The organism is Streptomyces sp. CB00316 (assembly GCF_001905595.1).
Taxonomy (GTDB): domain Bacteria; phylum Actinomycetota; class Actinomycetes; order Streptomycetales; family Streptomycetaceae; genus Streptomyces.
In genome coordinates this window covers 1-56,169 of the sequence record NZ_LIXI01000009.1, presented here as the reverse complement: position 1 = coordinate 56,169, position 56,169 = coordinate 1, and the positions used below count along the sequence as shown (strand labels likewise).

General features: G+C 70.3%; 51 protein-coding genes, 1 rRNA gene, 3 pseudogenes and 1 riboswitch (1 of these 56 only partly in view). Of the genes and pseudogenes, 19 read left to right on the top strand and 36 right to left on the bottom strand.

The features are described 5' to 3' along the window. On the top strand, positions 1-654 hold the 3' portion of the coding sequence (locus tag AMK21_RS24015) for an undecaprenyl-diphosphate phosphatase (protein WP_073881249.1). The gene continues 183 nt to the left of window position 1, outside the view; only the last 654 of its 837 coding nucleotides appear in the window; its start codon lies beyond the left edge, outside the window; the stop codon is at positions 652-654. 131 nt (positions 655-785) lie between these two features. On the opposite strand, the gene AMK21_RS24010 is transcribed toward AMK21_RS24015, so the two are convergent. The 4 genes from AMK21_RS24010 to AMK21_RS23995 all read right to left on the bottom strand — a co-directional run bounded on the left by AMK21_RS24010 (position 786) and on the right by AMK21_RS23995 (position 6,522). Continuing rightward, positions 786-1,907, bottom strand: coding sequence for a lipid II:glycine glycyltransferase FemX (locus AMK21_RS24010; RefSeq protein WP_073881248.1), 1,122 nt, complete (start codon positions 1,905-1,907; stop codon positions 786-788). 64 nt (positions 1,908-1,971) lie between these two features. Next, complete coding sequence (locus tag AMK21_RS24005) at positions 1,972-3,300, bottom strand: MFS transporter (RefSeq protein WP_234422033.1); 1,329 nt, start codon at positions 3,298-3,300, stop codon at positions 1,972-1,974. 192 nt (positions 3,301-3,492) lie between these two features. After that, complete coding sequence (locus tag AMK21_RS24000) at positions 3,493-4,821, bottom strand: class I SAM-dependent methyltransferase (RefSeq protein ID WP_073881246.1); 1,329 nt, start codon at positions 4,819-4,821, stop codon at positions 3,493-3,495. 198 nt (positions 4,822-5,019) lie between these two features. Beyond that, positions 5,020-6,522 (bottom strand): SulP family inorganic anion transporter, encoded by a 1,503-nt coding sequence (locus AMK21_RS23995; protein ID WP_073881245.1) that lies wholly within the window; start codon positions 6,520-6,522, stop codon positions 5,020-5,022. Between the two features lie 411 nt (positions 6,523-6,933). On the opposite strand from AMK21_RS23995, the gene AMK21_RS23990 reads away from it, so the two are divergent. After that, positions 6,934-7,329 carry a MerR family transcriptional regulator gene (locus tag AMK21_RS23990; protein WP_073881244.1) on the top strand — a complete coding sequence of 132 codons (396 nt, stop codon included), beginning with the start codon at positions 6,934-6,936 and terminating at the stop codon, positions 7,327-7,329. A gap of 513 nt (positions 7,330-7,842) precedes the next feature. Here AMK21_RS23990 and AMK21_RS23985 read toward each other — a convergent pair. The 7 genes from AMK21_RS23985 to AMK21_RS23950 form a co-directional block, all read right to left on the bottom strand. Continuing rightward, on the bottom strand, positions 7,843-8,067 hold the full coding sequence (locus AMK21_RS23985; protein WP_158070730.1) for a hypothetical protein: 225 nt from the start codon (positions 8,065-8,067) through the stop codon (positions 7,843-7,845). A gap of 85 nt (positions 8,068-8,152) precedes the next feature. Next, positions 8,153-8,392 (bottom strand): hypothetical protein, encoded by a 240-nt coding sequence (locus AMK21_RS23980; protein WP_073881242.1) that lies wholly within the window; start codon positions 8,390-8,392, stop codon positions 8,153-8,155. Between the two features lie 18 nt (positions 8,393-8,410). Beyond that, complete coding sequence (locus AMK21_RS23975; RefSeq protein WP_073881241.1) at positions 8,411-8,617, bottom strand: hypothetical protein; 207 nt, start codon at positions 8,615-8,617, stop codon at positions 8,411-8,413. Positions 8,618-9,027: 410 nt separating this feature from the next. Next, on the bottom strand, positions 9,028-9,783 hold the full coding sequence (locus AMK21_RS34900; RefSeq protein ID WP_143194879.1) for a hypothetical protein: 756 nt from the start codon (positions 9,781-9,783) through the stop codon (positions 9,028-9,030). Positions 9,784-10,613: 830 nt separating this feature from the next. Beyond that, positions 10,614-11,675 (bottom strand): acyltransferase family protein, encoded by a 1,062-nt coding sequence (locus tag AMK21_RS23960; protein WP_079181250.1) that lies wholly within the window; start codon positions 11,673-11,675, stop codon positions 10,614-10,616. A 522-nt stretch (positions 11,676-12,197) separates the two neighbouring features. Then, a complete protein-coding gene (locus AMK21_RS23955) occupies positions 12,198-13,790 on the bottom strand; it encodes a peptide chain release factor 3 (RefSeq protein WP_073881481.1) in 1,593 nt (530 codons plus the stop codon). Positions 13,791-13,795: 5 nt separating this feature from the next. Next, positions 13,796-14,239 carry a MerR family transcriptional regulator gene (locus AMK21_RS23950; RefSeq protein WP_073881238.1) on the bottom strand — a complete coding sequence of 148 codons (444 nt, stop codon included), beginning with the start codon at positions 14,237-14,239 and terminating at the stop codon, positions 13,796-13,798. Between the two features lie 216 nt (positions 14,240-14,455). Here AMK21_RS23950 and AMK21_RS23945 point away from each other — a divergent pair, with 216 nt between their 5' ends. After that, on the top strand, positions 14,456-15,481 hold the full coding sequence (locus AMK21_RS23945) for a 6-phosphofructokinase (protein WP_073881237.1): 1,026 nt from the start codon (positions 14,456-14,458) through the stop codon (positions 15,479-15,481). A 513-nt stretch (positions 15,482-15,994) separates the two neighbouring features. Here the strand turns inward: AMK21_RS23945 and AMK21_RS23935 are convergent. Beyond that, positions 15,995-17,110: a glycosyltransferase family 4 protein gene (locus AMK21_RS23935; protein WP_073881236.1), complete on the bottom strand. Its 1,116-nt coding sequence runs from the start codon at positions 17,108-17,110 to the stop codon at positions 15,995-15,997. Positions 17,111-17,186: 76 nt separating this feature from the next. Then, complete coding sequence (locus AMK21_RS23930; protein ID WP_079181238.1) at positions 17,187-17,927, bottom strand: CmcI family methyltransferase; 741 nt, start codon at positions 17,925-17,927, stop codon at positions 17,187-17,189. Between the two features lie 941 nt (positions 17,928-18,868). On the opposite strand from AMK21_RS23930, the gene nhaA reads away from it, so the two are divergent. The 3 genes and pseudogenes from nhaA to AMK21_RS23910 all read left to right on the top strand — a co-directional run bounded on the left by nhaA (position 18,869) and on the right by AMK21_RS23910 (position 21,262). Continuing rightward, positions 18,869-20,113, top strand: coding sequence for a Na+/H+ antiporter NhaA (gene nhaA / locus AMK21_RS23925; protein WP_073881233.1), 1,245 nt, complete (start codon positions 18,869-18,871; stop codon positions 20,111-20,113). 150 nt (positions 20,114-20,263) lie between these two features. Continuing rightward, positions 20,264-20,473, top strand: a pseudogene (locus tag AMK21_RS35520) (fructose-bisphosphatase class II); the annotation flags it as partial. Next, a protein-coding gene (locus tag AMK21_RS23910) for an IS5 family transposase (protein ID WP_234422032.1) occupies positions 20,410-21,262 on the top strand; the annotation gives its coding sequence in 2 pieces (ribosomal slippage) (positions 20,410-20,775 and positions 20,777-21,262; 852 coding nt in all). The pseudogene AMK21_RS35520 and the gene AMK21_RS23910, both read left to right, overlap by 64 nt. A gap of 45 nt (positions 21,263-21,307) precedes the next feature. Here the strand turns inward: AMK21_RS23910 and AMK21_RS36245 are convergent. After that, positions 21,308-22,501, bottom strand: a complete 1,194-nt coding sequence (locus AMK21_RS36245) for a D-alanyl-D-alanine carboxypeptidase family protein (protein WP_234422031.1) — start codon at positions 22,499-22,501, stop codon at positions 21,308-21,310. Between the two features lie 1,296 nt (positions 22,502-23,797). After that, positions 23,798-24,016 (bottom strand): hypothetical protein, encoded by a 219-nt coding sequence (locus AMK21_RS23900; protein ID WP_073881231.1) that lies wholly within the window; start codon positions 24,014-24,016, stop codon positions 23,798-23,800. 45 nt (positions 24,017-24,061) lie between these two features. Between AMK21_RS23900 and AMK21_RS23895 the strand changes: the two genes are divergently transcribed. After that, positions 24,062-24,508, top strand: a complete 447-nt coding sequence (locus AMK21_RS23895; RefSeq protein WP_073881229.1) for a Rieske (2Fe-2S) protein — start codon at positions 24,062-24,064, stop codon at positions 24,506-24,508. 67 nt (positions 24,509-24,575) lie between these two features. On the opposite strand, the gene AMK21_RS23890 is transcribed toward AMK21_RS23895, so the two are convergent. Further along, positions 24,576-25,235, bottom strand: a complete 660-nt coding sequence (locus AMK21_RS23890; protein ID WP_073881227.1) for a cysteine hydrolase — start codon at positions 25,233-25,235, stop codon at positions 24,576-24,578. Between the two features lie 128 nt (positions 25,236-25,363). On the opposite strand from AMK21_RS23890, the gene AMK21_RS23885 reads away from it, so the two are divergent. Further along, positions 25,364-25,837 carry a pyridoxamine 5'-phosphate oxidase family protein gene (locus tag AMK21_RS23885; protein WP_073881225.1) on the top strand — a complete coding sequence of 158 codons (474 nt, stop codon included), beginning with the start codon at positions 25,364-25,366 and terminating at the stop codon, positions 25,835-25,837. Here AMK21_RS23885 and AMK21_RS23880 read toward each other — a convergent pair whose 3' ends face one another. Continuing rightward, positions 25,838-26,761 (bottom strand): LysR family transcriptional regulator, encoded by a 924-nt coding sequence (locus tag AMK21_RS23880; protein WP_073881224.1) that lies wholly within the window; start codon positions 26,759-26,761, stop codon positions 25,838-25,840. 110 nt (positions 26,762-26,871) lie between these two features. On the opposite strand from AMK21_RS23880, the gene AMK21_RS23875 reads away from it, so the two are divergent. Then, positions 26,872-27,900: a DMT family transporter gene (locus AMK21_RS23875; protein WP_234422030.1), complete on the top strand. Its 1,029-nt coding sequence runs from the start codon at positions 26,872-26,874 to the stop codon at positions 27,898-27,900. Positions 27,901-27,941: 41 nt separating this feature from the next. On the opposite strand, the gene AMK21_RS23870 is transcribed toward AMK21_RS23875, so the two are convergent. After that, positions 27,942-29,273, bottom strand: coding sequence for an aminotransferase class I/II-fold pyridoxal phosphate-dependent enzyme (locus AMK21_RS23870; RefSeq protein ID WP_073881222.1), 1,332 nt, complete (start codon positions 29,271-29,273; stop codon positions 27,942-27,944). A 48-nt stretch (positions 29,274-29,321) separates the two neighbouring features. Between AMK21_RS23870 and AMK21_RS23865 the strand changes: the two genes are divergently transcribed. Then, positions 29,322-30,017 carry a pyridoxamine 5'-phosphate oxidase family protein gene (locus AMK21_RS23865; RefSeq protein WP_073881220.1) on the top strand — a complete coding sequence of 232 codons (696 nt, stop codon included), beginning with the start codon at positions 29,322-29,324 and terminating at the stop codon, positions 30,015-30,017. 45 nt (positions 30,018-30,062) lie between these two features. Here the strand turns inward: AMK21_RS23865 and AMK21_RS23860 are convergent, their stop codons facing one another. From AMK21_RS23860 to AMK21_RS23850, 3 genes are all read right to left on the bottom strand, one after another. Further along, a complete protein-coding gene (locus AMK21_RS23860; RefSeq protein ID WP_073881218.1) occupies positions 30,063-31,028 on the bottom strand; it encodes a DMT family transporter in 966 nt (321 codons plus the stop codon). A gap of 158 nt (positions 31,029-31,186) precedes the next feature. Further along, positions 31,187-32,212, bottom strand: coding sequence for an EamA family transporter (locus AMK21_RS23855; RefSeq protein WP_073881216.1), 1,026 nt, complete (start codon positions 32,210-32,212; stop codon positions 31,187-31,189). A gap of 121 nt (positions 32,213-32,333) precedes the next feature. Further along, on the bottom strand, positions 32,334-32,870 hold the full coding sequence (locus tag AMK21_RS23850; protein ID WP_073881214.1) for a Clp protease N-terminal domain-containing protein: 537 nt from the start codon (positions 32,868-32,870) through the stop codon (positions 32,334-32,336). A 257-nt stretch (positions 32,871-33,127) separates the two neighbouring features. Between AMK21_RS23850 and AMK21_RS23845 the strand changes: the two genes are divergently transcribed. Next, positions 33,128-33,340, top strand: coding sequence for a hypothetical protein (locus AMK21_RS23845; protein WP_073881212.1), 213 nt, complete (start codon positions 33,128-33,130; stop codon positions 33,338-33,340). A gap of 62 nt (positions 33,341-33,402) precedes the next feature. Further along, positions 33,403-33,840: an SRPBCC family protein gene (locus AMK21_RS23840; protein WP_073881210.1), complete on the top strand. Its 438-nt coding sequence runs from the start codon at positions 33,403-33,405 to the stop codon at positions 33,838-33,840. A gap of 69 nt (positions 33,841-33,909) precedes the next feature. Here AMK21_RS23840 and AMK21_RS23835 read toward each other — a convergent pair. After that, positions 33,910-34,503 (bottom strand): annotated as a pseudogene (locus AMK21_RS23835) (PadR family transcriptional regulator). 182 nt (positions 34,504-34,685) lie between these two features. Here AMK21_RS23835 and AMK21_RS23830 point away from each other — a divergent pair. From AMK21_RS23830 to AMK21_RS23820, 3 genes and pseudogenes are all read left to right on the top strand, one after another. After that, positions 34,686-34,937 carry a DUF6400 family protein gene (locus AMK21_RS23830; protein ID WP_073881208.1) on the top strand — a complete coding sequence of 84 codons (252 nt, stop codon included), beginning with the start codon at positions 34,686-34,688 and terminating at the stop codon, positions 34,935-34,937. Next, positions 34,921-35,165 (top strand): annotated as a pseudogene (locus AMK21_RS36240) (hypothetical protein). The gene AMK21_RS23830 and the pseudogene AMK21_RS36240 overlap by 17 nt, the downstream one beginning before the upstream one ends. A 104-nt stretch (positions 35,166-35,269) precedes the next feature. Next, on the top strand, positions 35,270-36,091 hold the full coding sequence (locus tag AMK21_RS23820) for a PhzF family phenazine biosynthesis protein (RefSeq protein WP_073881206.1): 822 nt from the start codon (positions 35,270-35,272) through the stop codon (positions 36,089-36,091). 61 nt (positions 36,092-36,152) lie between these two features. Here AMK21_RS23820 and AMK21_RS23815 read toward each other — a convergent pair whose 3' ends face one another. Continuing rightward, entirely contained in the window at positions 36,153-36,932 is a 780-nt protein-coding gene (locus tag AMK21_RS23815) for a CPBP family intramembrane glutamic endopeptidase (protein WP_073881479.1), read from the bottom strand. 195 nt (positions 36,933-37,127) lie between these two features. Here AMK21_RS23815 and AMK21_RS23810 point away from each other — a divergent pair, with 195 nt between their 5' ends. Then, complete coding sequence (locus AMK21_RS23810) at positions 37,128-38,918, top strand: substrate-binding and VWA domain-containing protein (protein ID WP_199863272.1); 1,791 nt, start codon at positions 37,128-37,130, stop codon at positions 38,916-38,918. 88 nt (positions 38,919-39,006) lie between these two features. Here the strand turns inward: AMK21_RS23810 and AMK21_RS23805 are convergent, their stop codons facing one another. Then, the gene (locus AMK21_RS23805) at positions 39,007-40,512 is read right to left on the bottom strand and encodes a glutamate--cysteine ligase (RefSeq protein WP_073881202.1); all 1,506 of its coding nucleotides are present in this window, start codon (positions 40,510-40,512) and stop codon (positions 39,007-39,009) included. 484 nt (positions 40,513-40,996) lie between these two features. On the opposite strand from AMK21_RS23805, the gene AMK21_RS23800 reads away from it, so the two are divergent. Both AMK21_RS23800 and AMK21_RS23795 read left to right on the top strand, forming a co-directional pair. Next, positions 40,997-41,590, top strand: coding sequence for a hypothetical protein (locus tag AMK21_RS23800; RefSeq protein WP_073881200.1), 594 nt, complete (start codon positions 40,997-40,999; stop codon positions 41,588-41,590). 323 nt (positions 41,591-41,913) lie between these two features. After that, complete coding sequence (locus AMK21_RS23795; protein ID WP_018516173.1) at positions 41,914-42,120, top strand: DUF5999 family protein; 207 nt, start codon at positions 41,914-41,916, stop codon at positions 42,118-42,120. A 94-nt stretch (positions 42,121-42,214) separates the two neighbouring features. Here AMK21_RS23795 and gcvP read toward each other — a convergent pair whose 3' ends face one another. Further along, a complete protein-coding gene (gcvP, locus tag AMK21_RS23790) occupies positions 42,215-45,100 on the bottom strand; it encodes an aminomethyl-transferring glycine dehydrogenase (RefSeq protein WP_073881198.1) in 2,886 nt (961 codons plus the stop codon). A 193-nt stretch (positions 45,101-45,293) separates the two neighbouring features. Further along, positions 45,294-45,392, bottom strand: a riboswitch (glycine riboswitch). 155 nt (positions 45,393-45,547) lie between these two features. On the opposite strand from gcvP, the gene AMK21_RS23785 reads away from it, so the two are divergent. Further along, entirely contained in the window at positions 45,548-45,919 is a 372-nt protein-coding gene (locus AMK21_RS23785) for a PRC-barrel domain-containing protein (RefSeq protein WP_073881478.1), read from the top strand. On the opposite strand, the gene AMK21_RS23780 is transcribed toward AMK21_RS23785, so the two are convergent. The 11 genes from AMK21_RS23780 to rrf all read right to left on the bottom strand — a co-directional run bounded on the left by AMK21_RS23780 (position 45,841) and on the right by rrf (position 56,144). Beyond that, a complete protein-coding gene (locus AMK21_RS23780) occupies positions 45,841-47,298 on the bottom strand; it encodes a DNA polymerase IV (RefSeq protein ID WP_073881196.1) in 1,458 nt (485 codons plus the stop codon). The two genes, AMK21_RS23785 and AMK21_RS23780, sit on opposite strands and share 79 nt — an antisense overlap. A gap of 88 nt (positions 47,299-47,386) precedes the next feature. Then, complete coding sequence (locus tag AMK21_RS23775; RefSeq protein WP_073881194.1) at positions 47,387-48,013, bottom strand: MerR family transcriptional regulator; 627 nt, start codon at positions 48,011-48,013, stop codon at positions 47,387-47,389. Between the two features lie 169 nt (positions 48,014-48,182). Further along, positions 48,183-48,656 (bottom strand): bifunctional nuclease family protein, encoded by a 474-nt coding sequence (locus tag AMK21_RS23770; protein ID WP_006123076.1) that lies wholly within the window; start codon positions 48,654-48,656, stop codon positions 48,183-48,185. A gap of 53 nt (positions 48,657-48,709) precedes the next feature. After that, a complete protein-coding gene (locus tag AMK21_RS23765) occupies positions 48,710-49,453 on the bottom strand; it encodes a MerR family transcriptional regulator (RefSeq protein ID WP_073881192.1) in 744 nt (247 codons plus the stop codon). Between the two features lie 42 nt (positions 49,454-49,495). Continuing rightward, on the bottom strand, positions 49,496-50,281 hold the full coding sequence (locus tag AMK21_RS23760) for an FHA domain-containing protein (protein WP_073881190.1): 786 nt from the start codon (positions 50,279-50,281) through the stop codon (positions 49,496-49,498). Positions 50,282-50,471: 190 nt separating this feature from the next. After that, complete coding sequence (locus AMK21_RS23755) at positions 50,472-51,293, bottom strand: DUF881 domain-containing protein (RefSeq protein ID WP_073881188.1); 822 nt, start codon at positions 51,291-51,293, stop codon at positions 50,472-50,474. 5 nt (positions 51,294-51,298) lie between these two features. Continuing rightward, complete coding sequence (locus AMK21_RS23750; RefSeq protein WP_003970459.1) at positions 51,299-51,631, bottom strand: small basic family protein; 333 nt, start codon at positions 51,629-51,631, stop codon at positions 51,299-51,301. After that, entirely contained in the window at positions 51,628-52,542 is a 915-nt protein-coding gene (locus AMK21_RS23745; RefSeq protein WP_079181236.1) for a DUF881 domain-containing protein, read from the bottom strand. Before AMK21_RS23745 ends, AMK21_RS23750 begins: the two co-directional genes overlap by 4 nt. 100 nt (positions 52,543-52,642) lie before the next feature. Next, positions 52,643-55,138 (bottom strand): mannose-1-phosphate guanyltransferase, encoded by a 2,496-nt coding sequence (locus AMK21_RS23740; protein ID WP_015607273.1) that lies wholly within the window; start codon positions 55,136-55,138, stop codon positions 52,643-52,645. Between the two features lie 115 nt (positions 55,139-55,253). Then, positions 55,254-55,862, bottom strand: a complete 609-nt coding sequence (locus AMK21_RS23735) for a CDP-alcohol phosphatidyltransferase family protein (protein WP_073881184.1) — start codon at positions 55,860-55,862, stop codon at positions 55,254-55,256. A gap of 165 nt (positions 55,863-56,027) precedes the next feature. Continuing rightward, positions 56,028-56,144, bottom strand: a 5S ribosomal RNA gene (gene rrf, locus AMK21_RS23730). Between the last annotated feature and the right edge of the window lie 25 nt (positions 56,145-56,169).

The following is a 56,169-nucleotide window of genomic DNA, read 5'->3' as shown; positions in this document are numbered from 1 at the left end:
TTCGTCTATTTCTTCAAAGACATCGCGCGGTTCGCCACAGCCTGGGCTCGTGGTCTCACCGATCGTGAAGCCAGGCAGCGGCACGACTACAAGTTCACCGTGTGGGTCGTGTACGCCACCGTCCCGCTTGTATGCGTCGGCCTGGCCGCGAAGCCACTGATCGAGGGGCCCCTGGCGTCGCTGTGGGTCGTGGCCGGTTCGCTGATCGCCGGGAGCGGTGTGATGTGGGTCGCTGATCGCATCGGGCGCCACAAGCGGGGCGAAGATGACATCGACCTCAAGGACGCCATGCTGGTCGGCTCGTCGCAGATCCTTGCACTGCTGTTCCCGGGCTTCTCACGCTCTGGTGCGACCATGTCTGCCGCCTTGCTGCGCGACCTGGACAGGGTGGCCGCGACCCGGCTCTCGTTCTTCCTGTCGATCCCGGCGCTGACCGGCGCGGGACTGTACGAGTTGCAGGCTGCCACCGGTGGTGACGTTGGCTTGCTGCCACTGGCCGTCGGCACGCTGGTGTCCTTCGTCGTCGCCTACACGTCCATCGCATGGCTACTGAAGTTCGTCGCTCAGCACACCTTCAACGCGTTCGTCGCCTACCGCGTCATCATCGGCCTCTTCCTCATGGGCCTCCTGAGCACGGGCGTCCTGGAGGCATGACTGGCTGAGGGACGGTACGGAGGCAAGGCGAGGCGGAGGAAGGCGGCTCGACTGACGGGCAGGCCCTCTGGCGTAGACACGATGCCGCTTGCCTGTCGGCCGAACCACGGTGCAACTCGCCGCGCGCTCGCTCAGCGCCGGGCCATGTAGAGGCTGAGTGCTCTGTGCAGGAACCTGTTGAGCGGGAAGTCCCATTCGCCGAGGTATTCGGCGGCTTGCCCGCCGGTGCCCGCCTTGAAGCGGAGCAGGCCGAGCAGGGGGTTGTCCTCTTCGAGAGTGTCGGTGATGCCTCGCAGGTCGTAGATGTGTGCGCCCGATTCGTGGGCATCGTTCATCATCCGCCACTGGACGGCGTTGCTCGGTTGCAGTTCTCTTCTGCGGCTGGTGGAGCCGCCGTAGGAGTACCAGACGTGTGTGCCGACGGTCAGCATGGTGGCCGCGGACAGCACCTCGCCGGCATGGTGGGCGAGGTAGAGCCGCATCCGGTCGGGGTGTTCCGCTGCCAAGGCGGTCCACATGCGCTGGAAGTAGGTCAGCGGGCGGGGTGCGAAGCCATCGCGCGCGGCCGTCTCGCAGTAGAGCGCGTGGAAGGTCGTCAGGTCCTCGTATCCGCCTGTGGTGACCTTCACGCCGGCCTTCTCGGCCTTCTTGATGTTGCGGCGCCATTGCTGGTTGAAGCTGCGCTGGATCGTGTCCATGGTGCGTCCGGCGAAGTGGACCTGGAAGACGTAGCGCGGCTGCCCCGGGGCGAAGCCGCCCGACTCCCGGTCCTCGCGCTGTCGCCAGCCCATGGCGCGGAGCCGGTCGGCCACGTCGACAGCTCGTTCGTCGACGAAGGTCGCCTCAGCGTCACGCAGACGCCGGGCCTGCGGATCGGCGATGGCGGCCTTGACCACGTCGGCGTCCCAGCGGCGGGCCACGACCGGTGGCCCGATCCTGACCGAGAACGCACGCCGGGAGCGCAGATGGGTCAGCATCGGTTCGAGCCACTGCTCCAGATCGGCGGCGTACCAGTCGATCACCGGGCCTTCGGGCAGGTAGGCGAGATATCGCTTGATCTTCGGCACCGGACGGTAGAGGACGAGTCCCGCACCGCAGAGGTGTCCCTCGGCATCGAACCAGCCCAGGCTCTCCGCCCTCCAGCCCTGCTTCACGTCTCCCCACGCCGGGGTCTGCAGGTGACTCACCGATGGCCTCGTCGCCACGAAGGCCACGTGTTCGTTACGAGTGATGACCCTGATGCGGCATTTCATCGAGTGTGTTCCTTCGCGACGGCAGGCGCGTAACCCTACTCACACGTAAGAGTCACCATGCCCATCACCGCTGCGGGGCCGGACCGGGTCCCCCCTCCGGCCCGCCGTTCTCCACCCGTACGGGCTCAGCCACAGTGTCGGAGTGCTCGGGCTGTGGAGCACGGGTCAGGACTACGGCGACGGCAGCCGCAGCGGGTAGAGCGGCGAGAACGAGGAGTGCGGTGCCGTAGTGGCCTGTCAGGTCGTGGCCCAGAGAGACGGCCAGGGGGCCGAAGGCGCTGGCGGCCACCGTGATGGTGTGGGCGGTGCCTCGGATTGCTCCCAGGTGGGCGGTACCGAAGTAGCGGGGGTAGGTGGCGGCTTCGACGGCTCGTAGGAGGCCGTTGGAGGCTCCGAGGAGCAGGCCGTAGCCGATGGCCGTCCAGCCGGGTTCGACGGCGCGGGCGCCGAGGACGGCACTGGCGAGGATGGCCATGGCGGCCAGCAGGACGGGTTTGGGTGACAGACGGTCGATGAGGGCGCCTGCGGCGAGGGTGGCCAGCAGGGCGGCCGCGGTTTGTGGCAGGAAGTTGGCGGCGGCCTCGACCGGAGTGAGGCCACGCTCCCCGAGCAGGGCGATCTGGTGGAAGTTCAGCCCGGTGGTGAGCATGCTGCTGGCTGCCAGGCAGCCGGCCACGGACCAGAACGCGCCGGTGCGCAGCGCCTGGCCCAGGGTTCTGCCGGTGAGCGGGGCATCGGTGGTCTCGGTCGTGGGTGGGATGCCGTCGGTGTGCTGGCCGATGTCGGCGGGCCGGTTGCGGATGCCGAACAGGGCGAGCGGGATCACGACGAGCCATACGGCGATGCCTTCGATCGCCCAAGCCTGGCGCCAGCCGTATGCGGAGATCAGGCGCTCGATGAGGAGGGGCGCGAGGGAGATTCCGGCGGTGCCGATGGCGCTGGTGATTCCGAGGGCCAGGCCGCGGCGTTTGTCGAACCAGTAGGCGACCGTGGTGGTGGCGACCAGGGACAAGGCGCCCTGGCCGGCCATGCGGACGCCGACGAATCCGGCTGTCAGTCCGAAGATGCCGGTCACGAAGGCCAAAGAGACGAGGATGGCTCCGAAGACGGCGCCGACCGCGGCGATGACCCGCCGCGGACCGTAGTGGTCGATGGCGCGGCCGACCAGGGGCATCGCGCAGGCGCCGATGAGTGTTCCGGCCAGGTATGCGGTGGAGACCTGGGTGCGGCTGATGTCGAGATCCGCGATGAGGGGATCGATGAAGACCGAGACGCCCGTGGTCTGGCCCGGCGCGGTCATCGCCATGGCGAGCGCGCTGTAGCCGACGATGCGCCAGCCGTGGAAGGGTTTGCGCCCACCGGTCTCGGCGGCCAGGCGCGGAGAGCTCCCCACGGACCTGCTCTTCGCGGACCGGCTCAACGGTCCTCCTTCCGATTCCCCGGCGCCGCCCCGGTGGGACGGGCAACTCCAACCTCCGACGCATTCTTCCGGGTGTGGCCGGCGAGTTGGGGGCGCCCGCCCCGCGTACGTGGGCGCCGCACGCGGGCGCGGGGATGCGGCAGGCTTCTCAGTGCCCGACCGTGGTCAGTCCTGCGTGGTGCTGTAGAGCCAGTGGCCGCGGGTGGGTGGCATCTTCGCGTTGCCCGCGGTGGTGGTGCGTACGGCGAGGATCTGGTTGACGCCGATGTTGTTCTGCTCGAAGGCGAGGGCGGAGGCGGCCATGTAGAGGCGCCAGACCCTCGCCCGGCCGGAGGTGGTGAGGCGGGTGGCGTCGGACCAGCGGTTCTCCAGGTTGGTGACCCAGGCGCGCAGGGTGAGGGCGTAGTGCTCGCGCAGGGCTTCGACGTCGCGTACCTCGAATCCGGCGTCTTCGAGGAGGGCGGCGGTGCTGGCGACGGGCGCGAGTTCGCCATCGGGGAAGACGTAGCGGTCGATGAACTCGTCGATCCGGTAGGCGTCTTCGTTCTTGAGCGGGCGGCGGGCGATCTGGTGGTTGAGGAGTCTGCCGCCGGGCTTGAGGAGGGAGTGGAGGATCTGGGCGTAGGCACGGTACTGCGCTGATCCGACGTGTTCGGCCATGCCGATGGAGGAGATGGCGTCGAAGGGTCCGTCGTCGATCTCGCGGTAGTCCTGGACGCGGATCTCGGCCCGGTCGGTGCATCCGGCTTCGGCGAGGCGCTTGCGCGCGAGGGCGGCCTGTTCCTCGGAGATGGTGACGCCGACGGCTTCGACTCCGTAGTGCTGGACGGCGTGCAGGACCATCGAGCCCCAGCCGCATCCCACGTCCAGGAGCCGCTGACCGGGCTGGAGGCCGAGTTTGCGGCAGATCAGGTCGAGTTTGGCGTGCTGGGCCTCTTCCAGGGTCGATTCCGGGTTCTCCCAGTAGGCGCAGGAGTAGACCATGGAGGGGCCCAGGACGAGGGAGTAGAAGTCGTTGCCGACGTCGTAGTGGTGGCTGATGGCCTGACGGTCACGGCGCAGGCTGTGCAGGGGGCCGCGGTGGGAGACCGCTTCCTCCCGGGGCGGGGCCGGAGGCAGGGCGGGTCCGGCCAGGGCGAGTACGTCGGCGGCGAGCCTGATGTTGCGCGGGTCGCGCAGTGCGGTGAGCGTACGCAGGAGGGCCGGGCGTCCCGGTTCGCTTTCGCCGCGGTCCCAGACGAGGCCGGAGATCCGGGCGAGGCCCTCGTAGAGGTCGCCCTCGATGTCGATCTCTCCGGCGACCCAGGCCCTGGCGAGGCCGAGCTCGCCCGGTTTCCACGCCAGCCGGTGCAGGGCACGGCGGTCCCGGATGGCGAGGACGGGCCCGGTGGAGGGGCCTGCCTCGCTGCCGTCCCAGGCCCGCAGCCGTAGCGGCAGCGGCCTGCCGAGTGCCTGCTTCACCATGTGTGACAGCCGTCCGGCTGCGTCCGTCATGATCCCTGCCTTCTCAAAAGAGTCACGGCGCTCCCGTCATGTCGCGAGCGCTGTACTGCGACGGATCCGCCCCGGGGAGGGGGCGGCCGGAGCGCGGGCCCGGCCGGGGGCTGGTCAGGGCATTGGTCCCGGCCGGACCCGCGCAACGTGGGCCGCCCCTGCCCGCGGTCCGTGGTCAGCGGGCAGGGGCGGCCGGTCTCAGTGGCTGCCGGTGAGCTGGCCGGCGAGCTTGCCGTGCATCTCGGCGCTGGCCTTGTTCAGGCCGATGATGGTGACCTTCTTGCCGCGCTCGGCGTACTTGGTCTCGATGGCGTCGAGGGCGGCGACGGAGGAGGCGTCCCAGATGTGGGCGTCGATGAGGTCGATGACGACGTCGTCGGGGTCGTCCTTGTAGTTGAACTGGTAGACGAGGTCGTTGGAGGAGGCGAAGAACAGCTCGCCGGTGACCGCGTAGACGACCTGGTTGCCGTCCGGGTCGACGACTCCGGAGACCTCGGCGATGTGGGCGACCCGCTTGGCGAAGATGACCATCGCGGTGATGCAGCCGAGAACGACACCGATGGCGAGGTTGTGGGTGGCGACCACCGCGGCGACGGTGACGGACATGACCACGGTCTCGCCGACCGGCATGCGCTTGAGCGTCTTGGGCTGGATGGAGTGCCAGTCGAAGGTGGCCATGGCCACCAGGATCATCACCGCGACCAGGGCGGCCATCGGGATGGTGGAGACGACCGGGCCGAAGACGACCACGAGCACGAGGAGGAAGACACCGGAGAGGAAGGTGGAGAGGCGGGTCCGGGCGCCGGACGTCTTCACGTTGATCATCGTCTGGCCGATCATGGCGCAGCCGCCCATGCCGCCGAAGAACCCGGTGATCACATTCGCGATGCCCTGACCGAGGGACTCGCGGGTCTTGTTGGAATGGGTGTCGGTGATGTCGTCGACGAGCTTCGCGGTCATCAGCGACTCCATCAGCCCCACCAGCGCGAACGCGAAGGCATAGGGCGCGATGGTCGTCAGGGTGTCCATCGTGAACGGCACGTCCGGCAGACCCGGCACCGGCAAGGAGGACGGCAGGTCCCCCTTGTCCCCGACGTTCGGCACCGCGATACCCGCCGCGACCGTGATCACGGTGAGGATGACGATGGAGACCAGAGGAGCCGGGATGACGGTGGTGATCTTCGGGAAGAAGACCATGAGGGCCAGGCCGCCGATGATCAGCGGGTAGACGGCCCAGGGGACGTTACGCATCTCCGGGACCTGCGCCATGAAGATCAGGATGGCCAGGGCGTTGACGAAGCCGACCATCACGCTGCGCGGCACGAACCGCATCAGCTTCGCGACCCCCAGGGCGCCGAGGACGATCTGGATGATCCCGCCCAGGATCACGGCGGCGATGAGGTAGCCGAGGCCGTACTCATGGTTCAGGGGTGCGATGACCAGGGCCATCGCACCCGTCGCTGCGGAGATCATGGCCTTGCGGCCACCCACGATCGAGATCACGACGGCCATCGTGAAGGAAGCGAAGAGGCCGACCGCCGGGTCGACGCCCGCGATGATCGAGAAGGAGATCGCCTCGGGAATCAACGCCAGGGCGACGACGAGGCCGGCCAGCACCTCGGTACGGAAGATTTTGGGGGAAGCGAGCCAGTCCGGCTTGGACATACGCAGCCTGGGGACTGTGGTCAGCGGTGAAGACATGCAACCGTTTCTGTTCGGGCGCACGCATCCACGCTGGACGCACGCGCGTTTCGTACTCGACACCGCACCAGGGGGGGCGGGTTCCCGGCGGCCCGGCCATTGACGGGGGCCCTGCCGGAGGGGATGGCGGCCGGTGTGGCCGCCGATCGGGCGTCTTCGCCCGGAAGCTTTGGGGTGCCGGATAGTCAGGCCCGGTCGGGGTACGTATCCGGCGGTGCCGCTGCTGTCGTGCTTCTTTACAGCGCGAGCGGTTTCGTCGATCACTCTACCCTAACGTGAGGGCAGGGTGCGAGTTGCGGCTTATGAAGAGCCGGTGAACAAGCCCTTCGGCGAGCACATGCCCTCGGCCGCGTAGGCTGGAACACTTCACGTGTTCGACGGGCGACAGGGAGTCGAAGATGAGGGTGGGCGATGGCTGACCAGCAGATGCAGATCGGCGAGGTCGCCGAGCGGACCGGCCTGTCGTTGCGCACGATCCGCCACTACGAGGAAGTCGGACTCCTCGTCCCCTCGGCCCGCAGCAAGGGCGGGTTCCGCCTTTACACCGAAGTGGACATCGAGCGGCTGATGACCATCCGCCACATGAAGCCCCTGAACTTTTCCCTCGAAGAGGCACGGGAGCTCCTCGACATCCTCGACGCACTCCAGGAGACCGGCGCCACCGGTGAGGACCGGCAACGGCTGCGGGGTCGCCTGGAGTCCTATCGCCAGGTCGCCGACGCCCGCTGCGAGGCGCTGCGAGCACGCCTGGAGATGGCCGAACACTTCGCCGCCTCCCTGCGCCGCGAACCGTCCGCTCGCGACTGATTTAGTCATCGGCGCCCTCGAAAGCCCGCATGCGCTTCACGCGGCCGAGGAGACAGCCAATCCGAGCGCAGCCGTGCGCAGAGGTTGCTCGCGCGAACGAGGCCCGGGCAGGAACTTCACGGCCGGAGAGCATCACAGGGCGACGCGATGCCGGGCTTCGCGCAGGGGCTGCAATGCGGCGAGAGGAGGCAGGCCGTTCGTCGCCCCAGCCCGGGAATGGCGTGGCGTCACGGTTGCCGAGCATGGTGACGGACCGGCGCCAGGTGAAGTGGCCTGCTTCTGGACAGTGCCGAGAAGCGGGGGCAGGCGCTCGTTGACGCGCCGGCCGCAACACCATCAGAGACGCCGACCGGAAGAATCAGTCGTCGATCGGCTGCGTGAGGTGACTCGTCGGCACTGGAGCACGCCCACAGGCGGCGCACCGGGCGAACCGGCAGACGATCTCGCGAATCTCGCCAGCGCCGGACAAGTCCCTACGCCCACACCGGATGAGCAGTTGTGGGCGGTGGCTCCTCAGTAGGCCCACCAAGGCCCCTGGGCGGGTTGTTCGTCCCATGCGGCAGTACCGTCGTCGCGGACTTTGTACACGTAGGTGTGGGTGAGCACGTTGGCCGCTATCGTGCAGATGGCGCACCAGTTGCCGCGGGCGTCAACGTTTTCGAAGGCCACTTCGCCGGTGCTCCGGCGGGCGGCTCGCCCTGCGGTCATGATCATTTCGGAGCCGTCGATCATGCGCACCAAAAAGGTTCCCAACGGTCTTTCCCCCCTCTGTCCAGCTGGGCCGAGCACAGGCGTGTCGGCGCTCCGCCTTGCCGGTGTGCGGTCAGTAGCACCACCAGGTGCCGTCGTTCGGCTGGGGGATCCAGTTGTAGAGGCCGCCGTCGGCAGGGGATCGCCGGTAGATCGCTGCCACCATGCCGGCCCGGTAGGTCCGAAGCCGCTCGGCCCGGCCGTGCCGGTCGGTCCTTTCCAGCACGATCTCGCCTGCCGCGGTGCGCCCTGCCGCGTCTGCCTCGACCAGGGTGTCCGCGCCGTCGGCCAGTTGCAGCATGAAGACTGCCATGACGTGTGCTCCGTGTTCCTAAAGTCCGACCGGGATGCGGGGAAGGTCTTCCCAGATCTGGCGGAGTTCCGTGTAGCGGCGGTCGGGCAGTTGCCGGAGCACCTCCCGGACCTCCGGCCGGGCAGTGGCTGCCCCTATGAGCAGGTCGTGTTTCGTCACCGCGCCGTTCGCGAAGAGCGCGGAGAGATGATCGGCGATCTCTGTACGGGTGACCGCATCAGGCATGTGCTCTCCCCAAGGTGTGTGGTGCGCGTCGACGGGCGCCCGATGCGCTGCCCTGCGGGGCAGCCTCGGAGAGACCGCCGCCTGGGCCGCCCCGGGCGGCGGTGCGGCAATGCACCGACCGCCGCCCGGGAACGGCTTGGAAGCAGACCGACCAGGTCGGCGAGCATCTCTACTCTAACGCAAGAGTAGAGTGTCGAAGCAAGGGCCGATCCCACCGACTCCGATAGTTCCTGACAGGGAAACCGGATACAGGCGGGGCAACGCGGGCCGACCCGGGGACACTCTACCGGTACGTAAGAGTAGAGTGACCCTGTCGGCGCACAGAGTGGACCGGTGAGGCGCCGACACGGCGGCCCTGGCGCGATCCCGCCCGCGCCGGGGCCGCACCCCGCCCGTTCACTGCGCCGGGGTCAGGGGTGGAAAAGGTGGAGGCGGCCGGGCATGGGCTCCAGGCGCAGAGGGGCTCGTACGTCGTGCGCGGGGATGCCGTCGATGTCGAGCCGGTAGGCGCTCCAGGGGCGCTCGTAGCGAAGTCGCCGGACATGCCGCGTGGCGAAGGTCTCCCCCCGGACCTGGAGAGTGCCTTCCGCCGTGAGGTCGATGCGCAGGGGCCGGTCGGCGGGGGCGCTGATCTTCTCGTTGTCCAGGAGGAGTGATGCGTTGCCGGCATGGGGCTGCAGGCAGGTGATGGTCGCCTGGCGGACGGCGATGTCGAGGGTCTCGCCCGGGAGGTGGACGCCGATCACGGCGAGGCGTCGGGCGTGGAAGTTGGTGAGCCCGGAAGGGCTCGCACCGGGCGGGCGCTCGATGAGCAGGGGCAGGTTCCACAGAGCGGCGGCACGTAGTGCCTGAGCCCGCTGGGAGCCGCCGACGTGGAGCAGCAAGTGGACGCGGGGGCGTTGACCGGTCGGGGGCACATGATGGCGTTCTCCGGCTTCGGGTACGGGGCTGAGCTCAGCACTCCGGATCTCCTGCTGAGCCAGATGCCAGCGCAGCACCCGGGCCTGCTCCCGGTCCGCTCTGCCCCAGCCGCGCAGAACTCCGACCACGGGCCGCGCGGCGGGCAGTTCGCGGGCGATTTGCACGGCGGCGGAGACGAGGGGCTCCTGGTCGGTTTCGGTGTCTACAGGGTCGACGCCGGAGGTGGAGGGGGTACGGGGTGACATGCAGGCTCCTAGCGTGCTCATGGTCGGTGGGCCCCGGGCGCGCGGACCGCGATGCTGCGCAGCGGCAGGGAAGAGCGGGCTCGCGAGACCGCCCTGGAGTCACAGTGGGACCCCTCGGCCTCGCGAGCGGCGGTGAAGCGACCGCCCCGGGGTTGCCGCGTCGCCCCGCCCGAGTGGCCCGGGGCGGGACTGCAGCAGCACACCCGACCGCGCATCTCTAACCTAGCGCGAGAGTTCGTCGCTTGGAAATTCCCTCTTGGACTGGGCCGGTCGACTCCAGACCCTCCCGTTGGGGTACTTTTGATCACGTCAGTGGGATTCCTGGACACGTCCTGCTGGCGCGGCGGTCCCGGTAGGTCCTCCACTCGACGGTGGTACCGGGGCCGCCCTTCGCACGACGCCTCGGTCCGGCCCGCTCAACGCAGTTCGGCGGCCGGAGGCCGGGGCGGGCCGGCCATGAACTCCCCAGTGGTGACGGCCCGGCAGAGCGTGTCCAGGGCGCACTGGGCGGCCGATGAGCGACAGCTGAGTGCCGCGCGAGTGACGCGTCATGACCTGCGGGCGCTCCCAAGATCCGAACCACCGCAGCCCGCGTAGCGTGTGGCCCCGCGCATCGTGCCCCGCAGGGCAGTCAGGTGCAACGTATGTCGCCCTCGTACGGCTCCCTTCGCAGCTCGAAACACTCGCCGCACGAGGCGGGTTACGCCACGCAGGGCCGGCACGGGCCCCGGACCTGACCAGCTCGCCGCATCGGACGTGACCGGGGCTGGCAAGGGCGGCATCCAGCCGCCGGTACGCGTCCGGGGCGGGATGCATATATTCGCCCATGCTCATTGCGTTGATCGCGTCATGCGGTCGCTCTCGTCCGCGGTACCGGTTGAGCGCCGGGGCGGGCCGACGTGGCGCTGCTCGCCCCGGCTGTCGCGGAATGCCCAGGCCATGTCGGGTTCGGTCACAGCACGCAGGGCACGGCGAACCGGCGGGGTGCACATCAGGGTCACGGCGATGGCGGCCGCCAGGGAGACGGCGACCTTCCCGGCGGGTTCGCTGAGCCAGGTGTACGTGTCGAAGACCCCGGCGTACTCGGGCCCCTTGATCGCGAAACCGTGCAGCAGGTATCCGCAGATCGTCCCCGCCCCGAGGACGGTGAACCACATGCGCCGGCTCGGCACCCAGGACAGGAAAGCGACCGTCAGCAGCAGGGAGCAGCCGAAGAGCAGGAGGGTCATGACGGGGCCGCTCCACCAGGGTGCGTCCAGCTGTTGAGCGCTGTTCGTGCGGAAGAGCCAGCTGGTCTTCATGCGCGGGGCGACCCAGTACGCGAACAGCAGCGCACCGGCGAGGACCGGCAGGGCGAGCAGCCGGACCTCGCGGCGCCGCACGGTCTCGAAGTGGTGGGGCTTGAGGCACAGGCCGAGGACGAAGAACGGGAGGAACTGCAGTACGCGTTGGAGGTTGAGGTCGTCGCCGATGCCGGGGGTGAGCGAGGCGAGCGCGGCGATGCCGAGAGCGACCGGAATCGGGTGCCGGAGATGCCGCCACAGCGGGCTGGTCAGCCGCCAGATCAACAGCGCGGCCAAAAACCAGGTCAGGAAGAACGGGTCCAGCAGGGTGATCGCGTGATCCGGTGTGTCGTCGGCGTACCGCTTGAAGAGCGAGTAGGCGACCTCGAAGACGGCGTACGGCACGGCGATGCCGGTGATCAGGCGCTTGATCTGGTGGGGGCGGCCGGTGAAGCTGCGCGAGAGGTAACCGCAGATCACGATGAAGGCCGGCATGTGGAACGTGTAGACGAACATGTAGAGCGCCTTGGTGGCGCGGCTGCTCTCCACGGCCTCCCAGGAGTGAGCGACTGCCACCAGGACGATCAGCAGGTACTTGGCGTTGTCCAGGAAGGCATCGCGCTGGCCGACCGCCCCGGACCGGCCTCCCTGGGACTGCTGCTCAACGGCGGGTGAGGACGATCGAAGCCCCCCCCCGGCACGGCGGCACCCGCTGAGGTATCGAGTTTGGTGCCGAAACCTCCGGCACCGGAAGCGTCGTTCACAGCACTCTACTTTCGCGTGACAGTAAGGATGCTTTTGCGGGCGGCACCCCGCGAGCGACACCCACCACCGACTCATGGCGAGCACCCGAAGGGCGCGGACCTGTCAGGCGGGATCACCTCACCCGCCCCGGCGCAGCAGCGTAGGCGCCCACAGTTCAAGCACCGTACCAGTCGCTTTACCCTTCCTTTGCAAAAGGGGAGGTGGAGGGAGCGAGCTTCCTGACCACCCGGGGGACTCATGGGCGGGACTTGTCGAGATCACCCCAGGGCAGACCTTCACGACCCTCACCCACTCTCCCCATAGGTGAGGCATGACCGCCGAGGAGGGCTGCCCGGAAGCCTCCACTCCCCCGCATCCGGTGGTGTGCTATTCGTGGGCGGCGAGGAGGGTGCCGAGGCTGGCGTCGGGGAACTGCCGCTGGAAGGAGTTCGCCTGCCAGCGGTCGGGGAACAGCGCGAGCTGCGCTTTGTCGCGGATCCTGGTCAGCGCCTCGCCCTTGACCAGCTGGGAGCGGTTGAGGGTGTCCGCTCCGGCGGCGTCGGTGGCCCGCGCCAGGTGATAGGGCAGCATCTCCAGGCGGACGGGGGCGGAGAACTCCCCGGCCATCCGGGCGGAGACGACGTCGAACTGCATCGGCCCCACCGCCGCCAGGACCGGTGCCTGGTCCCCGCGTGTGTCACTCACGAGGACCTGCACGACGCCCTCCTCGTCCAGCTGGGCGATGCCGCGGCGGAACTGCTTGGAGCGGCTGATGTCGACCGGCCGTACGACCGCGAAGTGTTCGGGGGCGAAGGTCGGCATGGGCGGGAACAGGGCCGGCGGCCCGTCGTAGAGGGTGTCGCCGACGCGCAGGGCAGCGGCGTTGACCAGTCCGACGACGTCGCCCGGGTAGGCGGTGTCGACCATGGAGCGGTCCTGGCCGAAGACGCTGTGGGCGTACTTGGTGGCGAACGGCTTTCCGGACGCGGCGCGGGAGACGGTCACGCCTCTTTCGAAGACGCCCGAGCACACCCGCAGGAAGGCGATCCGGTCCCGGTGGGCCGGGTCCATGTTCGCCTGCACCTTGAACACGAGCCCGGAGAAGGGTGCGTCGACGGGCCTGCTGCCGCCGCCTTCCAGTCGCCGCGGCCCCGGGGGCGGGGCGAGGTCGACGATGGCGTCCAGGAGCAGCCGTACGCCGATGTTGGAGACCGCCGCGCCGAAGAAGACCGGCGTGGAGCCGCCCGCCAGGAACGAGGCTTGGTCGAAGCCGGCACCGTCCGCCTCCAGCAGCTGGAGCTCCTCCACCGCCTGCTGCCAGTCGGCGCCCTCCTCGAACGCGGCCCGCTCGGCGGGAACGACCTCTTCGGCGGCTTCGTGCGCGCCGCCGGGGGTACGGGTGTAGCGGAGCATCCGCTCCGGCTCGCGTACGTCGACCAGGCCGCGCAGGTAGCCGGAGGTGCCGACCGGCCAGTTCACCGGGGTGGGCTTGAGCCGGAACTCGCGCTCGATCTCGTCCAGCAGCTCCAGGGCCTCCCGGCCGGGCCGGTCCCACTTGTTGATGAACGTGATCACGGGGATGCCCCGGTGCCGGCAGACGTCGAAGAGCTTACGCGTCTGCTCCTCCAAACCTTTGGCCGCGTCGATCAGCATGACCGCGCAGTCCACGGCCGCCAGCACCCGGTAGGTGTCCTCGGAGAAGTCCGCGTGCCCAGGAGTGTCCAGCAGGTTCAGCACGCAGTCCCGATAGGCGAACTGCAGGACTGCGGAGGTCACGGAGATACCACGGGCCTTCTCCATCTCCATCCAGTCCGACGCCACACCCCGCCGCCCGGACTTGCCGTGCACCGCCCCCGCCGACGTGATCGCGTGCGCGTGCAGCGCCAACGCCTCGGTCAGCGTCGACTTGCCCGCGTCCGGGTGACTGATCACCGCGAACGTACGCCGCCGGGCCGCCTCAGCGGCGGCCCACTCGCGCATGGCGTTCACCGCGCCGCCTCCGATCCGGCCACCGACGTATCCAGCAGGTGAGCGAGCTGCTCATGGAGGGAACGCGCGAACGCCTCCGCCGTCTCCAGCTCACGGCGCAGGTCCTCACACCGCGCATCGGCCCGCACCCAGTACTTCCGCAACTTCGCCACCAACTCCTCGTACGCCTGCTCATCATTCTCCGGCAGCGGACCACCGCGGCCAGGAAGCCGGTCCAGCACATCGAGCAGCGCCCGCACATCGTCCAGACAGAACCCGAGCGGCCGCATCCGACGCACCAGCACCAACCGCCGCACCTCCAACTCCGTGAACAGACGGAAACCACCCAGACTGCGCCCACTGGGAGCGACCACACCGACGCTCTCGTAATGACGGATCGTGCGCAGGGACAGACCCGTGCGCCCGGAGACCTCACCGATCCGCATCAGCCGCTCACCCACGACTCCACCGCCCCGCGTCACCCGTCCGGCACCTTCGCCTCCTACAAATCTACCTTGACGTCAGGGTAGATTGACAATCGCTGCAACGAGGGCCGCCCGCGAGCTGTCGTCGTTGTCAGGCGGCGCCGCCTTTCCCCCCACGGGGGCGGCGTCGTTCCGCCGTCACTCGGGTACCGATGGCCGGTCCCGATCCCGCTCTCAGGAGTTTCTGCCGCGATGCGTCTTGGTGTGCTCACCTCCGGCGGCGACTGCCCCGGCCTGAACGCCGTCATCCGCTCCGTCGTCCACCGCGCCGTCGTCGACCACGGCGACGAGGTCATCGGCTTCCGCGACGGCTGGAAGGGCCTGCTCGAACGCGACTGCCGCAAGCTCGACCTGGACGCGGTCAGTGGCATTCTGGCCCGCGGCGGCACGATTCTCGGGTCCTCCCGGGTACAGCCCGCACACCTGCGCGACAGTGTGGACCGCGCCAGAGGGCACGTCGCCGAGCTGGGACTCGACGCCATCATCCCGATCGGCGGAGAGGGCACCCTCAAGGCCGCCCACCTCCTCTCCGAGGCAGGCCTGCCCATCATCGGCGTACCGAAGACCATCGACAACGACATCGCCTCTACCGATGTCACCTTCGGATTCGACACCGCGGTCGGCGTCGCCACAGATGCGCTGGACCGGCTCAAGACCACCGCCGAGTCGCACCAACGGGTCATGGTCGTGGAAGTCATGGGACGCCACACCGGCTGGATCGCCCTGCACTCCGGCATGGCCGCCGGCGCCCACGCCATCATCGTCCCGGAACGCCCCTTCGACATCGGCGAGCTCACCGCACAAGTCGGGGAACGATTCTCCGCGGGCAAGAAGTTCGCCATCGTCGTGGCCGCCGAGGGCGCCAAGCCCCGCGAGGGCACCATGGACTTCGACGAAGGCGACACCGACGTCTACGGTCACCAGCGCTTCGCCGGCATCGCCCGGCAGCTCTCCGTCGAGCTGGAAAACCGCCTGGGCAAGGAAGCCCGGCCCGTCATCCTCGGCCACGTCCAGCGCGGCGGCACCCCCACCGCGTACGACCGCGTCCTCGCCACCCGCTTCGGCTGGCACGCCGTAGAGGCCGCGCACCGCGGCGAGTTCGGGAGAATGACGGCGCTGAGAGGGACCGACATCGTGATGGTCCCGCTCGCCGCGGCTGCCCAGTCGATCAAGACCGTCCCTCCGGAGCGGTACGCCGAGGCCGAGACCGTCCTGTAGACGCGAGGAAGGACGACAGCTGCGCCGCCTGCGCGAGATCCGTCACCTTAGGCGCAGCGGCGCTATGGCGCCGACGCCGATCGAGCGACGGCCGGTTGTCGCACAAAGCCTTCGGGCCCCGCCGTACGTGCCTGCCTCTGACTCTGCCAAAGCAGCATCGACATCCCACATTCGACGATGACGAAGGAGACCGCGATGCCCTCACCAGTCACGGGACGAAGGCCACCCCGGCGCCATCTCGGCCCACTTCCTGCACAGCGCCGACGGCAGCCGGGTACTGCTGTACACGGAGTGGACCAGCGTCGAGGCCCATCAGGAGGCGGCCGCGGCCGGGGACCACGACGCGACCCATGAGATCTTCGCCGGCACCCCCGGGGTACGGCCCACCCGCGGCGGACGCTGGCACCTTCAGCGGTCTCTGCGCCTCAGCGGCGGCACGTGACATGCCGGTTCAACCGGCAACCGGCGGTCCCGGTCCCCGTGCGTGGCCCCGCTCCAGTGGCCCGGGGGCCGTCAGGGCGCGGGCACCTCCGCGCCCTGCAAGAGCTGTTGCAGCTGGTGATACGAGGTCTCCCAGCTCCACTCCTCCTGGACCCACGCGCGCCCGACGCTCCCCATGCCCGCCGGGCTGGTCAGTAGTTCGACGAGCCGTTCGGCGACCTCTGCGGTGTCCTTGCCCCGGGTGACGTAGCCGCTTCGCCCGTCCAGGACGGCGTCCGGAGCTCCGCCCGAGTCTCCCGCGAGAACGGGGAGTCCGGCGGCGGCGGCTTCCAGGAACACGATGCCCAGCCCTTCCGGTTCCAGGCCCGCGCGGCGGGTACGGCACGGCATCGCGAAGACATCGGCCGCGGCGTAGAAGTCGGGCATCGCGCTGTGTCCGTGGCCGCCGGCGAAGACCACGGCGTCCTCGGGCAGCTCGCGGGCGAGGCGGCGCAAGGTGGTCTCGTACGGCCCGGAGCCGACGATGAGCAAGGTGGCGTCGGGAACCACACGCCGGACCTGGCGGAGGGCCCGGATGAGCGAGTCCTGGCCCTTCCGGGGAACCAGGCGGGAGACGGTGAGAATCACGGGCCGGTCACCGAGGCGGTACACGCGGCGCACCGCTTCGCCGTCCGCGTGAGGGTGGAAGTGATCGCTGTCGACGGCCGGTGTCAGGCGGGCCAGGCGGGCCTGTGGGCCGAGGGCGGCGGCCAGCCGGTCGCGGGTGAAGGGGGTGAGGTAGGTGACGGTGCCGACCTGCCTGCCGATGCGCCGCAGGGCTTGGCGGGCTCCGGGCAGGGCAGCCCACCACACCTCGTGTCCATGCGTGGTGGCCACGGAGGGAAGACCGAGTCGGCCGGCGAGCAGCCCCAGCGGTGCCGCCGCGCCGAACCAGACGCGGTCGCAGTCGTACTGGTCGATCAGCGCACGGGCGCGGGTGGCCACCCGGGGCGACGGCAGCAGAACCCGGGAGCGGTCGCGGACGACAGGGAAGGGCATGGTGCCGTCACGTTCCTCGCTGCCGGGGGAGGAAGAGGTGTAGACGACCACCGAGTCGGGCGGGAATCGGCGTACGAGTTCGTACACGAACGTCTCGATACCGCCTTGGCGTGGGGGGAAGTCGTTGGTGACGACGAGGGTCCGTGGCACGGAGGCTTCTCCAGTCAGCTGTGGTGCATGCGAGAGCAGGGGGCGTCGGCACGCCGTGGAGATACGGTGCCGAAGGTCAGGAATGAGCGCGCTGGAGCCAGCCGTGGGGGTGGCAGGTGATCCCGTACCGCTCCAGGTCGCGGCGCACGTGGAAGCGCCGTCCGGTGTCCGTGGTCAGCCAGTCACGGATGGCCGGTACGACCCCGCCGTGCATGCCGGGAGGGCGCAGCTGGGGTACGTCCACGATGCCGTCCTCGACGACGAAATAGCCGTGAGCGGGGACGAAGCGGGAGAAGTGCTCCAGCGCCGCGTAGGTGGTGTCGTAGGTGTGGGCAGTGTCCTCGACGACCAGGCACCGGGCGCCGGAGGGAATGTGCGGGGACACGAGATCGGAGACAGCCGGGTCGGTGACGTCTCCCTCGACGAGGGTGATGTGCTCGGCGTAGCTCGGATCGGCGTCCCGAAGGAGATCGTGGGCCCGGCGCTGGGCGAGATCCACGGTGACGACTCGGAAGTCCTGCGGCACACGGGCATAGGCGGCGAGAGTGCGCAGGCGGTCGCGGAACCACAGTGCGGAGCCGCCCAGATGAGTCCCGAGCTCGATGACCACCTGGGTACGGGAGAGCCACAACAGGTGCTCGATCATGCGCAGGTCCTCGGGGAACTTCTTGATGCGGAGGCCGGCATAGACGTCGCGCAGATGCTGACGCTCGCGCTCCTTCCAGTACTGCAGCAGACGCCCTTCGGGCAGGGCCCGCACAGGCGGCGGGAGCGGGGCGAGAGGTCGGTTACTCCTGCCGCGTGAGTGTTCACTCATGAGTCGGTACCGACCTCCGGGTAGGGGCGAGAGCCGCCGCTCGGGCAGCAGGGAGCAAGGGGCGGTGATGTTCGCTTGATTGGGCGCCGTCGCGGCACAACCGCATAGCGGAACCGGGTCGCAGACGTGGGCGATGCCCGGAAAACAACACTACCCTAACGTGAGGGTAGAACCTGGCCCTCGCCTGGCCGCACCCGGCCTTGCACGCTCGCGCTCACCGATGTGCAACGAGGGCCCACCTCGACTTTCCTGCCAGCGCCCCCGGGTGGCGCCCGCGGCCACTGAGGGCAGGAAAGCGGTCAGTCCTGCATCCGCACCGCCCCCGGATCGTCCCGGCGCTGAGTGAGGCGGCGACAGTGGCGGCTGCGCGCCGTCCGAGGATCGCGGCGGCAAGCAGGGAGGCGAGGGCCGACGCGAGGGTGGCGCCCCTGGCGTCGGCGAGGTGCGTATGGTGCTGGCTAGGCCGTTTCGTTCGGATCATCAGGCGACCCAGAGGGAGACGGCCTGCGATATACGGACCGCCCTTGCTGCGGTGGTGCAGTAGCGCCACGAGCCCGTGGTGTAGTCGTGACCCTCCCCGGGGCCCGGCTCCGGGACGCGCGGGTCAACGTCGGCGCGCCCCCCGCGCCCCGTGCGGGGCCGTCACCTGCAGTTGTTAGGCTTGCCACAAGACCGCAGGCAGTAGAGGGAGGAGGGGTTCGATGTCTACTCGTCCTCTCTCGCTTTCTCTGGGGCGTCTACCTGCTCGCCCTCGAATTCTTGAGCCGTTGGAGCGGCGGCCGATCGGTACGAACGGCTACGTCAGTACATGGGGCGCGATAACGAGCGTCTGTCCACCGAAGAGCTGCTGAGCCCGCCGCGTATCTCGCGGAGGCACTTCACCGGCCGTCGGCCGGTGCACTGTCATGCGCCCCCTTCGTAGTGTGGGAGACGTCTCTTTCATGTCTGCTGTTTCACGGATCACTGCTGCCCTGCGCCTGGACGCGGTCGGCGGCTCACTCCTGATAGGCGCCGCTGTCCTGGCGCTGGTCTGGGCTAACTCGCCCCTCGCCGACTCCTACGAGTCCCTTCGCTCCTTCACCTTCGGGCCCGCCGCCCTCCACCTGAACCTCTCCGTCGAGGCGTGGGCCGCGGACGGGCTGCTGGCGGTGTTCTTCTTCATCGTCGGCAACGAGCTGAAGCAGGAACTCGTCCACGGCGAGCTGCGCGACCCGCGCCGCGCTGCGCTCCCGATCGCCGCCGCGATCGGCGGCGTCGCGATCCCCGCCCTGATCTTCCTCGCGATCACCGCCACCTCCGGCGGGGAAGCGATGGGCGGCTGGGGCATCCCGATGGCCACCGACATCGCCTTCGCCCTCGCCGTCCTTGCCGTCGTCGGCCGGCACCTGCCCACCCCGCTGCGCACCTTCCTCCTCACCCTGGCCACTGTCGACGACATGGTCGCCGTCCTGGTCATCGCCGTCGCCTACACCAGCGGCCTCAACCTGGCCGCACTCGCCCTGGCAGCCCTGGGCCTGGCCGTGTTCGGCTACCTCCAGAACGGCTCCGGCCGCGCCGTCACCCGCCTGCGCACCCGGGTCCCGGGCTGGCTGCTGTTCGCCCCTCTCGCCGTGGTGATCTGGGCACTGATGCACGCCTCCGGCGTCCACGCCACCATCGCCGGCGTCGCGATGGGCCTGCTCATGCACACCCGCACCCGCGACGGCGAAACGTCCTCACCCTCACACCGGGCGGAGGAGATGCTGCGCCCGTTCTCCGCAGGGATCGCCCTGCCGGTCTTCGCCCTCATGGCAGCGGGGGTCTCGCTGTCCGGCGCGGGCGGTTTCTGGACCTCCAGCATCACCTGGGGCGTCCTCGCCGGACTCCTCGCGGGCAAGTTCCTCGGGATCTTCGGCGTCTCCTGGCTCACCAGCCGCTTCACCAGCGCCCACCTCAATCCCAAGATCGCCTGGGCCGACATCGCCGGCATCGGCATCCTCGCCGCGATCGGCTTCACCGTCTCCCTGCTGATCGCCGAACTCTCCTACAGCACCGACGCCCACATCACCGACGCCAAGGGCGCCATCCTCCTCGCCTCCGCCCTCGCCTGCCTCCTCGCCGCCGTGATCCTCGGACGCCGCAGCCGCCACTACCACCGCCTCACCCAGCACCATGTCGATCCGCGACCAGCGCAGACACGGAAATGATCACTGCGTCCCTGATCACCCGTACCGTCCCTGGCCGAGCGAGTCGTACACCAGTGGAACGCGCCGCATGACTGCGGCCCTCTCGGCCACGCAACGGAGACGGGTCTCCCTGTCCACCCCTCGTGGCTGTTCGGCCGTCCTTCCCAGATCAACGCGGACGGCGCGGCAGTGAAGGCGATGCGCACGATGGTCTCCACGGTCGCCATGAACGGCGTCGTCGTTATCGGGGAGGGTGAGAAGGACGAGGCACCGATGCTGTTCAACGGCGAGCACGTCGGTGACGGCACCGGCCCCGAGTGCGACGTGGCCGTCGACCCGGTCGAGGGCACCACCCTCACCGCCAAGGGGCGGACCGGAAGTTGAAGCGCGGTGGTCGGTGGCGGGACCACCGCGTGGTATTCGATGCGATCGCCTGGAAGTTCCAGACGGGATCGCAATGGATCCATCTGCCCGAGCGGTACGGCAACTGGAAGGGCGTCTACAACCGGCTTCGCATGTGGGCCTTCGACGGCACCTGGAAGCGGGGTTTCACCGCGCTCGTGGCCCAGGCATACGCCGACGAGGACCGGACCTGGGCCGTCTCGGTGGACTCCACCATCGTGCGGGCTCACCAGCACGCGGCCGGGGCCCGCCCCAGAGGGGCCCCGGGCCGGCGAGCCGCACGATCATGCCATCGGACGGTCTCGCGGCGGACTGACCACGAAGGTCCACCTCGCGGCAGACTCCCATTGTCGGCCGCTCGCTTTCCATCTCACCGCCGGACAGGTCGGTGACGCGCCCTCCTTCGCCCACGTGATGGCGTGCTTGCGCGTTCCCCGCCGACGCGGACGGCCCCGCACCGGACCGGACGTAGTCCTGGCCGACAAGGCGTACTCCTCACGCGCCATCCGCGAACACTTACGCAAGCGCGGAATCCGGGCAGTGATCCCCGTTCCGGCGGACCAGAGAAGCCACCGACTGCACAGGGGCAGCCGAGGCGGCAGACCACCGGCTTTCGACCGCGAGGCATACGAGCAACGCAACACTGTCGAACGATGCATCAACCGCCTCAAGCAGTGGCGCGGCATCGCTACCCGCTACGAGAAGACCGCCACCATCTATCTGGCAGGACTGCATGCCGCCGGTATCTTCCTCTGGGCTACCCGATGATTCGAACGAAACGCCCTGGGACAGCGCCAACGGCTCCGAGGAACCTCAGCCGACGCGCGTCAGGCGGGTGCCGATCGACGGCTCGGTCAGCTCCTCGGCGGCCACGACCGTCACGCTCCGGGCGCCCGCGCCCTCGCCCGCAGTCAGCACTCCTACCTCGGCGCCCGCGGCAGCCATGCGCGGAACTGGGGTCTTCACCCCTGTCCCGCCGCTCGTGGCGAGCGTGAGGCGCAGCGTCTGGCCGGGGGTGGCGGCGACCTTCAGGTCCGCGCCCGCCACGAGCGGCGTACGGCCGCCGAGCCCGTCGTCCACGTGGCCGACCGTGTCCCCCTTGCGAACCACCGTGGCCGAGGTCAGGGCTCCGCGGACGGACTCTATGACCTTCTTGCTGTTGGCCAGTACCAAGGCGAGACTCCGGGCCGCGTTGAGGTCCGGGCCGTCCGCCCGCTGTTCCAGCAGCGCGCCCAGGATCAGCGGGGTCTCATTGCCGACGGTCTTGTAGCCCGCCCACACCAGCGCGCCGCCGGCCGGGGTGCTCGACCCGGTCTTGATACCGCGAATGCTCAGTTCGGGGGCGCTGAGCAGGGTGTTGTTGTTGATCAACCGCTGGGAGAGGTTCTCGATCTCGGCGTCCGGCAGGGCGACCACGGAGCGGAACACGTCGTCCTTCATCACCGCCTCGGCGAGCTTGAGCTGGTCGGCGGCCGTGCTCACGGTGCCCGCGTCGAGACCGCTCGGGTCGGTGTAGGTGGTGTCCTTCATCCCGAGCTCGCGGGCTGCGGCGTTCATCCTCTCCACGAAGGGGGCCTCGGATCCACTGCCGGTGGACCAACGCGCCAGCAGCCGAGCGGTGTTGTTGCCCGACGGGATCATCAGCATCTTCAGCATGTCGAGCTGGCTGTAGGTGCTGCCCTCGGTGAGCTCAGCGATACGGGACTCGTTCTCCGACCGGCCCTCCGCGACGGCCCTGGCGTCGACGGTGACGGTGGGGCCGGCCTCGCCCTTGCTCAGAGGGTGATCCTTGAGTACGACGTACGCCGTCATGATCTTGGCGACGCTCGCGATCGGCACCGGCCTCTGTATGCCGAACGTGCTGATCGTCCCCGAACCGGGGATGCGTACAGCCCCCTGCCCCTCCTCGGGCCACGGAACGGCCAGCCGCCCCTCCACGGTGTGAGTCCGGTCGGCCGCGATGATACGGGGGTCGGGCAGCGGACGGAGCAGCTGGGATCCGGCCACGGCTCCAGCGAGGAGTAGCAGGACCGGGGTCCACACCTTTACCCGGCGCCCTGCGCTGCGGCGCGAGGTCTCGGCCGGGCCAGGGGCGTCGGTCAGTTGGCTGAGCGGAGCCTCGGCGGAGTCCGCTGCCTGAGGAGAGCCGGCGAACACGGGTTCGAAGGGGCGCGGGGCGGCGGCCGGCGCGGTCGCAGGGTGGGCAAAGTTGGTCGTCGGAGTGTCCAGAGCCTTCGGCACGACGAGGGCACGGATGGGCTGGTCGTCCCCCTCTGGCCGCGCCCACGAGGGCACGGGCCGACGTGACGCATCCGCCGTGCGGTCGGCGGGCGTGGCGGCCCGCCCTGTGGCCAGAGTCCTCGTGTTCAGGGTGACGGTGGCGTGGTCCACAGCCGGTCGCGATGTCGCCGCGGAGGGGGCCTTGTCGGGCTGGGTACGGGGGGCGGCGTCGCGGGCGGGGGTGGCGGAGGCAAGCTCGCCGTCGCCACGGGCTGCCACCGGCCGGGCGCGTGTGGGCACAGGTGTTCCGGGTCTGTCCTCGGCTGCCGCAGCCCGGGCATCGCCGGGCCTGTGCTCGGCGTCGGGCCGGGATCCGACCTCTGAGGCGGCCTGGGACCTCCCGGCCACAGCAGCGGTCTGCGGCGTGTCCACGTCCACGGGCGGGGCCGCGTCGTCCTCGCTGGAGGCGCCAATCGCGGGTGGAGTGTCACCGTTGGACGCCGGCGCGTCCTCCCTCACCGGGTATTCCGGCTGCGGTGGGGCTGTCAGGGGCTCCGGCGGGCCGTCGGCGAGGCGCTCCTCTTCCACGGGGCCCTCGTGGAGATGCGTCCGGCGGTCATCGGCCGCAGCCGTCGTCTCCGGCCCGTTCTCACGCTCAGGAGACTCCGGGCTTCCGCCCGAGACCGCGTTCGTCGCCATCCCACCCAGCCTTACTCGTAGATGTGTATCCGGGGCCGGCAGCCCCGTCACCTCCCGAGACGTGTGCCGAGACGGTGATGTTCCATAGAAATCATCTTGTGACAGTCCGGTCATACGGTGGGCGCGACGAGCCAGTGTTGTCCGCCGGTCGGCGGAGCGGACACCGACCGGGGCATGCAGTCGCGTTCGGCCGTCGCGGCGCGGGAGGACCGATTCGTGATGTGACGCGCTACCGCGCTCGGCTCAGAGCTTCGGCAGGCCCGAGCTGAACCCTAGCCGGGGCTCGGAGCCCCCCGTTCGCCGGCCTGACCAGCGGGCATGCACGAGGCTGCTCCACGAAGCGATGTGACGTGCCCCTCGGGGTGCACCGGGCCTGGGCGGTGTTCACCTCCAGGTAGACAACTTCGTGACGTACGTGCCGAGATCGTCGGCCTCGACGATCCCGGGGAGCGAGCCGCCCTCACGCAGGGGCGTGACGTAGCGGGTCGCGGTGACTTCGGTGAGGATGGGGCCCAGGCTATCGGCCGCCGCACCCGGAGTTCTGACACCGGCAGGGACCCGCGCCACCGCACTGAACACCCGCGCCCTGATCTCCGTACCCATGGCCGAAGGACACATTCATGGATACCGCTGAAGGGAAATGCCACGATGAGCGCAGCCCAGGAACGCCGGACCCTCCTCGAACGCCGCACCGTCGTCCTGGCGGTGGGTGCGGCCGGGGCGGCCGCCGCACTCACCGCGTGCGGGGGTTCGGACGGGTCGGGTGGCGCGGAGTCGGTCGAGCAGCCGGGGAGCGGCAGGTCGGGTGGGGCCGTCCTGGCGAAGACCGCCGACATCCCCGAGGGCGGCGGGGTCGTCTTCGCCGCGCAGAAGGTCGTGGTGACCCAGCCGACGGCCGGTCAGTTCAAGGCGTTCTCGGCCACGTGCACCCACCAGGGCTGTGCGGTCAAGGACGTCACGGACAACGTCATCACCTGCCCCTGCCACAATTCGACGTTCGACGCGGCGACGGGCAGTCCCACCGCAGGTCCCGCGACCCAGCCGCTGCCCGCGCGGGAGATCACGGTGGAGGGCGACTCGATCACGCTGGCGTAGGGGTCTGTGCCCCGTGAGCGGAGGGAGCTCGCAGGAGCTTGGCTCCCTGGGCGGAGGGCTCTGCTCCCTAGGCGCGGGGCCGCCTGCGGGGCTCCTTCCAGCGGCCCAGGATGTCGTCGGTGGTGGTGATGGTGGCAACCAGGGCGAGGGTGTTGCGGATCATGGCGGGGGTGTACTCGGCGGGCGTCCCCGCGATCGCGTCGGCCGGGACGACGGCCGTGTAGCCGAGGTTGACGGCGTCGAACACGGCGTTGGGGATCGCGACGTTGGCCGAGACCCCGGTGACGACGAGCGTGCGGCAGCCGAGGTTGCGCAGGAGGGCGTCCACGTCGGTGCCGGCGAGCGGCGAGAGCCCGTGCAGCCGCCGTACGACGAGATCCTCGTCCGCGACCTGGACGGGCGCCGCGACCCGCACGGCGGTGGTGCCGGTGTGCTGCTGGACGGGGAGTCTGGCGGCGGCGCGGAAGAGCCGGGCGTTGCGGTTGGCGCCGCGTCCGTCGGGGCGGCTCTCGGCGACGGCGTGCATGACCTGGACCCCGCCCTCGTGGGCGGCGGCGACCAGCCGGGCGATGTTGTCGAGGGCGCCCGAGGAGCGGGCGGCCCCGGCGAGTTCGGGCAGGGCGCTGTCCGGCCCCACGACCCCCTGCTGGCATTCGACGGTCAGCAGTACGGTGGTGTCGGGGGCCAGCAGCGCGGCGAGCCGTTCCTGGGATTCTCTGGACGCCACGGCGCTCCTCCTCCTTCCGGGGCCTTCTCCGGTCCTGGTGTCTGCCGCGCGGCGAACGGCATTGCGCCGCACGGTAAGCGGCCCCATGCTTTCTGACATACCATCAGATATCAAGGGGAGGAATCCGCATGACCGACACCCAGCGCCGCGGTCGCAGGATCATGATGACCCCCGAGGAGCGGGACATCTATCTCCGCGAGCAGCGCACCTGCCGGGTCGCCACCCTCGCCGCCGACGGCCCTCCGCACATCGGCGCGCTCTGGTTCGTCTGGGACGGCACCTCACTCTGGCTGTACTCCATCACCCGCAGTCTGCGCTGGTCCCAGCTGTGCGAGGACCCGCGGATCGCTGTCGTGGTCGACGACGGGGTGGAGTACGACGAGCTGCGCGGCGTGGAGTTGTCCGGTACGGCGGAGTTCGTCGGCGAGGCACCGCGCACGGGCGAGCGGTGTCCCGAACTCGACGTACCGGAGCGGCTGTTCCCCGCGAAGTACTTCGGGATGGAGGAGATGCCGCACGACGGCCGGCACGCCTGGCTGCGGCTCACCCCGGACGCCACCACCTCGTGGGACTTCCGCAAGCTGGCGGACCTGGCCCGGTAGTCACCCCCCGGCGGAATCCCTGAACGCCACCCGCGCCCCCGCCGCCCGCAGCGCTTCGACCGCGGCCCGGACCGAGGGGCGGCGGTCGGCGTCCGCGCGCCAGACGGCGTGGATGTGGCGGCGCATGGTCTGCCGCACCGGTACCAGGGAGACCCCCTCGGGAACGGGTCCACGGCCCAGCCTCGGTGCGACGCATACGCCGAACCCGGCGGCGATCAGGGCGAGTTGCGTGTGGTGTTCACCTGCCAGGTGGGAGATGCGCGGTTCGATGCCCCGGGAGCGGAGGGTGAACATGAGCCACTCGTAACAGAATTCGCCCTCGGGCCAGGAGACCCACTCGTCCTGTGCGAAGTCCTCCAGCTCCACTTCGGCCCGGCCGGCCAGCGGATGCCCGGTCGGCATGGCGATGTCCGGTGCGTCGTCCAGGAGTTCGGCCTGGGCCAGGCCGCCGGGCACGGGGAGCCGCTTGTTGCTCCAGTCGAGCACCACGGCCACGTCGACATCGCCCCGCAGTACCGCCTGGAGTCCCTGCTCCGGCTCCAACTCCCGGGTTCGCAACCTCAGTTCGGGATGCTCCGCGCGCAGGGCGGTGAGCGTGGCGGGCAGCAGTCCGCGCGCCGCCGTGGGGAACGCGGAGAGCGTCACCTCGCCGACCACCTCGCCGCGCTGGGCCTCGATGTCGGACTGGGCCAGCTCCACCTGCGACAGGATCCGCGCGGCGTGGTCCGCGAGCAGCCGGCCCGCGTCGGTGAGGCGGACGCCACGGCCGTTCCTGGCGAGCAGCTGCTGCCCGACCTCGCGCTCCAGCTTGGCCATCTGCTGCGAGACGGCCGACGTGGTGACATGCAGCCCCCCGGCGGCTCCGCTCACCGAGCCGTGCCGGGCGAGGGCGTCCAGGGTACGCAGCCGCTCCAGATTCAACATGTCCGCTCCAGGTTCAAGACGTCCGCTCCAGAAACATGTAAGCGATACTACGTGGACCAGCACAGAAACTCTCGCTTGTTCTTATCAGTGCCGTTCGCCATCGTTGAGCCATGAGCGCCCCCTGCCAGCAGCCCGCCGCCCCTTTGACCGCCTCCGCGCCCCTTCCGTCACCTGCTCCCGCCGCCCGACGCCCGGCCGTGGACTGGCGGATCCGGTTCGCCGCGCTCTCCCTGATCTGGGGGTTCAGCTTCCTGCTCATCAAGGTGGGCACCGAGGGATACGCACCGTTCCAGGTCACGCTCGGCAGGCTGCTGGCCGGGACCGCGGTCCTGGCCGTCGCGATGGCGATGCGCCGTGAGCGGCTGCCGCGCTCGGCCCGGACCTGGGGGCACATCACCGTGGCGGCGTTCTTCCTCAACTCGCTGCCGTTCTCCCTCTTCTCCTACGCCGAGCTGACGATCCCCTCCACCCTCGCGGGCATCTGCAACGCGACCTCGCCCCTGTGGGGCATGGCCCTCTCGGTGGTCGCCCTCTCCGAGGACCGCCCGACCCGCCGCCGCGTGGCGGGCCTGGGCGTCGGTTTCCTCGGGGTGCTGACGGTCCTGGGCGCCTGGCAGGGCTTCTCCGGCCTGGATCTGCCCGGTACGGGGATGGCGCTGCTGGCCTCGTTCAGCTACGCGGTCGGCTGGATCTACGTCCGCCGCACGCTGGCCGGTACCGGCTCCTCGACGCTGACGCTCAGCGGCAGCCAGCTCTTCGTCGGGACGCTTCAACTGGCGGTGGTGACACCGGTGTTCACCTCCACTCCCGACACTTTCCCCCTGCTGCCCACACTGTCGGTCCTGGCGCTCGGAGCGCTCGGTACGGGTCTTGCGGTACTGCTGCAGTACGGGCTGGTCCAGGAGGTCGGACCCACGACCGGGCAGATGGTCACCTACTTCATCCCGGTGATCGCCACCGCGGCGGGCGTCGCCCTACTCGGCGAGCAGCTGAGCTGGAACACCCCGGTGGGCGCGGTGATCGTGCTGGCCGGGGCGGCCCTCACCCAGAGCCGCCCGTCGGCCGCCGCCGCCCGGGGCCCGTACGACGGACGACCGGACGAAACGGCCCAGCCGGACGTGACCGCCGTGACCCGCTGAGGCCCCTCAGCCGTACGTGACCGCCGTGACGGCAAGGCACCTCAGCCGTACGTCACCGGCCGCGCGGGCCCGGCAGCAGCCGCCACCGCGTCCGCCAGCGGCCCGATGTCCGCGGCCGCCAGGGGGGACACGGTGAGCCGCACCGCCTGGGGCGTACCCATCCGGAAGCGCGCCCCGGGCGCCACCGCCCACCCCGCGTGGAGCAGCCGGGCGATGGCCCCGGTCTCGTCGCTGACGGGCACCCACACGTTCATCCCGCTGCGCCCATGGGCCGCCACCCCGCGCTCCGCCAGCGCGCGCACAAGGGCGTCGCGCCGCTCCCCGTACGACCGGGCGACGGCGGCCGTGTCGACGGCGTCCGAGGTCCACAGGTGGAGTACGGCGCGCTGGAGCAGCCGGCTGACCCAGCCGGGCCCCAGCCGCTGCCGGCCCGCCACCCGGTCGACCGTGACCGCGTCGCCGGTGAGGACGGCGACCCGCAGATCGGGGCCGTACGCCTTGGCCGCCGACCGGACGAACGCCCAGTGGTCCGTGGTCCCGGCCAGCGGGTGCAGCGGCAGGTCGACGATGGCGTGGCCGTGGTCGTCCTCGATCAGCAGCACGCCGGGGTGCCGGGAGAGCACGGCCTTGAGCTCCCGGGCGCGGTCGGCGCTCACCGAGGCACCGGTCGGGTTCTGCGCCCGGTCGGTGACGACGAGTGCCCGCGCCCCGGCCCGCAGCACCCGCTCCACGTCCGCGACGAGCGGCCCTTCGTCGTCCATCCCGACCGGCACGGCGTGCAGCCCGAGCGCCGGTACGAGGTCGAGGACGCTGCCCCACCCGGGATCCTCCACCGCCACCGCGTCGCCGGGCCTCAGGTGTGCCGCGAGCACCCTCTCTATGGCGTCGAGGGCGCCGGAGGTCACGGCGACGGGCCCCTCCGGCACGCCGTCGGCGTCCATCGCGGTACGCGCGTACGCGGCGAACTCCGGGACCACGGGCGCCTCCCCGTACAGCCCCGGGCTCTCGGCATGGACCACGGCGGCCGCGGCGAACACCGGGCCGAGCTCCGGCAGCAGGGCCGGATCGGGGTTGCCCTCGCCGAGGTCGCGTACGCCCGGCGGCGCCTCGATGCGCAGGGAGCCGCGGGACGTGCTGGCCGGACGCGGCCGCACCCGGCTCCCCCGGCGGCCCGCCGTCTCGATCACTCCGCGCTCGCGCAGCGTCCGGTAGGCGGCCGCCACCGTGTTCGGGTTGACCTCCAGTTGCGCGGCCAACTCCCGCATGGGGGGCAACACATGACCGGGCGCGAGGTCTCCGGAACCGACCCCGCGCTCCACACTGGCGGCAATTTCCAATGCGCGCCGCCCACTGATCCGATACTCTCCTAGCACAAACAACAGTATGCACTAGTGCAATCAGATCCGCAATGGGAGTACGTCATGCAGGACACCGCACCGCCCACCGCCACGGGCCCCGGCGTCGCCGCCCCCTACACGCCCACCGCCCGCACGGTACCCACCCGGGCCAAGGAACGCGCCTCCTACGACCGCGAGCTGGTCCACTCGATACTCGACGCGGCCTACGTCTGCCACCTCGGCTTCGTCCGGGACGGAGCGCCGGTCGTGCTGCCGACCCTGTTCGGCCGGGTCGGGGAGCGCCTGTACGTCCACGGGTCGACCGGCTCCCGCCCGCTGCGCACCGCCCGAGCGGCGGACCCGGGGCTGCCCGTCTGCCTGACCGTCACCCATGTCGACGCCCTGGTGCTGGCCCGGTCCGCCTTCCACCACTCGCTGAACTACCGCTCCGTGGTGGTCCACGGCACCGCCGTCACGGTGACCGACCCCGAGGAGCGGCGCACCGCCCTCGACGCGATCGTCGATCAGGCCGTCCCCGGCCGCTCCCGGGACGCGCGCCCGGCCAACGCCAGGGAGCTGGCCGCCACGGCGGTGATCCGGCTGGACCTGGACGAGGTCTCCGCGAAGGTCCGCACCGGCGGCCCCAACGACGAGCCCGAGGACCTCGCCCTCCCCCACTGGACCGGGATCGTGCCACTCACCCGGGGCTACGCGCAGCCGGTCCCGGCGGACGACCTGGACCCGGCCGTCGGCGTACCGGACTACCTCCGCGCGCTCTGACCCCGCCCCGGGCCACCGGTGCGCTCTCCGGTCCCGCCCGAGCCGCTACACCGCCACGACCCCGGCCTCCCTCCGGCGCGTGACCGCGGCGCCCCGCGCCTCGGCCAGGGCCAGCCCGGCCACGGCGGTCAGCAGCAGCAGTGTGCCGACGACGGTGGCCGCGGTCAGCCGCTCCCGCAGGACGGTAACCGCGATGAGCGCGGCGCTCACCGGCTCCAGGAGCATGATCACGGAGACGGTGGCCGAGCGGACGGCGGCGGCGCCCGCGAAGTACAGCGCGTACGCCAGCGCGGTGGGCACCGCCGCCACGTAGAGCAGCAGCCACAGCACCTGGCCCGTCGCGGCGGTGTGCGGCACGAGCCCCTCGGCCACCGCCATGGGCAACAGCCCCACCGCCCCGATGCCGAACGCCCAGGCGCTGGTGGTCAGCGCGTCACCGCCGCCACCGTCCCTCCCGAGCCATCGGGTGAGCAGGGTGATCGCCGCGTACCCGGAGGCGGACAGAAGCGCGAGCAGCACCCCGGCCGGGACGACGTCGCCGCCCTCACCGCCCAGGACCAGCACGGCCAGCCCGGCCAGCGCCCCGGTGACGGCGGCCAGGCCGCCCCTGCCGAGGTGTTCGCCCAGCATCAGCCGCGCTCCGACGGCGATCAGGACGGGCCCGGCGCCGAGCGTGACGACGGTGCCGACGGCGAGGCCTGTGGCGTCGACCGCAGCGAAGTACGCGCTCTGGAACACGGTGAGACCGACACCCGTGCCGAGGATGCGCAGCAGCCGGCGACGCCGGGGCTCGGGCCGTCGGGGCGCGCGGCGCGGGCGCAGGGCGAGCACCCCCGCCAGCAGGACGAGGCCCCCGGCGCAGCGCCAGAAGGACAGGGCGAGGGGGCCGAGATCGCTGACCCGGAAGATCAGTGAGGCGGCCGCACCAGCGGTCCCCCAGGCGACTCCGGCGACGACGAGATACAGCAGGCTCCGCCCGACGGGCAGCGCGGAAACAGCGGGAAGGGACATGTGACCGCTCCAGAGGAAGACAGGGTGGTGGTCGCTCGACTCCGCACGCGGGCAGCGACGGACCGCTCGGGGACTGCCCGAGCCCGGTCTTCGTCAGGAGTGGCCGCCCGCGTCAGGCGGCAGGCGGCGGCAGCACAGTCAGATGCATGACCGGCACACTAATGCGAGGCCCGCCCGGCCGACAACTCGCTCTCCGTGGCGGCGGCCGCCGCACCCGCGCCCGCGGCGACGGGCCCCGACGGCGGTTTCGGGGCGGACGACTGGGCGATGAAGGCACCGGTCAGGACGACGAAACCACCGATGAGCTGCGGGGCGGAGAGGTGTTCGCCGAGCAGCACCCAGGCCAGCACGGTCGCGATGACCGCCTCCAGGCAGGCGACGACCCCGGCGACCTGCGGCGACAGTACCCGGACGGAGACGACGCCGGTGCCGTACGCGAGCACGGTGGCGACCAGCACGATCCAGCCGAGCAGCAGCCAGGCGGGGACCCCGGTGCCGTTCATCCCGGCGGTACCCCCGAGCAGCGACCAGTCCATGCCCCACGGACGCGCCACGACGGTGAGGACGAGGGCGCCGACGATCAGTCCGTACGCGATGACGCCGAGCGGAGGTGGAGGTTCGACGCCCCGGCCGTCGCCGCCCTTGCCCTCCTGGCCACCGTGGTCGGAGAGGACGAAGTAGCCGACCTGGCAGCAGGCGGCGCCGAGGGCGAGCAGCAGCCCGAGGGTGTCGAAGCTGAGCCCGGCCCAGACCTCGACGACGCAGGCGAGGCCGCCGACGGCTAGGACCACGCCGAGCGCGGCGGCCCGGGTGACGGGCCGGCGCTGGACGAAGCGGACCCAGCCGAGGACCAGCGCGGGCGCCAAGTACTCGACGAGGAGGGCGACACCGACCGGGATGCGGGAGATGGCGGCGAAGTAGCAGGCCTGCACACCGGCCACGGCGAAGAGCCCGAACCCGGCGAGCAGGGCGGGCCGCTCACGTACCAGGTTCCGGTGGCGCCAGGCGACCGGCAGCATGATGAGCGCGGCACCCGCCACCCGGAGCCACACCACGTGCAGCGGGTCGAGCCCCGCCTCGATCAGTGGCTTGGCGGCGACCCCCGAGCCGCCGAAAGCGAAGGCCGAGAGCAGGGCGAGCCCCAGGCCGGCGCTTCGCTTCTGAGTACCCCGAGACGCGTGCATCGGCACATCATGACAGCAGCCGACAGCACCGTCACCTCTGTGACACCTGTCGAGACGCGCAGGCCGGACGCACCCCGGCCGGCCCCGCCGGAACACCCCGGCCACAGTCGCGTTCGTCCCCCTACCGAGACACCTCCGCCGTACGCTCCACCGCACGCCCCGACAGCCACCGCGCGTCCACGCCCGCCCGGCCCAGCACCTCCGCGGCGCGACACTCGCCGTCGGCGGCCAGTGCGGCGAGGAGATCGAGCCCGCGGGCGCGCGGCTCCCCGCGCAGCCCGGCGCGGTGCAGCGCGTCCTCCATCGCGGTGACCGCCGAGGGCGACCAGCCCTCCGCGGCCGGGTCCCGTACGACGGGGACGGCGCCGGAGTCCTCCACCGACCCCTGCCAGCGGAGCCCGTAACCGATGCTGCGCTGCACGAGGTAGCCGAGCACCTTCCCCAACTGCGGTCCGCCGTCGAAGGCCTCGCGGACCTCGGGGTCGCTCTCGATGAGGGAGTGCAGCAGGTGGGCGGTGTCGATCTGCCGGTCACCGTCCCGCAGCGCACGCCGGCGCGCACCCGTCACCACCGAGGCCAGTTCGACGGTGAGTCCGGCGTCGGCTTCGACAGGGTTCGGGGCGGGCTGTTCGGGGGTACTCGGCGTCCGGTTTCGCACTACTCCACCCCATCAGTCCCCGGGCGGCGAAGCATCGGCGGAGCGGCCCATTCACGCGTCCCACCCAAGTTGGGCACACCGGAGTGCCCCCTCATCCCTGCGGATGAGATCGCGCCACGGCGTACAACCATCGCCCTCAAGGGGGCGCGCCACCTTGCGCCGCGCTCCCCCGGGCAACCGTCACCCCCCGAGCGCACGTCACTCATGGCACACAGCACGTAACTGCACGCATCGGCTCCAGGCGGAGGGAACCACGGGTGTTCTGGATGGTCGCTCTGCTCGCCCAGGACGGGGCGCAGTACGTCTACCGCGTGTACGCACCGGAGGACGCCCTGCCCGCCGATCTGTTCTGGGCCGCGTTCCACTGCCACGACGAAGGCCCGCATCCGCGCGCGTCGGACCGGTTCGACGCTGCGGAGATCTGGCGGAACCCGGCAGCACCGGCAAATCTGACGGTTCATCAGCATTGAATGTCGGAGGGGTCGCCATTACGTTCCGCGGCACCGTAACCGGACGAACCAGGGGTGGTCGCATGGCCGAAGTCAGCGCGGAGGCGCGCATCGCAGCACCCGCCGGGAAGATCTGGGCACAGCTGACGGACTTCTCGTCGTACGGCGAGTGGAACGCCACCCACACCAGCTTCCCCAAAGGCGGACCGGCCCCCTTGGAGCTCGGGGCCACCTATGAGGAGAACATGAAGCTCATGGGCTTCCCCGCCGAAGTGGTGTGGACGGTCGACGAGCTGGAGGACGGTCGGCTGCTGACGACCCGGGGCAAGGGCCCTATGGGGGTCAACCTGGCCATGCGCTACTCCCTGGCACCGTCCCCGGACGAGGGCGCCACCACGGTCCGCATCGAGGGCGAGTTCACCGGTGCGGCGGTCTCGCTGATGGGCGGCAGACTCAAGGACTCCGCGACGGCGGCGCTCCAGGAGTCCCTGCGCAGGCTCGACGGCCTGGTCACACCCTGACGCTCACCGCACGGACGCGGCAGGGCCCCGTCTCGGGGGCCCTGCCGCGTCGGCGACGGGATCAGCCGCTCAGTGCTCGTCGGCGAGAATCAGGTACAGCTTCTTGAGGGCGTCGTTGATGACGGTCAGCGCCTTCTGCCGCTGGTCGGCGGAGCCGGTCTTCCAGACCTGCCCGAACGCCTCCATCAGACCGAATCCGGCCTGGCGGATCTCGTTCACGCCCTCGCAGTCCGCACCGCGCCCGGCCTCCTCCCAGGGAGCCTCGGGACCGACCCGGCCTCGCCGCGCCCGGAGTCGGTGAGCGTGAAAAGCTTCTTGCCGCCCTCGCTCGCGCTGACGATCAGCCCTTCGTCCTCCAGCAGTTGGAGCGTCGGGCAGACCTAACCGGGGCTGGGCTTCCCCGCCCCGCCGCTGCGCTCGCCGATCTCCTGGATCATCTCGCACCCGTGCATCGGCCGGTCCTTCAGCAGGGCCAGGATCGACGCGCGCACATCGCCCCGCCTCCGCCCCGCCCGAAGCCCGGGGGCGCCTTCGCGCGCCGGGTGGCGGTCCTCGTTCCGGCAGTCCCAGGGGTTCTGTGCCGTCTCTCCCCTCTGCCCCGCGTCCTCCTCCACTCGCACGCCTGGGGCGGAGGCTTCCGATATGGCGTGCGCCAAAGGTCACGCGCGGGCGAGACCGCCGCGAACACCCCCGTACCGACAACCACCCGTCCTCGCCCGCCGATCCGAGCACACCGCACCGAAAGGGCGGGCCCGGCTCCCCGCGGGGCGACTCAGGCCACTTCCCTGCCCCCTCGGAAGGCTGGTACAGATGGTGAGGTTCCCACACACACCGGAAACGCAGCCATGAAACAGGACAGGACGGCCGACCTCATCCCCTTCACCATCGACCTGCCCTTCGAGGAAGCACGGCGACGGGCCGCGGTCCTCGCCGCGCTCGGCCCCGACTGGGACCCGAGGGCCGCCCTGCGCGGCGAGGACGGGGCCTACGCCCTGCTCTACTCGGGCCTCGACGTCGAGCAGCAGCGCCTCTACGACCGGCTGGTGGCCGCCGGCATCCTGCCGGGCGAGGACCAGGGCCGTGCGGCTGCCCGTTGATCCGCACGCGGACATCGCCCGCCGTGCCTGGGTGGTCTGCCCCGCCTGCGACGATGCCCACCACTGCGCGACCTGTGCGGACCGCCGCACCTGCGGTGAGCACTGGCGCCACCTGATCTCCGACAAGGGTCCGGTCCTGCACTCCAGTGCCCCGGCTGCACTCACATCTGGTCGCTCGACACCCGCCCAGGCAGCCCCGGCCACGGCGGCGGCGCCCGCCGCGCCTGAACCGCCGACGCACGCCCGGACCGCCGACGGACGCCTCCACAGAGAGGCCAGTGACCCCCGATTGGCCTTGGCCCGTGGTCACACGGCCGCTCTACGGTCGCCCCATGAGGATTCGTATCGTCGACGCGTTCACCGACCGCCCCTTCTCCGGCAACCCCGCAGGCGTCCTCCTGCTGGAGTCCGCCGCCTTCCCCGACGCCGAACGGCTCCAGGAGATCGCCACCGAGGTCAACCTCTCCGAGACCGCCTTCGCCCACCCCCTGCCGCCGGGCGGCGAGGCCGACTGGGCGCTGCGTTGGTTCACCCCGGCCACGGAGGTCGACATGTGCGGGCACGCCACGCTCGCCACCGCGCACGTCCTGCACACCACGGGGCGGGCCACCGGCACCCTACGCTTCACCGCGCGCTGCGGGATCCTCACCTCCACCGCCCACGCGGACGGCTCCCTCACCCTGGACTTCCCCACCGCCCCGCTGTGTGAGGAGACAGCACCACCCGGACTCGCCGGGGCGCTCGGGGCTGAGCCGGTCTCGGTCCACGACACCGGTGAGCACATCGGCGACCTGCTCGTCGAGTTGCGCGACGAGGCGACCGTACGGGCTCTGGCCCCGGACTTCGCCGCCCTCGTGACCCACTCGCGGCGCGGCGTCATCGCCACGGCCGCAGCCGAGGACCCCGCCCGCGGCTACGACTACGTATCGCGCGGCTTCTTCCCCGGTGTCGGCATCGACGAGGACCCCGTGACGGGCAGCGCCCACACCGCGCTGGCCCCGTTCTGGTCGGCCCGCTTCGGCCGGGACGACCTCACCGGGCTGCAGGCCTCCGCCCGTTCGGGGTTCGTCCGCACCGCGCTGCGCGGCGAGCGCACCCTGCTGACGGGCTCGGCGGTCACCGTCATCGACGGCGAGCTGCTGACGTCTCTCTGAACCACGGCCTTCCGGAGCGGCGGGGCGGCGTACAGGGCCCTGCGCGCCGCCCTTCCCCCTCTCACGGCGTCGGCAGCCAGTCCACCTTCCCCGCGAGCAGCGCGTACCCGACGAACGCCCCGATATCGAGCAGCGTATGGGCGACGACCAGCGGCCCCACCCGCCCCCAACGCCGGTAGAGCAGAACGAAGACGACGCCCATCACCATGTTGCCGATGAAGCCCCCGATGCCCTGGTACAGGTGGTACGAGCCACGCAACACGGAGCTGGCCACCAGCGACGCCATCGGTGACCAGCCCAGCTGGTCCAGCCTGCGCAGCAGGTAGGCGACGACGATGACCTCCTCGACCACGGAGTTCTGCGCCGCGGAGAGGATCAGTACGGGGAACTTCCACCAGACGTCGGGCAGCGACTCCGGTACGACGGTGAGGTTGAAGCCACTCGCCCTGGCGACCAGGTAGAAGGCGAGCCCGGTGCTGCCGATGCCCGCCGCGACGAGCGTCCCGCGACCGAGGTCGAACCACGGCCTCGTGCGGTCGAATCCGATGGCCCGCAGGTTCGCCCCCTCCCTGATGAGCAAGTGCGCCACCAGGGCCACCGGCACCAGGGCCGTTGCGATTCCGAACATTTGCCACGCCAGATCCAGCCATGGACGGCCCGGGGCGTACGAACCGTTGAGCGTCGCCGCCTGATCCTTCAAACCCCCCGGTTTCGTCAGCGATCCGACAAAACTGATGAGCGCGGAGACCGCACTCGCGCCCAGGGAGAGCGCCAGGACCAGGATCGTCTCCGACCGCAAGATCCCTCGTGATACGCCCTCTTGAGGATAGGAATCAGCCACGCGCCCCACCTTCACCGCTCCACCTGCCTTTTGTTCTGCAATCGCGTCTCATCCCGCCCGCCGTCCCGCTAGGGTCTCGAATGCAGGTACGAAGATCATGCGCGACAGGCCGGGGGACGACCACCATCGCCGGTGGTGAGGTCCCCCTTTTCCTTGTTCACCGTTCATCGTTCGTCTTCAGGGGGCACCACCGACATGGGACGTCACAGCTTGCCCGACGCCGACGCGCCGGAGGAACGCGGGGACGCGTCCCCCCGGCGCAGGCGCCGCACCATCGCCATCGCCACGCTGCTCGTCCTCGCGGTGGCGACGGGAACAGGGGTGGCGGTCAAGGGCGGCCTGCTGTCGTTCTCCGAGTCCTGCGAGGACTCCGCCGTGCACCTGTCCCTGGCCGCCTCCCCGGACATCGCGCCGGCGGTCCGGGACATCGCCGAGCAGGCCCTCGCGGACGAGGTGAGATCCGACGGCCACTGCCTCGACGTGGAGGTGGTGGCCCGCGACTCCTACAAGGTGGCCGACGCGCTCGCGGGCGGCGGCGAGACCCCGGACTTCCAGGTCTGGCTGCCCGACTCCGACCTCTGGCTGGACCGGGCCGAGGGGCTCGGCACGGGCACCCCCATCTCCCCCTCGGACTCGGTGGCCTCCTCACCGGTGACGCTCGCCATGGTGCCATCGGCGTCGAAGCGGCTGGACTGGCCGAAAAAGACGTACTCCTGGGCCGAACTGGTCGGCACCGCCCTCCAGTCGGACAAGGTCCGCCTCGGCGCGGCCGATCCGGCGCGTAGCGCCACCGGTCTGCTGGCCCTCACCAGCATCGGCGACTCGTCCGCACAGCAGGGCGGGGACAGCGACACCAGGGTCGCGGAGACCGCGAAGGTGCTGGCCGAGCGGATGTCGGACAGCGACGCGCAGGTGCTGGAGACCCTGGCGCGGAGCGGCTCCGGCGCCGAGGAGGGCAATCCGAGACGTAACCAGGCGGTCCTCATATCCGAGCAGGCCGCGTTCACGCACAACGCGGAGGCGACGGGCAGCGGCAGGCTGAACCTCTTCTACCCACAGGACGGCACTCCGCTGCTCGACTACCCCTACACGCTGGTCGACGAGGAGAAGCTGACCCTCGCCCAGTCCCGGGCGGCCCTGCGCTTCATGACCCTGCTCAACGACAGGAGCTCGCGAGCCGTCTTCGCCCGGTACGGGTTCCGCCCCGCCGACGGAGCGGCCGAGGACGCCGTCGTCACGTCGGCGGGCGGCAGGTCGCCGCAGCCGTACGCCACGTCGGCGGCCGAGACACCGTCGGCGAAGGAGCTCCAGGAGATGCTGGGGATGTGGACGATCACCGTCCAGAGCGCCCGGCTGACCACGGTGGTAGACGCCTCGGGTTCCATGGCAACCCTCGTGCCGGGACGCGGCCAGTCCCGGATGGACGTCACCAAGGGATCGCTGATCCAGGCGCTCACCCAGTTCACCCCCAACGACGAGATCGGCCTGTGGGAGTTCGCCACCACGCTGGACGGTGAGAAGGACTACCGCGAACTCGTGCCGACCCGCCGGCTGGGCGACCCGGCCCAGGGCGGCTCCACCCACCGGGAGAAGCTCTCGGCGGCGTTCGCTGGGCTGCAACCCGTGCCGGGCGGGGCGACCGGGCTGTACGACACCACGCTGGCCTCGTACAAGGAGGCCCGGTCGACGTATGTGAAGGGCAAGTTCAACGCCCTGGTGATCCTCACCGACGGGTCCAACCAGGACGAGGACGGCATCTCCCGGAGTGCGCTGATCGCCGAGCTCAAGGAGCTCGCCGACCCCGAGCGTCCCGTTCCGGTCATCGCCATCGCGGTGGGCCCGGACGCCGACCGCGAGGAGGTGGCCGAGATCGCGCGGATCACCGGGGGCGACGGGTACGAGGTGAGCGACCCGGCGGAGATCCAGGCCGTCATCCTCCAGGCCATCATGACGGCTGGGCAGAACGGACGCGCCGCCCAGGAGTGAAGACGGCGCTGCGACCGGAACCGCCGCCCCCGCCCGCGTGCGGAAGGGTCTGCCGCCGCACGGAAGCACGCCGCCGTACGGGCGTCCCTCAGGGTGCCGGGAACCCCACCGGCCAGGTGTGGACCGGCTCCCCGGCGTGCATCAGCTCGGCGTAGCGCCGGGTGGTCGCCGCCAGCGCCGCCTCCCGGCCGAGCCCGGCCGCCAACGCCCGGCGGTAGGTGGCGACCTGCCAGGAGGCCCCGTTGACCCGCCGCTTGCAGCGCTCCTCGATGACCCCGAGGTAGCGGTCCCGGTCGACGGGCTCGATGTGCCAGGCGTCCAGCCCGGCCGCGGCAAGCGGGAGCAGTTCCTCCCGTACGAGCTGTACGGCGGGGATCTTGGCCAGCCCGCCGGCGCGGCCGGGGCGCGGCCAGAGCAGTTCGGCGTCGATGCCGTGGCGGCAGGCCTCGGTGAAGTTCTCGGCAGCGGCCTCGAACGGCAGCTGGCTCCACACCGGCCGGGACTCCTCGGCGAGTGCCCGGACGAGCCCGTAGTAGAACGCGGCGTTGGCGATCACGTCCGTGACGGTCGGCCCGGCCGGCAGGACCCGGTTCTCCACCCGCAGGTGCGGGACGCCGTCGGCCATCCCGTACACCGGGCGGTTCCAGCGGTAGACCGTCCCGTTGTGCAGGACCAGCTCGGCCAGCTCCGGCACCCCGCCCTCGTCGAGGACCCGCAGCGGCTCCTCGTCGTCGCAGATCGGCAGCAGCGGCGGGAAGTAGCGCAGGTTCTCCTCGAAGAGCTCGTAGGCGGAGGTGATCCACCGCTCCCCGAACCAGGTCCTGGGCCGCACCCCCTGGTTCGCCAGCTCCGGCGGCCGTACGTCGGTGGCCTGCTGGAACAGCGGGGGCCGCGACTCCCGCCAGAGCTCCTTGCCGAAGAGGAACGGGGCGTTGGCGCCCAGCGCGATCTGGACGGAGGCGATCGCCTGGGCCGCGTTCCACACGTCCGCGAAACGCGCGGGGGTCACCTGGAGGTGCAACTGGACCGAGGTGCAGGCCGATTCGGGGGCGATCGAGGGCGAGGAGCAGACCAGGTGCTCGACGCCTTCGATATCGAGGGCGAAATCCTCCCCCCGGGCCGCCGCCATTTGGTCGTTGAGCAGGGTGTAGCGGTCCACGTCCGAAAGATTCGCCGAGACCACGTCGTGCTCGCCGAGTGTGGGCAGGATTCCGATCATGACGATCCCCGCGTCCACCTCGCCGGCCTTGCGGTGGGCGTAGGCGAGACCGGTCCGCAACTCCTCCGAGAGCTGATCGAATACGCGGCCGCCAAGCCGGTGCGGAACGATATTTACTTCCAGATTGAACATCCCGAGTTCCGTCTGGAAATCCCGGCTCGCGATGCGCTGGAGCACTTCCTGATTCATCATCCGGGGCATGCCGTCGGAGCCTGCGAGATTCAACTCTATCTCCAGCCCCATCAGGTTTCGGGGACGGTCGAACCTCCGCTCCGCCAGCAGTCTGCCCAGCCCCTCCAGGCACTGGTTCAGTTTCGTCCGGTAAGCCTGCCGATCGGACAGGTCAACGGCTCCCGCCACGACCTTCTCCCCCATCGAGGGGTCCCTCCTCCAGTGGTCGGCCCGCTGACCGGGCCGCGCGCATCACGATCGATAATGCCCAGTGGGAGTGATCCGTAACGCCCCACAGCCACCCGGAAACGCGCTAGGCTGGTTGACGGAGACCGGGGGCACATTCCCGGGGCACCCGGCGAGCGGCATTTTCATCCGGAGAGTGCGTGGTGGAAACACCGACGAGTTTCGGCCTACCGCTCCGCCGAAAGAGGCGCAGGCCGGAGCCGAAAACGGTCGATCAAATCACCAGGAAAACCGCATTTTCAAGTCCGGATGTCGCCTTGCGCGAAATATCCCCGGCAGCTAGCGGAAACACTGAGTGAACACCTGTCGTATAAACTCCGCCTGACGAGGCAGAGAGTTGACGCAACCGGCCCGTCATCGGCCTCCTCTGGCCCCGCACGCCGACAGCGCCGTCTGCACCCGCCCACGCATCACCGTGTCTCCAAGTGAGAGGCGACCCACCATGCCGCTGCATGTCCCCTCGGCTCCCGCGCCCGCCCTGCGCAGCGTTCTCGCCGCCCTCGGTTCTCCCACCGCGGTCCGCGAGGCGCGTACCTCCGCCCTCCGGTACGTCCAGGGACCGCTCAGCCCCGAACTGCCGCTTCCCGTGCACGTCCTGGACCGGATCACCACAACCAGGACCGCACCCCGAACCCGCCTCGCGGCCTGGCGCTTCCTGATCCGGAGCGAAGGCCGGGCGATCGCCGCCGCGGACACCATGCTCACGCCGGACGGCTGGAGCTTCTCGCACTTCTTCGAGGGCCCCTACCTCGCCTCGACGGAGCTCGCGGTCCGCCAGGCGGAGGCCTCGCCCACGGCGTACCAGGCCAGACTTCTCTCCATCCCCGAGCTGTACATGCTCACCCTCTGGCTGCGCGACAACCCCGACGACGGTGCCGCCGACGCCTCCGGCGGTGTGCTCGCCCCGGCCGACGTCCTGGTGCCCCTGGCGCCGGCCCCGCCGGGCATCGCCGCGCACCGGCCGCACCGGGTCGCCGATCTGCTGCCCGTCATGACCCTGCGGGTGGCGCCCGGCCCGCTGCTCAGCTCCGCCTGACCGGCGGGCGAGGGGCGACGGGCGACCGGCCCCCGTGGTGACCCGAACGCGCTGTGGTGGAACGGGTCATCACGGGGGCTCCGTCCTACCCACTCGGACTAGCCCGTCCCGGCCATCCCGAACCACCCGAAGGGACAGTGCGGTTGCGGTGAACCGTCCGCGCGGGTGATGCGTCATGAGAGGAGTACGGGAGCTGCAGCGAAATCCCTGCGGAATCACCCCCGTAGGGCAACACTGGGACCGGACCGACTGATACGGGGGCGGCCATGAACCTCTCATCCAGCCGCAGGACACTCGACTCGACGCAGCGAAAGAACCCATCCATGTGCCAGCACCAACCACCCTGCCCCACCGCCGACTCCCCCGACAGGGAGGCGGCCCGCCTGACGGCACACCACCCGGAACAGGGCTGGAGCCTCCTGTGCAACGGTGTCCTGCTCTTCGAGGACACCGGCGAGCTGTTGCCGGACGGGCAGATCATCGCCCCGCACCGGCCGTCGGCGGCGGGCCGCGTGGTGAAGGCCGCCTGAGGGCGGACAGAGAAAGAAGCTGTACGGAGAAGGGGCCGGCCCGGGGAGATCCCCGCACCGGCCCCGACGCATGTCAGGCGTGAGCCCCTGCGCGTCAGTTGTCGTACTCCTCCAGCGGCGGGCAGGAGCAGACCAGGTTGCGGTCGCCGAAGGCTCCATCGATACGGCGGACCGGCGGCCAGTACTTGTCCGCGGCGGACACCCCGGCCGGGAAGACGGCCTCCTCACGGCTGTAACCGTGGTCCCACTCGCCGCCCAGCGCGGCCGCGGTGTGCGGGGCGTTGGCCAGCGGGTTGTCCTCCGCGCTCCACTCGCCGGAGGCGACCTTCTCGATCTCGGCGCGGATCGCGATCATGGTGTCGCAGAACCGGTCGAGCTCCGCGAGGTCCTCGCTCTCGGTCGGCTCGATCATCAGCGTGCCGGCCACCGGGAACGACATGGTCGGCGAGTGGAAGCCGTAGTCGATCAGGCGCTTGGCGACGTCGTCGATGGAGACGCCGGTCGCTTTGGAGATCGGGCGCAGGTCGACGATGCACTCGTGCGCGACCAGTCCGGCCGGGCCGTTGTACAGGATCGGGAAGTGCGGCTCCAGGCGCTTGGCGATGTAGTTGGCGGCCAGCACGGCGACCTGCGTGGCCCGCTTGAGCCCCTCGCCACCCATCAGGCGGACGTACGCCCACGAGATCGGCAGGATGCCCGCCGAGCCCCACGGAGCGGCCGAGATCGGGCCCACGCCGGACTCCGGGCCCGCGCCGGGCTGGAGCGGGTGGTTGGGGAGGTACGGGGCGAGGTGCGCGCGGACGCCGACCGGGCCGACGCCGGGGCCGCCGCCGCCGTGCGGGATGCAGAACGTCTTGTGCAGGTTCAGGTGCGAGACGTCGCCGCCGAACTTGCCGGGCTTGGCGAGCCCGACCAGCGCGTTGAGGTTGGCGCCGTCGACGTAGACCTGGCCGCCCGCGTCGTGCACCTCGCCGCAGATGTCGGCGACGTGCTCCTCGAAGACCCCGTGCGTGGAGGGGTAGGTGATCATGAGGACGGCCAGCTCGTCGCGGTGCTGCTCGATCTTGGCCCGCAGGTCCGCGATGTCGACCTCGCCGTCGTCGGCGGTCTTCACCACGACGACCTTCATGCCCGCCATGACGGCGCTCGCGGCGTTGGTGCCGTGCGCGGACGAGGGGATCAGGCAGACGGTGCGCTGGTCGTCGCCGTTGGCCCGGTGGTACGCGCGGACGGCCAGCAGGCCCGCGAACTCGCCCTGGGAGCCGGCGTTCGGCTGGATGGAGACGGCGTCGTACCCGGTGACCTCGGCGAGGCGCTCCTCCAGCTCACGGATGAGCGTGAGGAAGCCCTGCGCCTGCTCGGCCGGGGCGAACGGGTGCAGCGCACCGAACTCCGGCCAGGTGATGGACTCCATCTCGGCGGTCGCGTTCAGCTTCATTGTGCAGGAGCCGAGCGGGATCATGCCGCGGTCCAGCGCGTAGTCGCGGTCGGCGAGCTTGCGCAGGTAGCGCAGCATCGCGGTCTCGGAGCGGTGCTGGTGGAAGACCGGGTGGGCCAGGATGTCGTCGGAGCGCAGCAGTCCCCCGGGCAGCGCGTCGGCGGCCGAGCCGTCCAGCGCCTCGATGTCGGCGTCGGCGCCGAAGGCGGCCCAGACGGCGGAGAGCTGGGACCGGGTGGTGGTCTCGTCGCAGGCGATGGAGACGTGGTCGGCGTCGACGCGGCGGAGGTTGACCCCGCGCTCACGGGCCTCCGCGACGATCTCCGCGGCCTTGCCGGGCGCCCGGACGGTCAGGGTGTCGAAGAAGGCGCCGTGCACGACCTCGGCACCGGCGGCACGCAGGCCCTCGGCGAGGATCGTGGCGTAGCGGTGGGTGCGCCGGGCGATCGTGCGCAGTCCGTCGGGGCCGTGGTAGACGGCGTACATCCCGGCCATGACGGCGAGCAGCACCTGCGCCGTACAGATGTTGCTGGTGGCCTTCTCGCGGCGGATGTGCTGCTCGCGGGTCTGCAGGGCCAGGCGGTAGGCCTTGTTGCCGTCGGCGTCGACGGAGACGCCGACGAGGCGGCCGGGCAGGGAGCGGGCGAACTTCTCGCGGACGGCCATGAAGCCGGCGTGCGGCCCGCCGAAGCCCATCGGGACGCCGAAGCGCTGGGTGGTGCCCACCGCGATGTCGGCGCCGAGGTCTCCAGGCGAGGTGAGCAGCGTGAGGGCCAGCAGATCGGCCGCGACGGTGACGATCGCGCCGAGCTCGTGGGCCTGCTCGATGACGGGCTCGATGACGCGCACGGCACCGGAGGCGCCCGGGTACTGGAGCAGGACGCCGAAGACGCCGCGCTCGGCGATCTCGGCGGGGATGCCGTCGCTGAGGTCCGCGACGACGACCTCGACGCCGGTCGGCTCGGCGCGGGTCTGGATCACGGCGATGGTCTGGGGCAGGGTGTCGGCGTCGATCAGGAAGACGCCGTTCTTCACCTTGCCGACGCGCCGGGCGAGCGCCATGGCCTCGGCGGCCGCGGTGCCCTCGTCGAGCAGGGAGGCGCCGGAGGTGGGCAGCCCGGTCAGCTCGGCGACCATCGTCTGGAAGTTGAGCAGGGCCTCCAGGCGGCCCTGGGAGATCTCCGGCTGGTACGGCGTGTAGGCCGTGTACCACGCGGGGTTCTCCATGACGTTGCGCAGGATGACGGGCGGCGTGAAGGTGCCGTAGTAACCGAGGCCGATCATCGGGGCGAGCACCTTGTTGCGGTCGGCCAGCGACCGCAGCTCGGCGAGCACCTCGGCCTCGGTGCGCGCCGAGGGAAGGTTCAAGGCCTCCGCACTCTTGATCACGTCGGGCACCGCGGCGGCGGTCAGCTCGTCGAGGGAGCCGTAGCCGACCTGGGCGAGCATCTTCGCCTGGGCGCCGGCGTCGGGCCCTATGTGGCGCTGCTCGAACGGAATGCCCTGCTCCAGCTGGGAGAGCGGAGTGCGACGGGGGGTCATGGTGGAGGCCTCCTGGTCTGTCACGACCTGCGAGGGGCACCACGGCGCGGGTGCCCGAACGGCCTCCCCCTCTGTCATCTCAACCTGAGAGCTTCACCGGCCCGCCCGGGGACGTGCCGACTTTCACCGTCGGTGAGGGTCGAGTCCGTCCCGGCATGTGCCCGCACGAACCCGCCCTGCTTTCCAGAGTGACCTCGTCCGTGCGGTACGGGGGCCTGAGAGATTCCGGGGAGGATTTGCTCCTTCGGCGCCCCCCGGATTCTGCACCGGAGGACTCTCCCGCACGGGGTCAGCAGCCACCTGCCAGCCTACCAGCGGCCATCCCCGTGGAGTCCTCGAGTGGCCGACGCCACGGATCTGCACTTGTCTGGTGCTGGTGGAGCGAGAGGGGATCACCTTGCGGTGACGAGGGGCCCCCTTGAGCCGGAGCGACCAGTGGGAGGCACCGTGCAGACCGACATCGATCCGCGCCGCCTGATCGGCCGCAAGGCCTTCGATCACAAGGGCGCCAAGATCGGAACGGTGGATGAGGTCTATCTCGACGACGCGACGGGCGTGCCCGAGTGGGCGGCCGTCCGCACCGGCCTGTTCAGCAGGGACGCCTTCGTCCCGCTGGAGCCGAGCGAGTTCGTCGAGGACGAGCTGCGGGTCCCGTTCGACCGCGCGCTGATCAAGGACGCCCCGGACTTCGGCGTCGGGCGGCACCTCTCCCCGGAGCAGGAGCTGCAGCTCTACCGCCACTACGGTCTGGACTCCCCGCCGGCGGCGGAGACCGGCCCTGACCGTGACTTCGGCAGGCTGGCCGGCCAGGAGGAGTAGTCGACCGGGTCGCGGACCAGCGGCAGCGGATCGGCCGGACTGAGCTCCGGGTCGTCGATGCGGAACGTGACGACCCGGCCGACCGGCCCCCCGGGCTCCTCGAACCGGACCGTCACCCGGCCCACCCCGCTCCCCTGCACCCAGCCGTGTCCGTGCACGGTGTGGCGTACGTCGTGTCCGGCGGGCCAGCGCCGGGCGGCGAGCTGCTCCGCGCTATCCCGCGCGGGTTCCTCGTCCACCGGTCGCCCGCTCTCATCGGCGACCGGCTTCTCAGGCGTCTCCGCCCGCGCCGCCAGCTCCCGCGCGTCCGCGGCCTGCGCGAACAGATCCTCCTGCGTGAAGTCAGCGAGCCCCGTGACACCCACGCCCAGGAGCCGTACACCACCGGTGGTGTCCACTGCCTCCAGCAGCCTCGCGGCCGCCTCACGGACCACCGTGGGGTCGTCCGTGGGGCCTCTGAGGGTCTCGGAGCGGGTCAGGGTGGAGAAGTCGTAGCGGCGCACCTTCAGCACCACCGTGCGCCCCGACCGGTCGGCGGAGCGCAGCCGCTCCACGCACCGCACGGCCAGCCGCTCCACCTCGGCGCGCACCCTCACCCGGTCGTGCAGGTCGACATCGAAGGTGTCCTCGACCGATACGGACTTGGCGTCCCGCTCGGCGACCACCGGCCGGTCGTCGAGCCCGAGCGCCATCCGGTAGAGGCCGTGGCCGTGGGCCTTGCCGACCAGCCGGACGAGCTCGGCCTCGCCGGCCTCCGCGAGGTCGTGGACGGTGGTCATGCCGGCGCGCCGGAGGTGGTCCCCGGTGGCGGGCCCGACGCCGGGCAGCGTCCGTACGGACAGCGGGGCCAGCAGCTCGCGCTCGGTGCCCGGCTCGATGAGCACCAGGCCGTCCGGCTTGGCCTGCTCGGAGGCGATCTTGGCGAGCATCTTCGAACCGGCGAGGCCGACCGACCCGCTCAGCCCGGTCACCTCCCGGATGGCCGTACGCAGCCGCTCCCCCGTCCTGCGGGCCGACGCCGTGTCGTCCGCGACCCCGCCCGCCTCCAGGTCGACGAAGGCCTCGTCCAGACTCAGCGGCTCCACGAGCGGTGAGAGCCGCCCCAGGAGCTCCATCACCTGCTCGCTCACCGATCGGTAGAGCGAGAAGCGGGGCACCAGATAGGCGGCGTTCGGCGCGAGGCGTCTGGCCTGGGCCGTCGGCATCGCGGAGTGGACGCCCAGAACCCGTGCTTCGTACGAGGCGGTGGCGACGACCCCACGGGGTCCGAGGCCGCCCACCACGACCGCCTTCCCGCGCAGGCTGGGCTTGGCCGCCTGCTCCGCCGAGGCGTAGAAGGCATCCATGTCCAGGTGAAGGATGGTCGGCGCGGGTCTCACACCGTCGATGCTGCCCTACGCCACTGACAACGGGGCGGCCCGGCACTCCGTGGAGTGCCGGGCCGCCCCGTTCCGTACGCTCAGCCGCTCATCCGGCGCGGTTGCGGCGCCGGGCCAGCTCGTCGGCCGGGTTGTTGCCGATGAGGGTCTCACCGGTGTCGACCCGCTCGCCGTGGAGCTGGGAGAGCGCCGCTTCCACATCCCGCCAGACGACGCCGACGGCGATCCCGAAGACGCCCTGACCACCCTGGAGGAGGCTGACGACCTCGTCGGGGGATGAGCACTCGTAGACCGTCGCCCCGTCGCTCATCAGCGTCATGCGCTCAAGATCCTGGAACCCCCGGGCCCGCAGGTGCTGGACCGTGGTGCGGATGTTCTGCAGAGCGACCCCGGTGTCGAGGAACCGCTTGACGATCTTGAGGAGGACCACGTCCCGGAAACTGTAGAGTCGCTGGGTCCCCGACCCGTAGGCCGGCCGCACGCTCGGCTCGACCAGCCCCGTACGCGCCCAGTAGTCCAGCTGGCGGTAGGTGATCCCCGCCGCCGCGCACGCCGTCGGTCCGCGATAGCCGATGTCGCCGGCACCGCTCGCCGCTGCCACGCCGCCCGCTGCCATCGCTGCCGGCTGAACCGGCTGCCTGATGGCGTGGTCGGCTCCACTGCCGTGCTGCGGATACGGCCCACCCGCCGCCGTACCGTCGCCGCTGCTTCTCACGCCGACCTCCGTCCTTGACCTGCCCACTCGAAGGTAGGCAGTCACTGGGGGTGCGTCAACGATCGCCACACTCGGCACGCCGAGTGATAATCACCCTGAGGGTGGTTTCCCGTGTCTCGCTACCGGGAAAGGCTTGTCGGATGCGCTGACGACACCCTTGCGGGACGGGTCACTGGCTGTTGGTACCGAAGTCCTCCGGTGAGATCTGGTCGAGGAATTCGCGGAACTTCTCCACCTCGTCCTCCTGCTCGTCGGGAATCGCGATGCCCGCATCGTCCAGCACGCCGTCACTGCCGTAGATCGGCGTGCCGGTCCGCAGGGCGAGCGCTATGGCGTCGGACGGCCGGGCGCTCACCTCGACCCCGCTGGCGAAGACGAGCTCCGCGTAGAAGACCCCTTCGCGAAGGTCCGTGATGCGGACCTCGGTGAGCTCCTGGCCCACGGCCTCGAGCACATCCTTGAACAAGTCATGGGTCAGCGGCCTGGCCGGAGCCATGCCCTGCTGGGCGAAGGCAATGGCGGTCGCCTCCCCAGGACCGATCCAAATGGGGAGGTACCGGTCGCCTCCCACTTCACGCAGGAGAACGATCGGTTGGTTGGAGGGCATTTCCACCCGGACACCGACAACGTCGAGCTCGTTCACACAGCAACCCTAGGACGTGCTCGCCATGTTTGGGTAGTCGGGCTCCCCCGAGCTCAGTGCAGACGGCTCCGCAGAGCGCTCTGGACGAGCGCCGCGTGCAGCCGTACGGAGAGCTCGGCCAGCTCGTTCGCCGTGGTCTCGGCATGGGCCCTGGTCTGCGGATTGCGGTGCAGGCGCAGGGGCGCGACCAGCTGCTCCACCAGCCCCGCCTCACGGTCCGCGGAGGCGCGCATGGCGCGCAGATGGCGGGGTTCCAGGCCGAATCGCCCCAGATCCGCCACCAGCCTGGCCACGGTCACCATCTCGGAGTCGTAGCCGCCCTCAGGAGCCGGGACGATGAGCCCGTAGGACTCCCACTCCTCCAGCTGCTCCTCGTCGACCTGGGCGGCCGCCAGGAGCTCGGCGCGCCCGATCCGCGCGGCGGTGGCCTTACCCGGGCCGGAATCCCACACGGCGTCGCCGAGGGCGCGCTGACCGCCCGGCGAGGGCAGCGCCGGCTGCTCCCCCCGAGCCAGGGCGTCCAGGTGCTCCCGGATGACCTTGAGCGGCAGATAGTGGTCCCGCTGCATGCGAAGCACCTGCGCGAGGCGCTCCACATCGCCGGGAGCGAACTTCCGGTACCCGGAGGGAGTCCGCTGCGGCTCGATGAGCCCCTCGGCCTCCAGAAAGCGGATCTTGGAGATCGTGACTTCCGGAAACTCTTCGCGCAGCCGGGTGAGTACCGTTCCGATGCTCACCCAGCGCGCGTCCGCGGTGGCGGTACCGTCACCGGGACCGCCTGTCGGTGTTCGCAGCATGGGCCTTCCTGGGGATTCCCCCGGACAGGGTCCGGGGGCTGGTCACACGCCCCGCGGGCTCGCGTAGAAGACCAGGCGGTACTTTCCGATCTGGACTTCGTCGCCGTTGGACAGCAGGACCGAATCGATGCGCTCGCGGTTGACATAGGTGCCGTTGAGGCTGCCGACGTCACCCACCGTGAAGCTACCGTCCGGACCCCTGCGGAACTCCACATGACGCCGCGACACGGTCACGTCGTCGAGAAAGATGTCGCTCTGCGGGTGACGGCCCGCGGTGGTGAGGTCGCTGTCCAGCAGGAAGCGGCTGCCGGAATTGGGGCCGCGGCGCACGACCAGCAGCGCCGAACCTCCGGGCAGCGCGTCGACGGCCGCCTGGGCTTCCGGGGAGAGCGAGGGCAGAGCCGTCTGACCCGTCGCCTCGGCCTCGTACGCCTCAAGACCGGAGATGGAGATCGTGGACGTCGTCTCCGAGGCACGCTCGGGGACTCCGCCCCGCAACGGCGCGCCGCAGTTGGAGCAGAATCGGCTGGCCTCCGCATTGCGGTGGCCGCACCTCGTGCAGACCGGCATCGACGAGCCCTCCGGGGTGAACCCTCCACCCGAACGTGAGGTTGATGGTTCGCCGAAACCTATGCGGCCGGCACCGGCAGGGTCAACGGACGACACGCTGAGCCCGGCCTGAGTGGCGTCACCGGACACCTCATCGCGGAAGAGCGGACGCTCCGCCTCCTGCTCCTCGCCCTGGCCGTGGCGCGGAGCACGGTGGCGGGCAGCACTGTTGCTGTCCTCGCGGGCGCTCTTCCCGAACAACTTCGCAAAAAACTTCACGGGCGATTCCCCTTGACCGACATAGACCCGCCCGTGGGGCAGGACGAACCCTGAATGAACACACCTGCCGAGCCGGACACCTTCACAACGTCCGTATCCACCCGACAGTTTCCACCACGCACCACCAATCCGGTGCGCCGACCCCCCGCAACTTCGCCCCCTCGTCCATCAGCCCTTCGGCCCGGCGCGCTCACGGGGACGACGACCGAGCGTAGTCAGGCCGCTTCGCCGGTCGCAAGGCGTCGACGACGATGTCCCCGGAGCGCTCCACCACCGCCGTGGCCTGCTCCTTCTCGAGCGTCTGCACCACGCCTCCGGGAATGTTGAGGGCGGGCTCCAGGTCCTGTGGCTTGCCGATCACCTTGAACTCGTACGGTGCTTCGATCTTCCTGCCGTCCACCTGGATGTCACCGCCCTCTCCTGAGAAGTACGTGTTGGCCACCACCCGGACACCGTTGACCTCGATGGCCTCGGCTCCCGCCGCGCGCAGCTCCTGGACCGTGTCGAGCAGCTTGTCCGGGGCGACCGCGCCGGAGGGGTCACTGATCGTCAGCGTGATGCCGGGGCCCTGGGCCGCCACCGTACCCGCGAGGATCCCCAGCTGGCGTTCCTTCTCCAACGTCTGTTTCCGGGCCTCCTCGGCCTGGTCCGAGCTGTTCTCCAGCTCGGTGCGCTGGGCGTCCAGACGCTGCTTCTCGTCCTCCAGGCGCTGGGTCCGGTCATCGACCTCGTCGAGGATCCGGACCAGGTCCTCCTGCCGCGCGCCGCGCAGCGCGCTGTCGTCGCTGGTGGACCGCACCTGGATGGCCAGCCCCAGGCCGAGCCCGAACAGCAGCACGGCGACGATGAGTTGGGCCCGGCTCACCCGGGGCGGCCACAGGCCCGCGAGCAGTCTCTGGCGTCCGGAGACCCCCTCGGCGGCGGGCGGCTGTACAGGCGCGTCCGGGACGCCGGACGGACCGGCGTCCGGCTGTTCGGGCTGTTGGCTGCGCGGGTTCTCGTCGTTGTTCATCGGCCTCAAGCCCGGAAGACGTGCCGGCGGATCGCGGCGGCGTTGGAGAAGATCCGGATGCCGAGCACGACCACCACACCGGTGGAGAGTTGCGCGCCGACACCCAGTTTGTCGCCCAGGAACACGATCAGTGCGGCGACGACGACGTTGGAGAGGAACGACACCACGAAGACCTTGTCGACGAAGATGCCGTCGAGCATGGCCCGCAGACCTCCGAAGACCGCGTCGAGCGCGGCGACCACGGCGATCGGGAGATAGGGCTCGACCACCGCCGGTACTTCGGGCCGGACCAACAGTCCGACCACGACTCCCACGACGAGGCCCAGTACGGCGATCACGATGTGCCCTTCCCTGATTCTGCCGCATCACTGCCGGCGGCCTTCGGCTCTGCTGTACGGACGATCAGGCTCGGTGCGGCCGGGAGCCGCACCTCGGCCTGATCGGACGAGCTGGTGCGGATGTCGAAGCTCTCCTTGAGCGCGTTCAGGTACTGGCCGTCGGCGCTGTCCCGGAACGCGGCGGCGAGATTCTTCCCGTCCCCCACCGCGAGCACCGTGTACGGCGGTACGAGCGGCCTGTTGTCGACCAGTATGGCGTCGCCCGCTGCGCGGATCGCCGACAGCGCCGTCAGCCTTTGCCCATTGATGGCGATGGCCTCGGCGCCGGACTCCCACAGGCCGTTGACGACCCGCTGCATGTCCCGGTCGCGCACCCGGCCCGTGTCGGAGAAGCTCGACGACTCGCGGGGCCCGCCCCCGCCCTGGTCGGTGTTCTTGGCGTCGTCCACGACGAGCTTCACCCCGGGGCCCTCGACCGGGGTCGCCCCGGACAGCAGGGCCACCAACTCCCCCTGGTCCCCGCCGTGCTGTTCCAGAGCCTTGCGCTGCCGCTCGCTCACGTCGCTGCGGAGCTTGTCGACATCGGACTCGAGTGTGTCGGCCGCCCGGGTCTCGGCGTTGATACGGTCGATCAGCTCTTCGCGTTCCTTCGCGACGACCGGCGCCGACACCCGTGCCTCAGCGGCTCCGAGGGTGACCACGAGGGCGGCCACCACAAGACCGGCGGCGAGACCGAGCTTCGACTTGAGCGTACGGGGCAGGCCCGCGCTCCCGTCGGCCCTGCGGCGGGCCGAGGCCTCCGCGTAGCCGTCGTCGAGGCTGTGGTCCATCACGTTGTTCAGCAGCGACATGGAGGCGTCGGGGCGTGCGGGCGGCGAGGGTGTGCTCCGATCGGGGGGCTGCTGCGACATGCCGCACATCGTCGCACGTCACCACGGCTGCCGCCGAATGGCCCCACCGGTGCACCGCAGCGCCCTGGACAGGGAGTTCCGGTGCACCGGCTTCAGGAGGTCACTCGCCCGCGCTCTCCACCACGGCGGACCACTCGTCGAGCAGCGCCTGTGCGGAGGCGTCGTCCGGGCCTTCCGCCCACAGATGGGTGACGGCCTCCGCCCGGTCGGGCAGCACCATGATCCACCGTCCGTCCGCCTCGACCACCCGGACGCCGTCCGTGGTGTCCACGCTGCGGTCCCCGGCGGCCTCGACGACGCTGCGCATGACGAGGCCCTTGACCGCCCAGGGCGTCGCGAGGTCGCGGCGCAGGACGTGGGCCCGCGGAATACGGGCGTCGATCTGGCTCAGGGTGAGCTGGGTCCGGGCGACGAGGCCGATGAGCCGGACGAATGCGGCCGTCCCGTCGAAGACGCTGCTGAATTCGGGAACGATGAACCCGCCGCGCCCGTCTCCTCCGAAGATGGTGGTCTCTTCGCGTCCCACCCGGGTCAGGTCGTCGGGCGAGGTGGTCGTCCACTCCACCTGGGTGCCGTGGTAAGCCGCCACCTGCTCGGCGACGCGCGTGGTGGTCACCGGCAGGGCGACCCGTCCGCTGCGCCGCTCTGCGGCGACGAGATCCAGCATGACCAGCAGGGCCCGGTCGTCCTCGATGATCCGGCCCAGCTCGTCCACGAGGGAGAGCCGCTCACCGACCGGGTCGAACCGGACGCCGAAGGCTGCCCGCGCCGAGGAGACGATCTCCCCGAGCCTGACGAGGCCGGCACGGCGCGTCTCGGCGGACTCGGTGGGGCGCGATTCGTCGAGCCCCGGGTTGATCGTCAGAGCGTCCACCCCGAGCCGTCCGAGCAGGCTCGGCAGAACGAGCCCGGCGGAACCGTTGGAGGCGTCGACGACGACCTTGAGCCCGGAGTCGGCGATCCCCGCGATGTCCACGTTACGGAGCAGGGAGCCGGTGTACGAGTCGAAGACGCTGGACGGGAAGTGCAGGTCCCCGATCTCCCCGGGGAAGGCCCTGCGGTACTCCTGACGGGCGTAGACGCGGTCCAGCTTGCGCTGCTGGGCCTGCGAGAGGTCGGCGCCCCGCTCGTCGATGAACATGATGTCCACCGAGTCGGGCACCCCCGGCGACGTACGGATCATGATGCCGCCCGCACTGCCTCGCGCCGTCTGCTGGCGGGCCACGGGCAGCGGTACGTTCTCCAGGTCGCGTACGTCGATGGCGCTGGCCTGGAGCGCCGAGATGACGGCTCGCTTGAGGGCGCGCGCGCCTCGGGAGTGGTCACGGGCAGTCGTGACCGTCGACCCCTTCTTGAGGGTCGTTGCGTAGGCACCCGCCAGCCGGACCGCCAGCTCGGGGGTGATCTCGACGTTCAGGATCCCGGAGACGCCACGCGCCCCGAAGAGATGCGCCTGCCCACGGGACTCCCAGATCACCGAGGTGTTGACGAACGCACCGGCCTCGATGGTCTTGAACGGGTACACCCGCACGTTGCCCTGGATGATCGACTCCTCGCCGACCAGACATTCGTCACCGATGACAGCACCGTCCTCGATCCGTGCCGCACGCATGATGTCGGTGTTCTTGCCGACCACGCAGCCCCGGAGGTTGCTGTGCTGTCCGATGTAGACGTTGTCGTGGACCACGGCCTTATGGAGAAAGGCGCCGGTCTTGACGACGACGTTGGAGCCCACGACGGTATGCTCACGGATCTCGACGTCCGCCTCGACCTTGGCATAGTCACCGATGTACAGCGGCCCGCGGAGCACGGCGTCCGGATGGACCTCCGCGCCTTCGGCCACCCACACGCCGGGCGAGATCTCGAAGCCGTCGAGCTCCACGTCGACCTTGCGCTCCAGGACGTCGGCCTGGGCCTTCACATAGCTCTCGTGCGTACCGACGTCTTCCCAGTAGCCCTCGGCGATATAGCCGTAGATCGGTTTGCCTTCCTTCATCAGCTGCGGGAAGACGTCACCCGACCAGTCCACAGAGGTATCGGCCTGGACGTAGTCGAAGACCTCGGGCTCCATCACGTAGATGCCCGTGTTCACCGTGTCCGAGAAGACCTGGCCCCAGGTCGGCTTCTCCAGGAAGCGTTCGACCTGGCCGTTTTCGTCGACGATGGTGATGCCGAATTCCAGCGGATTGGGGACCCGGGTCAGACAGACCGTGACGAGTCCGCCCTTCTCCTTGTGGAAGGCGATGAGGTCGGTGAGGTCGAAGTCGGTGAGCGCGTCACCGGAAATAACGAGGAAGGTGTCGTCCTTCAACGCCTCCTCGGCGTTCTTCACGCTCCCCGCGGTGCCGAGTGGCTTCTCCTCGTTGGCATAGGTGAGCTCCATCCCGAGCTCCTCGCCGTCCCCGAAATAGTTCTTGACGAGGGAGGCCAGGAACTGGACGGTCACTACTGTTTCATTGAGCCCATGCCGCTTGAGAAGCCGCAGTACATGCTCCATGATCGGCCGATTGGCCACGGGCAGGAGCGGCTTGGGCATGCTCGAGGTCATGGGGCGCAGGCGTGTGCCTTCGCCACCAGCCATCACGACGGCCTTCATGTCGGAAACGTCCTCCTAGAAGAGACGACGGTCAGCCGAGTTCGCCCGTCGGGGCATCACATTCAAGTCATCACGCCGCGGGCCGGCCACACTGCACGGCACCGCATCAACGAGCTCAATCGGCTACTGCATCCGCCTTGACGAGTCGGCGGACCTGGACCACGTAAAGGATTCCTGCCCACCAATACAGCGTTGTACCCCATCCTGCGAACGCCCATCCGAAAATGGCGGCCATAGTAGCCAGCCAACCACTCCCGCCGCTGAGCAGCAACAAGGGGAACGCGTACATCAGGTTGAAAGTTGCAGCTTTCCCGAGGAAGTTGACTTGCGGCGGCGGATAGCCGTGGCGCCGCAGGATGGCCACCATCACGAGGAGCATCAGCTCACGGGCCAGCAGGGCCGCGGTGAGCCAGAGAGGCAGGATCTCGCGCCAGGTGAGGCCGAGAAGGGTCGAGAGGATGTAGAGGCGGTCGGCGGCCGGGTCCAGGAGCCGGCCGAGACTGCTGATCTGGTTCCACCGGCGGGCGAGCTTGCCGTCGAGGTAGTCGCTGATGCCGCTGAGCATCAGCACCAGCAGCGCCCAGCCGTCGCTGTTGGGGCCGCCGAACACGGGGCGGAGAATCAGCCACAGGAAGAGCGGTACCCCGACAAGGCGAGCCATGCTGAGGATGTTGGGGATGGTGAGGACCCGGTCCGTCTGGACCCGAGTCTCCTGGACCTCCACCCGGGAGCCTCCTGTGAAGAACGTGCGAATGATGCTCCCCGACCTTACCCTCAGCGTCGGCCGACACCCGCACAGGGGTGGGCGCAGGTGGAAGTGGAGGCTGCTATGGGTTCGAAACGCAGGAAAGCCCCGCACCATACGGTGCGGGGCTTTCCCGGAAAAATTGTTCGGCGGCGTCCTACTCTCCCACAGGGTCCCCCCTGCAGTACCATCGGCGCTGAAAGGCTTAGCTTCCGGGTTCGGAATGTAACCGGGCGTTTCCCTAACGCAATGACCACCGAAACACTATGAAATTAACCAACACCGG

Bases quoted from the DNA above. Each gene is read 5' to 3' on its own strand.
- AMK21_RS24010 (WP_073881248.1), bottom strand. From the start codon at position 1,907: ATGAAATGCCGCATCAGGGTCATCACTCGTAACGAACACGTGGCCTTC.
- AMK21_RS24000 (WP_073881246.1), bottom strand. From the start codon at position 4,821: ATGACGGACGCAGCCGGACGGCTGTCACACATGGTGAAGCAGGCACTC.
- AMK21_RS23995 (WP_073881245.1), bottom strand. From the start codon at position 6,522: ATGTCTTCACCGCTGACCACAGTCCCCAGGCTGCGTATGTCCAAGCCG.
- AMK21_RS23990 (WP_073881244.1), top strand. From the start codon at position 6,934: ATGGCTGACCAGCAGATGCAGATCGGCGAGGTCGCCGAGCGGACCGGC.
- AMK21_RS23980 (WP_073881242.1), bottom strand. From the start codon at position 8,392: ATGGCAGTCTTCATGCTGCAACTGGCCGACGGCGCGGACACCCTGGTC.
- AMK21_RS23975 (WP_073881241.1), bottom strand. From the start codon at position 8,617: ATGCCTGATGCGGTCACCCGTACAGAGATCGCCGATCATCTCTCCGCG.
- AMK21_RS34900 (WP_143194879.1), bottom strand. From the start codon at position 9,783: ATGTCACCCCGTACCCCCTCCACCTCCGGCGTCGACCCTGTAGACACC.
- AMK21_RS23955 (WP_073881481.1), bottom strand. From the start codon at position 13,790: ATGCGCGAGTGGGCCGCCGCTGAGGCGGCCCGGCGGCGTACGTTCGCG.
- AMK21_RS23945 (WP_073881237.1), top strand. From the start codon at position 14,456: ATGCGTCTTGGTGTGCTCACCTCCGGCGGCGACTGCCCCGGCCTGAAC.
- AMK21_RS23930 (WP_079181238.1), bottom strand. From the start codon at position 17,927: ATGAGTGAACACTCACGCGGCAGGAGTAACCGACCTCTCGCCCCGCTC.
- nhaA (WP_073881233.1), top strand. From the start codon at position 18,869: ATGTCTGCTGTTTCACGGATCACTGCTGCCCTGCGCCTGGACGCGGTC.
- AMK21_RS23900 (WP_073881231.1), bottom strand. From the start codon at position 24,016: ATGGGTACGGAGATCAGGGCGCGGGTGTTCAGTGCGGTGGCGCGGGTC.
- AMK21_RS23895 (WP_073881229.1), top strand. From the start codon at position 24,062: ATGAGCGCAGCCCAGGAACGCCGGACCCTCCTCGAACGCCGCACCGTC.
- AMK21_RS23885 (WP_073881225.1), top strand. From the start codon at position 25,364: ATGACCGACACCCAGCGCCGCGGTCGCAGGATCATGATGACCCCCGAG.
- AMK21_RS23880 (WP_073881224.1), bottom strand. From the start codon at position 26,761: ATGTTGAATCTGGAGCGGCTGCGTACCCTGGACGCCCTCGCCCGGCAC.
- AMK21_RS23875 (WP_234422030.1), top strand. From the start codon at position 26,872: ATGAGCGCCCCCTGCCAGCAGCCCGCCGCCCCTTTGACCGCCTCCGCG.
- AMK21_RS23865 (WP_073881220.1), top strand. From the start codon at position 29,322: ATGCAGGACACCGCACCGCCCACCGCCACGGGCCCCGGCGTCGCCGCC.
- AMK21_RS23860 (WP_073881218.1), bottom strand. From the start codon at position 31,028: ATGTCCCTTCCCGCTGTTTCCGCGCTGCCCGTCGGGCGGAGCCTGCTG.
- AMK21_RS23855 (WP_073881216.1), bottom strand. From the start codon at position 32,212: ATGCACGCGTCTCGGGGTACTCAGAAGCGAAGCGCCGGCCTGGGGCTC.
- AMK21_RS23840 (WP_073881210.1), top strand. From the start codon at position 33,403: ATGGCCGAAGTCAGCGCGGAGGCGCGCATCGCAGCACCCGCCGGGAAG.
- AMK21_RS23830 (WP_073881208.1), top strand. From the start codon at position 34,686: ATGAAACAGGACAGGACGGCCGACCTCATCCCCTTCACCATCGACCTG.
- AMK21_RS23820 (WP_073881206.1), top strand. From the start codon at position 35,270: ATGAGGATTCGTATCGTCGACGCGTTCACCGACCGCCCCTTCTCCGGC.
- AMK21_RS23810 (WP_199863272.1), top strand. From the start codon at position 37,128: ATGGGACGTCACAGCTTGCCCGACGCCGACGCGCCGGAGGAACGCGGG.
- AMK21_RS23805 (WP_073881202.1), bottom strand. From the start codon at position 40,512: ATGGGGGAGAAGGTCGTGGCGGGAGCCGTTGACCTGTCCGATCGGCAG.
- AMK21_RS23800 (WP_073881200.1), top strand. From the start codon at position 40,997: ATGCCGCTGCATGTCCCCTCGGCTCCCGCGCCCGCCCTGCGCAGCGTT.
- AMK21_RS23795 (WP_018516173.1), top strand. From the start codon at position 41,914: ATGTGCCAGCACCAACCACCCTGCCCCACCGCCGACTCCCCCGACAGG.
- gcvP (WP_073881198.1), bottom strand. From the start codon at position 45,100: ATGACCCCCCGTCGCACTCCGCTCTCCCAGCTGGAGCAGGGCATTCCG.
- AMK21_RS23765 (WP_073881192.1), bottom strand. From the start codon at position 49,453: ATGCTGCGAACACCGACAGGCGGTCCCGGTGACGGTACCGCCACCGCG.
- AMK21_RS23755 (WP_073881188.1), bottom strand. From the start codon at position 51,293: ATGAACAACGACGAGAACCCGCGCAGCCAACAGCCCGAACAGCCGGAC.
- AMK21_RS23745 (WP_079181236.1), bottom strand. From the start codon at position 52,542: ATGTCGCAGCAGCCCCCCGATCGGAGCACACCCTCGCCGCCCGCACGC.
- AMK21_RS23740 (WP_015607273.1), bottom strand. From the start codon at position 55,138: ATGAAGGCCGTCGTGATGGCTGGTGGCGAAGGCACACGCCTGCGCCCC.